Raw genomic sequence first — 57,671 nt, 5'->3', positions numbered from 1 at the left:
GGCAGACAGTTCATAACTTGCCATCGTAATTACTTATTATTTAAATGAGCAAAACGAACCAAGTTAGACAGGTGTTGGTTTTGTTTCGCTGCTTTTTTATAGAGCAAAACAATTTTACCAATTTTCTGTACAGATTCTGCACCAGTTGCTTCAACAATCGCGTCAATCACTGCTGCACGTGCGTCACGATCTTCACCTGCAATTTTGACTTTGATGAGTTCATGATCATTCAGCGCACGATTTGTTTCTTCAATGACGTTTTCTGTAAGACCTTGGCCACCAACCATTACCACTGGATTAAGTGCATGACCAATTTGACGTAAACGTTTACGTTCATGGATAGATAAAGCCGCCATTAAAAATACCTGATTGGAAAAACGACCTAGTATAACTTGCATCCCGATTCTAAGATAGATTCAGAAGACAAGCACTTGAAACAAATATGTGAAAATTGCTGAAATATCCAATGATGATGATCGAAAAAAATCTGTAAAAGTTCGTGTGAATGAAGTACATCCGTACTGTAATGAGAGTAATTTTCACGTACAATGACTCATCAGAAGTTTTTTGAAATTTAGTGAGTTATGGCGACACGCATTACCAATCAAAAATTGTCTAAAAGCAGTCGTGTGTGGATGCGAGAGCACTTAGATGACCATTTTGTGAAGAAAGCACAAAAGGAAGGTTATCGCGCACGCGCGGCATATAAGTTACTTGAAATCCAAGAAAAATATAAAATGATCAAACCTGGGATGACGGTTGTCGACTTAGGCGCGGCACCAGGTAGTTGGTCGCAAATTGCAGGTAAATTGGTCGGATCAAATGGTTTAGTGATTGCTTCAGATATTCTAGCAATGGATGCTCTTCCAGATGTGACCTTCTTGCAAGGTGACTTCCGCGAGGAAGAAGTTTTCGAAAAATTGTTAAATATTTTAAATGGGCGTCAAGTAGACGTTGTAATTTCAGATATGGCCCCCAATACATCAGGTAATAGGGCTGTTGATCAACCGCGTCAAATTTACTTATGTGAATTGGCTTTGGATTTTGCTCAGAAAGTACTCGGACCCAACGGACAGTTTCTTGTTAAAGTGTTCCAAGGTTCAGGATTTGATGAGTTCAGAAAACAAGTGGTCGATGGTTTTGATGTATTAAAAACAGCCAAACCTGCGGCTTCACGTGCTCGATCGAAAGAAGTTTTTTTGATTGGTCAAGGTCGTAAAAAGGCATTGCAATAAAAGTGTACTTGCCAAGTTGTTAAAAATTGTGCATTTTGTACCTTTTAAGTTTTTTGCAACGCAAATTCATTGCTGTTTTTGTGAAGGTCAGCCAAGATTAGGTATGATCAAATTAGATTGATATGGGAATAAAGCCTTGAGCGATTACTTCAAGAATGCCGTATTGTGGCTCATCATACTCGGTGTTCTGATTTTGATTTTTAGCAACGTCAGTGACCGCAATAAGCCTGCAGCGATGAAATATTCTGATTTCGTTGCAGCGGTGAATGCTGGGCAAATTAAACAAGTCACAATTGACGGTTTAAATATTAATGGTGAAAAAACCAATGGCTCTGCCTTTGAGACGGTTCGTCCTCAAGTAGAAGACACTGAGTTGCTACCAAGCTTGAATAAACAAAATGTAGTTGTTGAAGGCACAGCGCCACAACGTCAAGGCATTTTGATGCAACTTCTCATTGCGAGTTTCCCTGTATTGCTCATCATCTTATTATTCATGTTCTTCATGCGTAATATGGGCGGTGGTGCAGGTGGCAAAAACGGTCCTATGAGTTTTGGTAAGTCAAAAGCAAAAATGTTATCTGAAGATCAAATCAAGTTAACATTTAGTGATGTTGCAGGCTGTGACGAAGCAAAACAAGAAGTGGTTGAAATCGTTGATTTCTTAAAAGACCCTGCTAAATTCAAACGCCTTGGTGCAACCATTCCACGTGGTGTACTGATGGTTGGTCCTCCTGGTACTGGTAAAACATTATTGGCGAAAGCCATTGCTGGCGAAGCTAAGGTTCCATTCTTTAGTATCTCTGGTTCTGACTTCGTTGAAATGTTTGTTGGTGTCGGTGCATCTCGTGTCCGTGACATGTTCGAGCAAGCAAAACGCCATGCGCCATGTATCATCTTTATTGATGAGATTGATGCAGTTGGTCGTCATCGTGGTTCGGGTACAGGTGGTGGTCATGATGAGCGTGAACAGACCCTGAACCAAATGCTTGTTGAAATGGACGGTTTTGAAGGCAATGAAGGCGTGATCGTTATTGCTGCAACCAACCGTGTTGATGTATTGGATAAAGCATTGCTTCGTCCAGGCCGTTTTGACCGTCAAGTAATGGTGGGTTTACCAGACATTCGTGGTCGTGAACAAATCTTGAATGTTCACTTGAAGAAACTTCCTTCTGTTACAGGTGTAGATCTTAAAGTTCTTGCACGTGGTACGCCAGGATTCTCAGGTGCGCAACTTGCAAACTTAGTCAATGAAGCTGCATTGTTTGCTGCTCGCCGTAATAAAAATACGGTAGATATGCATGACTTTGAAGATGCAAAAGACAAGATCTACATGGGTCCAGAACGTAAATCGATGGTGATTCGTGAAGAAGAACGTCGTGCGACGGCTTACCATGAAGCTGGTCATGCGATTGTTGCTGAAATTTTGCCAGGTACAGACCCTGTGCATAAAGTAACGATCATGCCACGTGGTTGGGCGTTGGGTGTGACTTGGCAGTTGCCTGAGCAAGACCAGACCAGCCATTATAAAGATAAGATGTTGAATGAACTTTCTATCTTGTTTGGTGGTCGTATTGCAGAAGAAGTATTCATTAACCAAATGTCGACAGGTGCATCTAACGACTTTGAACGTGCAACCAAAATGGCACGTGCAATGGTAACTAAGTACGGTATGTCTGATCGCCTTGGTGTGATGGTATATGAAGATGAAAACCAAAATGGTTTCTTCGGTAATGTGGGTAGCCGTACGATTTCTGAAGCAACTCAACAAAAAGTTGATGAAGAAGTACGTCGTATCTTGGATGAACAATATAAAGTTGCACGTGACATCTTGGAAAATAACAAAGATATCGCACATGCGATGGTAAAAGCCTTGATGGATTGGGAAACAATCGATCGTGACCAAATCCGTGACATCATGGAAGGTCGTGAGCCGCAACCACCTAAAGTTTATGTTGCTGAAAATCCAGTGGCTGCATTTGAACCGCCGAAAGATGGTCCATCTACTCCACCACCATTACCAGCAATGGGCTAATCAAAGATAAAATAAAAAGAGCGACTTCGGTCGCTCTTTTTTTGTCTCAATTTTGGCCTAAACTGAAAATAAATCATCAACGTTCTAGAGGCGGTCTTGTTAAAATAAGCCTGTCAAAGTAGGAAGAGTCTTGATCATGCAGTTGATGCCCTTATCACAATGTCAGTTACAGTGTGGCCGTTTTAGCTTAGACCTCTCCCAACCCCAAGTGATGGGGATTTTAAATGTCACGCCTGATTCATTTAGTGATGGTGGGCAACATCATCAAAAAGACCAAGCTATTCAACATGCATTGCAGATGATGCAAGATGGTGCCAGCATTATTGATATCGGTGGCGAGTCGACTCGTCCGAATGCTTCAGCAGTTGCATTGGAAGAAGAAATTCGTCGTGTGATTCCTGTGGTTGAAGCATTATCTAAATACGATGTGATCATCTCGATTGATACCAGTCAGCCAGAAGTGATGCGTGCAGCCGTTCAAGCAGGAGCGCATATCTGGAATGATGTGCGTGCATTAACTCGCCCACAGGCCTTAGAAACGGCTGCTGAATTAAATATCCCTGTGGTGTTGATGCATATGCGCGGTGAACCCACCAATATGAACCAGTTGGATCAATATCAGGATGTGACCGAAGAGGTAATTTACGAGCTACAACAACGCTTAGATCAGGCGATTGCAGTTGGGGTGAGAAAAGAAAATATTATTATCGACCCTGGTTTTGGTTTTGCCAAAAATGCACAGCAAAACTTTCAATTACTGAATGAGTTCTGGAAGCTTAATCAAATGGGCTATCCGATCTTATCAGGCTTATCACGGAAACGTTTTATTGGTGAAGCCTTAGATGGTGTGCCTGCACAGGAACGTGTTGTGGGGAGTGTAATGGGGCATCTGTTGAGTATTCAGCAGGGGGCCAGTATTGTTCGGGCGCATGATGTTAAAGCCACCAGCGATGCGATTAAAGTCTGGAACAGGATGCAAAATCATTAAGCTTGTATGCGTCAGTAGGGCCCAAGGGCTCTATTGACTTGCTGAATCAGATTAAATATAACAAATGTATAATGAAGATGAGTAATATTAAAAATGGAAAATAAAACAATCACATATAAAAGTTTATGGGTGTTTGCCCTGATTCTGAGTCTTGGTTTCATTGTTTCTGCCGGTGTGATGGGTTATGCGCTTAAACAGTTTAATAGCACAAAAAATTCAATTACAGTCAAAGGCTTAGCTGAAAAGCCGATTCAAGCCGATTCTGCACGTTGGGAAATCAACTTACAAACCAACCACACTTCTGACACGATTCCAGAAGCCTATCAATTACTTGATCAACAAATGAAAGCATTACAGGCCTTCTTTGTTGAACATGGTTTTAAAGCAGCGGATATGCAACTCGGGAATAAGCGTTCTGATTCTTATTATGAGGAAGTCGATACGGGTGAAGGACGCACCAAGCGGGAGTTTAAAGGTTATATCGCCTTGCAATCTTTGGTGATCAGCAGTCGAGATATCAAGAAAATAGAACAGGCGGCAAAAGATGCCTATTTACTGGATGAAAAAGGCATTGCGATTGAGCAAAAACCTGAATATCTGGTGTCGAATTTAGAAGAAATCAAAATGTCCTTGATTGCCAATGCCACCAAAAATGCCTATAGCCGAGCCAATGAGTTTGCCAAAGTCGGTGGGGTAAAGGTTGGGATGATGCGTTCAGCCAGTCAAGGTGCATTTTATATTCTGCCTGAAAGTGGTTCTGACGATGACAGTGATTATGGGGGCGCTTATGACAAAGCCACCATTAATAAAATTGCCCGTGTGGTGGTCACCATTAATTATGCGATTGAATAGTGTTTCAGTCTTGAATTGAGCCAAGCTCCTCTAAATTAAATAGATCGAAGGAAAGATACATACAAATACCATGTATCTTTCTTTTTTTGCATACAATCTTTGAATATCACCTTCATTTGAAAAGACAAAATAGAATTTAGGAATTTAAGCATGCACCAATCCACAAAAATATTAACACTAAGTTTGCTCAGTTGTATGATCATGGCTTGTAGTAGTCATGTCAAACAGAATGACCAAGTGATGATTGAAACAACGATGCCTGTATCGCCGTCACCGATTACCCAGTCAAATCAAGGCTTGGCTCAGACGCGTAAAATGATTGCACCTGCATCTTATATTGCAGTGATGCCAACGATGGAGAGACCACGGTTAGAGCAAAATACTGAAAAATACCAAAAAAATGAGGTCAATCCAGTTCATCGCGTGGCGGATCAAGCTGTTTCAACTTTTAGTATTGATGTGGATACGGGTAGTTATACCAATACCCGCCGTTTTTTGAATGATGGTCGTTTGCCACCTGTTGATGCGGTTCGTGCTGAGGAGATGATCAATTATTTTGATTATCAATATCCACAGCCGAATAGCATTCATCCATTTTCTGTCACCACGGAAACTGTAGATTCGCCTTGGAAGGAAAATGCCAAGCTGATTAAGATTGGTATTCAGGCTAAAGATCTCACCACCAAACAATTACCTCCTGCCAATCTGGTATTTTTGGTGGATGTCTCAGGTAGTATGGATGCGCCTGATAAGTTACCTTTAGTCAAACAAACCCTGCGTTTACTCACCGAGCAATTACGTCCTCAAGACAAAGTCACCATTATTACTTATGCCAGCGGTGAAAAACTGGTTTTAGAGCCAACGTCTGGAAATGAAAAAGACAAGATTTTAGCCGTGATTAATGCCTTGCAGGCAAGCGGAGCAACCGCGGGTGAACAAGCGATTCAACTGGCCTATAAACAAGCTGAAAAAGCTTTAGTGAAAAACGGAATTAACCGAATTTTATTGGCGACAGATGGTGACTTTAATGTAGGCATCACTGACTTCAATACCTTAAAAGGCATGGTTGCTGAGAAACGAAAAAGCGGGATCTCGTTAACGACTTTAGGTTTTGGTACAGGTAACTATAATGAGCAGCTGATGGAACAACTGGCAGATGCTGGGGATGGTAATTACAGTTATATCGACAATAAGAATGAAGCGAAAAAAGTAGTACAGCGTCAGCTTTCCTCGACATTGGCAACCGTTGCTCAGGATGTCAAAATTCAGGTGGAATTTAACCCTGCAACGGTGAAAGAATATCGCCTAGTCGGTTATGAAAATCGGATGCTAAAGCAGGAAGATTTCAATAATGATAAAGTTGATGCCGGCGATATTGGGGCAGGCCATAATGTCACAGCAATTTATGAAATCATTCCAGTTGGTCAGCAAGGTTGGCTCAATGATTCACGTTATCAGGAATCTTCGAAAACAGATACAGCAAAAAAGTCTGAATATGCTTTTGTAAACTTGCGCTATAAATTACCAAACCAAGAAAAAAGTATTTTGCTCAATCAAGCGGTGAAAGCTGAAAGTAAAACCCTTGCACAGGCCAATAATGATACCCGTTTTGCCATTGCGGTGGCATCTTATGCCCAGCAGTTAAAAGGGGGACAATATAACGGTGCCATGGGCTGGGATCAAATTATTCAGTTGGCACAACAATCTGCCAAGCCTGATCCCTATCAAATGCGTGAGGAGTTTGTCGAACTTGCGAAAATTGCCAAAAGTCTGAGTGCGAAAAAAGATTAAACATCATTTAAAAAAAGCGGTTAGAAAAAACCGCTTTTTTTATGACTTAATATCGTGATTTTGGCTAAATTATGTTATAAGCATGGCGTTTTATTGGCATATTATTTTTTATGTTTGAAAATTTACTCCTCCCCATGTTTGACGATGAATATTATCCCGATATTCTCGTTGCCGAAGTGAAACAGCATATCCAGCAGTTTTCAAAAAAGGTCAGTCGTACCGATCTATCTGAAACGGAAATCTATCGTTATGCACATCAGACTATGATTGAAATTAACGAAATGAAGCCGCAGTTTGAAGATTTGGAATCAAGCTTGGATGACACCGCTGCAGATTATATTGCTGAAGCGATGATGATGGTGGTGCAAGATGTCGGCTACCTAGATGTTGAAATGGAAGAATTGATTGCCAATCGAGAGTGGTAAATTTCACTCTCGTTGGTTTTTATAATAACAACAATTAATTCGCAGCTGCTCCATGCCAAAGTTTTGGTAACACAATTTGCCCTGAAATCCATGCTTCAATTTTAGGCTGTTGTATTTTTTGATAATACAGACTTTCGCTATTGATCAATAAGCCTAGCGTATCTCCCTTATTGAGTTGTCCATACACACTCGGTAATTCGATGCTTTGTGTTTTGCTATTTTGAGCCGCTAAACCCAATCGAATCTGATCGTAACTTTTCTTCTTCGCTGGATTAAACGGCACAGTTTGATCATTTAAAATCGTATATTTCCCTGTTATCTTTGATTTGATCGCAACTGAGATAAATAAGGTTGCATCTGCATATTCAGGCGTTGTTTCCATATTTAAGGAAATAACTGGCGAACCTGCCATCGATGCTGATTGCTGTGCTGTGTGAATCGGTATAAATACCGCTTGGCTTGCTGTCGGTGCGATCCATGTTTTTTTCAGATCGTAGCTGGTTACAGGTTTAAGATCGGCAAAATGATTGACAGGGCTTTGATCGACACATAATTCAGGTAATGATTCGGCTGATGGTTGATCTTTTAGCTTCTGGTTAAACCAAGTCAAAATGGTTTTTTGTAGATTGTACTGCTGTTGATTGCCACAGCGAACCGATTTGCCAATATACCAAAAAGGGGTAGTGCCTAAGGGAGAGTGCTGGGTAAAGGGCTGTAAATGGCCGCCTTGTACCCCAATCAAATGCACTTCATGTTGCGCCTGTTGGATACATTGAGCTGCTTTAATTCCTTCATTAAAAGGAAAGAGCACATCTCTGAAGCCTTGAATAATTAAGGCATCTGCCTGAGGGGCTTGATTGTGACTGCAAAACCAGCTGGCTTGATGGGTGTTGAGAAAATCATAAGTCGATTGCTTTAATTGACCTTGCTGCGTATCCAGATAGGCCTGTTTCAATTCAGGATCAAATTTATTCCAATTCCACCAGTCACCTATTAGATTGAGGAAAGCAATCCAGTTACTTTTAGGCACGCCATTGGGGGCGAGGCTATGCACAATGTCATACCACGTGGTAATCGGTACAATCGCCTGTAAGCGTGGATCTAAAGCTGAAGCTAGATATTGCACTCCGCCCGCATAGGATTCACCAATCATACCGGTACGGACGCCGTTTTGATTTTTGGTTAGTTGCGGCAGGTTTTTTTCTGCCCAGTTCATAATGGTGATGACATCTTGCGCTTCTTTTTCTGGATCAGTCAGACGAATTTTACCCTGACTGTCTCCATGCCCACGTTGGTCATAGCTAATTACCCAATAACCATTCTGCCAAGCGGTTTTTGCCACTTGCCCTGTTGGCAAAAGAAAACCATATAAACTGAGTTCAGGCCGTTTCATTCGAGACAGACCAAAGCCATGGGTATGTAAAAGTAATGGAGCTGTTTGACTGGATGTTAAATGGGGTTGATACACGGTAAACGCGAGTACCGTGCCATCAGCTGCAGTGGTTTTGGCTTGATAATAGCGCTGCTTGAGTTCTGTGGTTTTAAGCGTTATTGAATTGGGCTGTGTCGTCGCATGTACACAACCCTGTAACACCAATACCAGACTACAGCAAAGCCATAAAACGTAAGAACGCATCGATTATTTCATCCTTGAACAAATCTTTGAGATGTCACGCAGAGCGTTAGGATAGTGTACTTGAGCCGATCAATAGATACTATCACGGATCGGAGGTGTTACCTGACCGATCCGTTTGCATATTTATTGTGGGCGAGGTCGGTTGCGATAGGCATAAAGAAACAGACCGAAACACAGCAGCATTAGCCCCATGATCAGATGTGAACTGAGAGGCTCATGATTGAACAAAAAGCCCCAACAAGTTGCAAACACAGGCGTCAGAATGGTGATCAGCATCACTGTAGTTGGGTTGAGTTTTTGAATTAAATGAAAGTAAAAAATCATGGCCAGCACAGAAGAAAATAAGGCGCTATACAGCAGGGCCAAACTGGTTTGCAGACTCGGGAACTGCGTTGGTGCCTCAGCGAGAAAAAAAGGCAGTAAACACAGATAGCCAAACCATGAAACCAAAGTTGAACCTGTAGTTTGGACAATAGGGTGAATCTCGGCGCCAACTTTGGCAACACTAAACATTGAAAGTACATAGAGTAGAACTGCAATGATTTCATATAACACCCCGACCAAATCCAGCTGAATATGGTCAGCACCAATACCGAGTGTCAGAGACAAGCCAAAAATTGCCAGTGAGAGTCCGTACCATTGACGTTTTAAAAAATGTTCGCGTTTTAGAATAAACACGGCAATCAAACCTGACCAGAGCGGTGCCGTACCATAAATAATCGAAATCATACCCGATGAAACACGGGTTGCGCCCATATAGCAGAAGGTCATAGAGCCAAATAAGCCAACCGCACCTGCGCTATAGCTGATCAAAGCCTGAGGCGTCAAAATAAGTTTTTGTCGAAAATAAAACAGGCAAATCCACGCCAAAGGAATGGCGATACTAAAGCGGAAAAACAGTCCCCAAGCCCAATGAATTTCGTGCACAGTCAAAACTGCGGCCAAAGGTGTGAATGACCAAATCAGCACGACTGCAATAAATTGACCGACTGTGGCAAGGCGAGGGGAAACGAGGGCCACAGCCGGCTGCATCTGTGTGCTGGATATAAAATTCTTTTCGGGTAACTGGCTCATGTTGAGACTCCTGTTATAAAAACGCTAGATGGGGTTAAAAAATTTAGGCAATAAAAAAGGTCGCTATTGAGGCGACCTTGGGATTCAAATGATGCTTTTTTAAGGGGTCATCGGATGAAGCAGTACAAAGTCTCCTCGCATAAAAATGCAGACACGTCGCCATGCTGCATGGGCAGAAATAGCATGCGAAATCACGATGACGGGTGCGAAAGACACTTTGTTGCTGAACATATCAATATTCTGAAATAAGCTTTAGATTTTTATAACATAGGCTTTGGGTGAAAAAATAGTCGTTTTCTCAAATAAAGATAAAAATATAAGCAAAGTAAATAAACAATTGGGCATTGCTAAAATTGCAGATTTTTCCATAATGTTGCCATCAAATCCTGAAAGAAGTTTGCTCTTGTCTGCCTTTGAAATTTTTGCGGTAGTGATTAGTCTGATTGGTGTGACCTTGACCATTCGACGCAATATGTGGTGTTGGTGGTTTAACTTTCTGGCGTGTAGTTTGTATGCCTATTTTTTCTTTACCATCAAGTTATATGGCGAAACGATCCTGCAATTTTTCTTTATTGCGATGAATGTTTATGGATTCTATTACTGGCTTAAAGGCAAACGTCAAGACCATGATATTCGGATTGAACCGATTGCCAAGAGCACTGTATTGGCGCAAATGTGCTTGGCGCTGATTTTTGGTCTGTTGTTTGGCTTGATTCTTAAACACTTTACCGATGCTGCTGTACCGATGTTAGATTCACAATTGGTGGCATTTAGTTTACTTGCAACCTATTGGACCAGCCGTAAGCATATTGCCACTTGGATTCTCTGGATTTTTGTCAACATCATCTATGTCGGTATGTTTATTTACAAAGAGGTTTTCCTGACCGCGGGACTCTATGCGGCTTTTGTTGGATTGGCGGCCTATGGTTGGTGGCAATGGCAACAGGTCAAACAAAAACAACAATTTCAACTATAAATACAAGGGCAGCTGAGCTGCCCTTGTTATTGTGTATTTAAGTCTTATTTCGTCGTTGCTTGATAGGTCTGTACAGCTTGACGGCCTAAAGCTGGATCATCGGTAAATACGCCATCGACCCCCGCTTTAAAATAAAGCTGCATTTCTTTAATGGACCCTGTGCTGCAACGCTCAGCTGCTTTTGCAACATCAGCACTACATTTTAGTGTATCGGGTAGGAAGTTGTTTTCTGGACGGAAGGTATAAGGGTGTACTTTTAAATTGACTTTATGTGCATCTGCAATAAAAGAGGTGGTCTGTGTCATTGCGGCATCTTTAAAGACATAAACTTTCCATGGACCGACACCATTGGCGTAAGCCGAAACATCTTTAAGACCCTGTGCTGTTGCCAAATCCGCATAGGTTTTAGGGTTGTTTTGCACAACATAATCTGCCGGTCTTGCTTCTGGTGCATCGTAGAGCTGAATTAATTGTGCATGCTTCACACTCTTGTGTAAGTCGAGTTGGTTCTTTAAGTATTTTAAATTTCCAACTTCAAACGACTGTAAATAAATAGGCGCAATATCTCGGCTGTATTGATACTTGGATAAGGTTTTTAGTAAAGCATCTTCCATCGCCAAATTCTGTTGCTGGAAGTAGGTCGGATGTTTAGTTTCAATATATAGACCAATGATTTTGCCTGTTTTTTTATAATGTGCTTCTGCCAGTTCAATGATTTGTTCTAAGGTTGGAATAGCATAGAGATCATTATACTTCTGGTTGTCTGGTCGGAATTGTGGAATACGTTCACGGGCTTTGAGTTGCTGTAACTCTTTTAAAGTGAAGTCTTCGGTAAACCAACCTTCTAAAGTGACCCCATCAATGACTTTCGTTTTTTTACGATCTGCAAATTGAGGTAGGGTGGAAACATTGGTGGTCCCACCAATTTCATTTTCATGGCGTGCGATCAAGACACCATCTTTGGTTGAAACCAAGTCGGGTTCAATAAAATCAGCGCCGTCATCTATGGCTTTTTGATAAGAGGCGAGGGTATGTTCTGGTCGAAGTGCACTGGCACCACGATGTCCAATCACTAAAATTTTTGGCAATTGATATTCAGGTGGCGTGGTCTTACTTTGATTATTATTGTCATCATTACAGCCTGCAAGACTGAGCAGGCAGAGACAAAGCGCAGCTTTTTTTAACATGAACAAACTCATCAGTTTTTATTTAAGCGGCTAGTTTGAAAGCGAAAGTTATCAAATCAATGACAGTTGCATGATGCTTTTATGAAATTATCAAGAATTTTAAAATGTCTGTGTGATTTATAGCAAATATCCAGTCGCAGGATTGCTCACAACTGGATGTCTAATCATGATTTTAGGATTTATGCTTCCAATACGGCCAATTGATTTCTGGTGTGAATTGATAATTTTCATCTTGCCAATAAGACTGTTTTGGCGATGATTTATCTTTCAGTCCCATAATATGCATCAGGTTATTATCAAGTTCGGCGGTATTGATGGTTCTGTCTTTATTGACACCAGTGGCGAGCATTTTATCTGCCCACATGATCACCGGAACCTGATAGCCTGCTTTGGTATTGGGACTATGTCCAGCATAGTCAATCTCATGTCCCACTTCATTGCCGTGATCTGATACAACGGTGAATGATCTAAAATCTGGGACTGTATCGGCTTTCAATGTATCTAAAAATTGTGCTAGCAGAGAATCTTCATATAACACGGCATTATCATAATCATTACGTAAGGAACGAATCCAAGGGTCAATATCTCGATTCTTCAGTTCTGTTTCTACACTATCATTACTTTCACTGCTGAATTTATTGAAGGCGGCAGAATAGCGCTCTTTATAATTCGGGTGTGCACCAATCAGATGAAGAATAATTAACTTCTTGGGATCAGGATCTGCAAGTGCTTGCTGATAATCAGGCAATAAGCTTTCATCTAAAGAGGTACTACTCCGTCCAGAGCGGGTATTTTTATAAACCGCTTTATCGGCATAGGAACCAAATAAAGAAGACAGATAAGTATCATCTTGGTTACTGAGCCAATAAATTTTATATCCTGCAGCACGTGCGTAAGCCAGCACACTCTCAGGCGAATATTTATCATGTTCAGAAGCCGGACTTTCGGTCAACAAGACCCGTAATGCATTAATCGTAGATGGTGATGGTGAGAAGGCATTACAGAATACTTTGATGTCAGCCAGTCGTTTGGCTAATTCAGGTGTGGTATCGCGTGCATAACCACACACCCCTAGATTCAAACTGGTTAGGCTTTCAGAAAGTACCAGTACATGGGTTTGTTTGCCTACTGCTTGTTGGGTCAGTGCGAGATTTTGTTTAGCACTGACATCCCATTGCTGATGGACATCTTTATGTTGCTTAATTCTATTTTGGAAATCTTCAATTTTAGTCTCAAACTCAGTCCAAAAAATAATGGGGTGGACTTTTCGTGAAGGTTTCATCAAATAGCTGGTCACGGTCAGTAACATCAATAAAATAACACAACTGCGATAAATGCGACTCTGCCAGAGTTGACTAAAATGGGCAGGCTGAACCAGTTTAAATACAGAAAAACTATAGATAGTCAACACACTGAGTAAAGCAAAAATTACTGCAGCAATCGTGACCAGATGCAGTTGTAAGAATCCCCAAATTTCTTGATGATTGGTATTGGCTATCGCTTCAATAACAAAATAGGCTTCATTATCACTATTAAATAAAAACCAGGTACTTGAACGTAGCAAGGCGTCTAACCAAGCAATAAACCACCAAGCAATGGTCAGGATATACCAATATGTTTTTTGGCGCGTAATTGCCAAATAAATAAACAAAACACCAGGGAGAGATAAAAAGCCGAGCCTTAAACCATCAGATAAATTACCTGCGGCAATCAGCAAGCCGCCTGTAATGAATGCAGGCAGCAAAATCAGCAGCAGAATATTCAAGTTTTTTAAGCTGGCCTTCATATATGCCTAGTACTGTGAGGGAGAAAAGTTAAGCGGCTAATATCGGTTTAACGGGAGAGTGTGTCAATTCTAAATTAAGAAGTATTTGATTGCACAGTAAATTAAATTAATTAGCACAGCTAAACTGTTAAATTGGTGCAAAGATCGTGCATGAAGTTATGCAGAAGTGTCTCAAAATCCATTATTTCTCCTCAATTTCTGCTTTTTGAAATGATATGTTAATAGGGATGGTGTTTGCCTGGAAGCTCGGTAATGATCATAGTTTGAACGTACTCGTATTCTCTCTATCTTTTTGAAAAATTGACTGTTTCTAGAATGGAATAAACAGCCATGTTATCTAAGTTTTTTATTCATCGCCCGATCTTTGCCGGTGTACTGGCTATCATCGTCATGGCTGTGGGTCTCTTTTCAATTCTAAAGTTACCGGTGGAGCGTTATCCCGATATTGCGCCACCACGAATTACTGTTGCGGCAAATTATAGTGGTGCAGATGCACAAGCGGTTGAAGACAGTGTTACCCAAGTCTTAGAACAACAAATTAAAGGCATTGATCATCTGCTGTATTTCAACTCCAGCAGTGATGCCAGTGGTAATAGCCGAATCAGTCTGTTCTTTGATCAAGGTACAGATCCAGATCAAGCACAGGTTCAGGTACAAAATGCGATTAATGGCGCGATTAACCGCTTACCCGAAGATGTACAACGACAAGGCGTCAATGTTCGCAAGTCGCTGAGTGATTCATTTATGGTGATCGGTCTGGGAGATAAATCAGGGCGTTCAACCAATTTAGATATTTCAGATTATTTAACCAATAACTTTGAGTTAAATCTCAGTCGAATCGAAGGGATTGGCGAGGTCAGTGTATTCGGATCGCAATATGCCATGCGTATTTGGCTCGATCCACAACGCTTAGAACGTTATCAATTACAAGTCAGTGAAGTGCGCACTGCCTTGGAAAACCAGAATGCACAGGTAGCAGCAGGTGCGATTGGGGATTTACCTGCCGCTCAAGATCAATATTTAAATGCCAAAGTCACCTCGGGTTCTTTATTACGAACACCAGAACAGTTTGAAAATATCATTGTCAAAGCCAATACAGATGGCAGCTTTGTTTACTTAAAAGATGTCGCTCGTGTCGAAGTCGGTGCTGAAAACTATCAGGTGTTTAACCGTCTAAATGGTTATCCTGCATCGGGGCTTTCACTGTCCTTGACGGTCGGGGCCAATGTGATGCAAGTTGCCGATGCAGTGTATAAGGAAGTGGCACGCTTAGAAAAAGCGCTACCTGAAGGCTATTTTGTGGTCTATCCACGAGATGATACGCCTTTCGTAAAAGAATCCATGTCGCAAGTGGTATCAACCCTGATCGAAGCAATTGGTTTGGTTGTCTTGGTGATGTTTATCTTCCTGCAAAACTGGCGGGCTACTTTAATTCCGGCGGTTACCGTGCCAGTGGTAATTCTCGGAACTTTCGCCGTTTTAGCGGTTTTAGGGATGAGCATCAATACATTGACTTTGTTTGCGATGGTGTTGGCGATTGGTTTGTTAGTCGATGACGCGATTGTGGTGGTGGAAAACGTTGAGCGGCTGATGCATGAACAGCAACTCAGTGCCAAGCAAGCCTCAATTCAGTCCATGCATGAGATCAGTGGTGCCTTGGTCGGGATTACTTTGGTACTGACCGCCGTATTTATTCCAATGTCTTTCTTTAGTGGTGCAACAGGGATTATTTACCGCCAGTTCTCGATTACGCTTGTGGTCGCGATGGGACTTTCATTGCTGGTGGCTTTGATCCTAACCCCAGCCTTATGTGCGATTTTATTAAAGCCTCAGCAGAAACAGGCGCGTTGGGCGATCAAGTTCAATCAGGGTTTGGACTATATTAAAACGCGTTATCTCAATGTTTCACAAAAAGTCATTAACTTAAAAACCATTTCTCTATTGGGTATTGTACTGTTGATCGGTAGTTTTATTTGGGTTTATCGTGATCTGCCAACCAGCTTCTTACCTCAAGAAGATCAAGGCTTGTTAGGGGTTCAATTCCGTTTACCGGAAGGAACACCGATGAGCAAGACCGAAGAGGTTGGGAAACAAATTTCAGATTATTTCCTTGAACATGAAAAGGCCAACCTGAATGGGGTCATGGTGATTCATGGGCGTAACTTTTCAGGTACAGGACAGAATTTGGGTCAGGCCTTTGTATCGCTTAAACATTGGAATGATCGTAAAGGTTCAGAAAATAGCGCACAGCAAATTCGTGCGCGTGCAATGAAGTATTTCTCCCAAAATAATCAAGCACGTATTATGGTACTGATGCCTTCGGTGATTCGTGGGCTCGGGAACTCTGACAAAATGGAGTTTTGGCTACAGGATACCAAAGGCTTGGGTCGAGAAAGTTTATTGAACTCTTTCCGAAGTTTGCAGCAACAAGGGAATGCACTACCTTCGGTCGAAAACCTTGATAAAAAAGGCAATGATGATCAGGCCGTATTGAATATCAAGATTGATCATAAAGCTGCGATGATTCATGGTCTTAATGTCAGTGAAATTAACCGCACACTCTCGACAGCGTGGAGTGGCAGCTATATCAATGATTTTATTGATCGTGGGCGTATTAAACGGGTCTATTTACAGGGTGATGCACCGTATCGCTCTAAGCCAGAAGACCTGAATTACTGGTATGTCAAAAATGCCAATGGGCAGATGGTACCCTTCTCGCAATTTAGTCAGATTGCGTGGCAAGGTGCGCCACCGATGTTAGAACGCTTTATGGGCTATCCTGCCATCAGCTTGGAAGCAGATGCAGCCAATGGCTTTAGTAGTGGGCAGGGGATGCAGGCCATTCGTGGTCTGGTGGATCAAATGCCTGATGTCGGTTTGGAATGGAGTGGATTGTCTTATCAAGAACAGGAATCCAGTAATCAGGCAATCTGGTTATATCTGGTGTCTGTAGCCTTTATTTTCCTCTGTCTTGCAGCGCTGTATGAAAGCTGGTCGATTCCTTCAGTGGTCATGGCCGCGATTCCACTTGGGATTGGAGGAACCATTCTATTTAGTTATTGGTTTGGTTTTGCCAACGATATTTATTTCCAGATTGCATTGCTGACCACCATTGGCCTGTCTTGTAAGAATGCGATTTTGATGGTTGAGTTTGCAGCAAGTTTACAGCAGCAAGGCCGAACAGCATTAGAGGCTGCATTACATGCAGCTGGGCTTCGCCTCAGACCAATTTTAATGACTTCAATTGCATTTGGTGCAGGTGTGATTCCATTGATGTTCTCCAGTGGTGCGGGCGCATTGAGCCGACAAGCGATTGGCTATAGTGTGTTTGGTGGAGTTGTATTTGGTACGATTCTGGTGCTGATCTTTATTCCATTTATGTATGTACTGGTCAGAACCTTGTTTAAGCCTAAAGATAAGGTTGAGTTGGCTAAATAAGAGCACTATAAATTAGTGGCAGACATGAAGAATTCGTTCCTCTAATAAAGGTTCGAATTGTTCATTTTTGTTGTCTAAGTTGAGAATATAAAAAAATATTTGTAGTATTGCCGTGCCGTATAAGCGGCCTAATGAGGTTTGATTCCCTAAATGGACACGCAGAGTTGTAGTTTATTTCAAATTACACATTTTTATATTAATCAAAATCTGAATGAAGTTTTCTATTCGATCGTAAAATAATACGCTGCGTTTAGTCCTTCATTGCAGATACTTTGTAGTGAAGAGGCGAATATGAGCTACAACAACTTTTTATATTTATTAAGCGACGCACTTAAAAATAATCATATTGAATTGGCACTTGCATCAGTTGAAACATTTCAAGCCGTCGATATTGCAGATGTTTTGACACAGCTCTCGGCTGAACAAAGTCAATTACTGCTCACGCATTTACCTGATCGAGCCTACGTATTTTCCTATCTTCCACCCAATGAACAAGTCAAATTGGCTCAAGCGATGCCCAGAAATATTCTGGCAGAGATTATTGGAGAAATGTCATCGGACAAACGCGCTGACGTGTTTAAGTGTTTAGATGAAGAGCAACAAAATGCGCTATTACCAGCCCTAGCACAGGCCGAGAGAGAAGATATTCGTCAACTGTCATCCTATTTAGAGGGCACGGCAGGGGCAATCATGAGCTCCGAATATGCGACCTTAAAACCGAATATGACGGTCATGGATGCAATCAGAATGTTGCGCCTCGAAGCCCCCGATACGGAAATGATTTATTTCGCTTATGTGTTGGATGAAGCACGCAAAATTCTCGGAGTTTTATCTTTAAAGCAATTGATACTTGCACCTGAAGAGCAAAATATTAATGAGCTCATGGAAACCAATGTCTTAACCGCTTATGTGGATACCGACCAAGATGAAGTGGCAAAAACCATTGCACGTTATGATTTATTAGCGCTGCCGATTATCGATCATCAAAACATGATGGTCGGGATCGTGACCTATGATGATGCGATGGACGTGGCCAGCGAAGAAGCAACAGAAGACTTCTTAAAAGTCGGTGCGGTCAATGCATCATCTAAACTCAGTATTAAGTCGGCACCCATTTTGCAACTTTATCAGAAGCGTGTTTTTTGGTTGGTTTTCTTGGTGTTTGGTAGCTTGTTGTCAGGGATTGGTATTGCCCACTATGAAGATGTTATTGCGAAAAATCTGGTATTGGTTTTCTTTTTGCCGTTATTGGTGGGAAGTGGAGGCAATGCAGGTTCTCAGTCTTCAACATTGATGGTCCGAGCCTTAGCAACGGGTGATGTGCAATTCAAAGACTGGTTTTATTTACTCGGACGTGAAAGTTTAGTTGCACTGTGCTTAGGTGGCACCATGGCGGTTGCAGTGTCATTACTGGGTTATTTCCGTGGCGATGAAATGGTGGCGCTGGTACTGGCGCTGAGCATGATGGGCATTGTATTGATGGGCTGTTTGATCGGAATGAGTTTACCGTTTATTTTAAACAAAGCTGGACTTGATCCTGCCAGTGCTTCCGCGCCGTTGGTCACCTCAATTTGTGATGCGACAGGTGTGTTGGTGTATTTATTTATCGCCTCGATGATTTTATTCTGATTGGTAATAATAATTGTACCGACAAAATCGAAAATCTGCTTTATTCTCAAGCATAAACATGGTTTTTAGGTTGAGTGAATGACGGCTCCAACACAACAAAAAAAATTAACTCAGCAGCAAGCGATTGCTGTCGAACGTGATTTAGCAAAGTTTGCCAACACCATGGACAGTTTGGTTCGGATTCCGTTCACCAAACAAGGTGTTGGAGCCGATGCTGCACTGAGCACCATTCCTTTTGCAGGCGATATCGCAGGTTTTATTTTAACGCTGTATGCGTTTAAAAAGGCGAGGGAGGTCGGTGTACCACAGCATAAACTGAAGGGTGTGGTCAAACTGGCAATTATGGATATGTTGGTCGGTTTTGTACCGATTGTCGGCACCTTATTTGACGTATTTATTCGTCCGAGTCGCAAGACGCTTGAAATTGTACATGCGCATATCCGTGAGGAATATCAAGTGCACAGTGATATTCATGTGGTCCATCCATTCTTACATGAATCACTTGAACAGAAGCAAAAAAGCTCGGCATTTTGGCGTAATCCGATCGTGAGCTGGATTTGGTTACGTATCCCAGATTTGTTGGGAATTGCAGTCCTTATGTTATTGGTTGTCGCGGTCTGGGCCGGTTTCAGTTATCTGTGGCAGTTTTATCAATCTTTCCAAGCACACTAGATTTTTAAGTAAAAATAAAGCCTCCGTGATGGAGGCTTTATTATGTATCTGATACTGATTATTGAACATTTAATTGCTGTAATGCAGCAACACGTTGTTCAATGGTAGGGTGAGTTTGGAATAAAGCAGCTAAGCTAAAGCCTTGTTCCTTACCTTCCGCAATCGCAAATGCTTTCATTTCTTTTGGCATTTGATCTGGCATTTCTGATTCTGCTTGTAAACGAAGTAGAGCAGAGATCATTGCTTGTTTACCTGCTAAACGTGCGCCGGCTTCATCTGCACGATATTCACGTTGACGAGAGAACCACATCACGATGGCAGAGGCCATAATACCGAATACGATGTCGAGTACGATGGTAATGGCAAAATAAGCAAGGCCTGGTGCTTCACCTTCTTCACGACCAAATACATTACGGTCGATGAAGTCACCTGCAATACGTGCAAAGAACATGACAAAGGCGTTCACTACACCTTGAATCAGCGCAAGGGTCACCATGTCACCGTTTGCAACGTGACCGATTTCGTGCGCGAGTACTGCACGAAGTTCATCTTTGTTCATACGCTCAAGTAAGCCAGTTGAAACAGCTACTAATGCGTCATTTTTATTCCAACCTGTCGCAAATGCATTGGATTGGTAAGAAGGGAAAATACCCACTTCAGGCATGTTAATACCTGCACGTTGAGATAATTGCGCCACTTCTTGTAATAACCAAGCTTCTGCTTGACTACGGGGTGCATTTGGGTCAATTAATTCTGTCCCAGTGGTTTTTTTAGCCATCCACTTCGACATGAACAGGGAAATAATAGAACCCACCATACCAAAGACAAAACAGATGACTAAAAGGTTGCCTAGATTCAAGCCCCCTGCGCCATGGTAACTACCGACACCGAAGAGTGACAAGATAATGCCAGCTACAACCAGTACCGCGAGGTTGGTTAGCAAGAACAAACCAATCCGCATCATTGAGAAAACCCTCTTATAAAGAAAAAGTGATCTGATTTATAAATTATAAATCATAACGCTAATATGCAGGGCGAATTGTAAAAATTCAAGCAAAAAGTGGGCGCAGATACATTTAGCCTATAAAACGATGAATTGGCTATGAAACAGTGACTTAAATGAAATTTTGTCTAAAAAATATCAGGTAAAATCATTCTGTGAGAATCGTTGGCCTGAATTGTCAATCACTGAGGCGTATTCTGGCAGAAGCAGTGGCATTGGTGGTGGTATAGGTACCTGATGGTGCATCGGTAAAGGTACCATCGGCAAGAGTAATAATTTGGCGATTATATTGTTTTGGTGCTGGTGCAACTTCTACAGCTTCGGTGGATGGCGTGGTGTAATTGGCAGATTGTGCAATCACTTGTGTCGCGGCGCTCGATGAAGATGAGCCGATACTTGATGCATATAGATTTTGATAACGGCTAGTGACACGACGCACATAGTCTTGGGTTTCACGAAATGGAGGAATGCCACCATATTTATCGACATTGCCTTCACCTGCGTTATATGCGGCGATTGCAAGTTGCGTATTGCCATTAAACCGTTTAAGTAACCAACTTAAATATTTTGCACCAGCAAAAATATTTTGTTGTGGGTCATAGGCATTATTCACATTAAAGCGACGTGCAGTCGCTGGCATCAGTTGCATTAAACCTTGCGCTCCTACTGGAGAGCGGGCATTGATATTAAAGCCAGATTCCGTATGCATCACGGCTTTAATTAATCCCTCAGAGACACCATGTTGCTGTGCCGCTTGGCGAATCAATGGATCAAATGCATTTTTATTACGGCTATAGCTCGGAAGCACTGAAGCCTCACTCGCACCCCAGTTACTATAACTATGGATATTACTGTCGGGATAGTAGGTTGCTTTCACCACTTTTAAATGGCTATATTCTGCTTTCTTCTTATTGGTCAGCAGCGTTGTACCATTGTTGTCTTTAAATTGATAAATCGTCTGCCCAGCATAGCTTGGAGCTACGCCATTAAAAAAACCGATTATCCCCAAGCAAAGGGTAAAAAAATATGTTGTTTTGTTCATCATTATAATATTCACGAAAGGATGAGCATAAGTTCTTTACAGCAGTGTAACAAAAAAAAGTAAAAAAAGAACTTTCGCTACAATTTTTTTATTTTCGACTGTTAGACAAAAATCAAGTCATTTTGTTCGAATGTTCAGCAAAAAAAATTAAAATATTTTTTTTAAAAACTAAGTCTTGACTTATCTAAGTCATTGATTTTATTTTTATAAAATCATTGGTTAAAAAATGATCAATCTAATCAGAAGCCTTATTTTAAGATAAAAAGAGTTTGTCAATAGCGAAGAAATCCACAAATTTATCCACAGCTTTTGTGGACAACTGTGGAAAAGTTTGAAATATAAGCAATCCAGGCGAATCTGAATTTTTTTGATCAGAATTTTACCAGTATGAAACTCAAATATGACGATTGGAAGAAATTGAAAAATTCTTTAGATGCGCATTTTTTCGGAATGAGATAAAATCTTGCGGGTATTTTTGTTTATGAGTAAATCACGTCTATGTACGCGCCAGTGGAATCCAACCAAGGATTTAATTTCAAGCCAGAACTTCCGACAAGTTCAGCGTATTATCGCCTGTTGAAAAAGCTTCGTCGTCAGGTTGGGCATGCAATTCGTGATTACAACATGATCGAAGACGGTGATAAGGTCATGGTTTGTGTGTCTGGCGGTAAAGACAGCTATACCTTATTGGATATCTTGCTGCAGTTTAAACGGATTGCACCCATCAATTTTGATGTTGTGGCTGTGAATCTGGATCAAAAGCAACCGGGCTTCCCAGAAGATATCTTGCCGCGCTATATGGAAGAGAACAATATTCCATATTACATTCTTGAAAAAGATACTTATACCATTACCAAGCGCTTAACACCTGAAGGCAAGACCTACTGTGCAGTATGCTCTCGTTTACGCCGTGGTTCGCTGTATGGCTTCGCTCAAGAAATTGGTGCAACCAAGGTTGCATTAGGTCATCACCGTGATGACATCATGGCAACGTTTTTCTTGAACTTATTCCATGGTGGTAGTTTGAAGGCGATGCCGCCAAAATTACTTTCATCGGATAAAAAGAATATTCTGATTCGTCCTTTGGCTTATGTCGAAGAGAAAGACATTATCAAATATGCGGATTTACGCCAGTTCCCGATTATTCCGTGTAACTTGTGTGGCTCACAAGAAAACTTACAACGCGCCATTATTAATGACATGTTGCGTGAATGGGATAAGCAGCATCCAAAACGTTTACACAGTATTTTTGGTGCCTTACAGAATGTGTCTCCATCGCAATTGGCGGATCGTGAGCTATTCGATTTTGAAGCGTTGGATGCTCAACGTGAGTTTGATATGAAAGACCCAGAAGAGTTGAAAAATCGCTTAGATGTGGTCAATCTCAGTTTTGCAGCTGAGTAAAGTGTAAAAGTTTTTGAAAAGGTACTTGTTAAGTACCTTTTTTTTATCAAAATTTTAAAAATTGAATCACGCGTACAAAAAATCATAGCCTAAAATAAAAATTACATGCTATAACAGGGCACGAGCAAATTGCTTCATGAGATGTCGTCTGGATAGATGGCACAAGAAATTGAACAAATACATTTGAGGAATAATCATGGCTGCATTTTTAACTGATGATTGGTTTGCAACTGTTGAAAAACTTACTGCTGAAGCAGGTGATTTAAACTTGCCACCAGCACTTGCGAATTTAGCGATTAACTTGGTTGTAACAGATGCAGCTGGTAATACAGAGTTGGCTTTAGATGCGGGTAAAATCCAAAAGGGTTTATCTTCAAATGCTAAAACAACTTTGAACATGGATGCTGAAACTTTACGTAAAGTATTCTTGGAATTTGATATGGCTGCTGCGATGCAAGCATTCATGACTGGTAAAATCAAAGTGCAAGGCGATATGTCTCAACTTATGGCTTTACAAACAGCGAAGCCAAGCCAAGAGCAAAAAGATTTATTCAAGAAAGTACTTGAGCTTACTGCTTAATTCTTCCTGAATAAAAAAAGCTTACCCAGAGGTAAGCTTTTTTTATATCTATTCAGTTATACATCAATACGGCTATTGGTCTTGAGATGTTCTAAATAGGTACGAATACGCGTCACATATTGTACGGCTTGTTTATAGCGACCATTTCGAGCTTGGTTACGCTGTAAATAGTCATATAAATTGACCCACTGATTTGGGTCTTTGCCTTGTGCACGAATACGTTTCTGAATCTGGCTGACTGCACCAGGACCCATATTGTATGCAACCAAAGCATACCAGTTACGGTCTGGATAAGGCACATTGCCAAATTGATCTAACATCAGATCAAAGTACTTTGCACCACCTTGAATACTTTGCAGTGGATCTGAGCGATTGCTTACACCCATCGCTTTGGCTGTGCTGTTGGTCAACATCATTAAACCACGTACGCCAGTGGGAGAAACTGAGCTTGGTTTAAGATAAGACTCTTGATAGCCAATTGCTGCGAGTAAGTGCCAATCTAAATTGTATTTAGATGCGCTTTGCTTAAAGCTGGCCTTATAAATCGGTAAGCGTTGTTTCAAATCTCTTTGAATCGTAGACCAAGACTCTGGTTTAACCACATTGCGGTTATAGAATGAGGCCAATTGCTGGGTTGTACCCGATTGCTTACTTTGACAGATAAAACCACTCGCCGTGAGTGTAAGGGGATCATCAGCTTGCTTAAACACCCAGTTTAACTGAGGATTTAAACCATTTTTGCTTAAGCTTGCTTGATCGCCACAACTTGCTGAAAATGAAACCAGTTGTTTATTTTCAATCGCAGCCAGATTGGCTGTTGTCATGGCAATGTTCGCTTTACCTTGAGCAACCCATTTCAATGCCGTGGCATTGTCAGGAACGGTTTTGAAATCAAGCTTTACATTTAAGCTTTGTGCGTAATTACGCACGAGATCATAACCAAAACCATGTTGGAATTGACCGTCTTTAAAGACTGTGGTTGGGCTTTCAACTGCAACGACAGTTAAAACGTTGGTATTCACAACCGTATTGTATTGATGTGATTTTTCAGCATTCAAGCTATTGAAAGGAAGGATTGCAACTCCTAACGCTAAAGCTTGAAAAGGTCGTTTGGAAGATAAAGAGTTAAGGCTAGGCCTCGACCCAGAACTTGAATTACTGTGCATGTTGTCTCCGCTACAGGTAATTTATGCCCAAAAAGTTCAGCAAAACACTGCCTTAACTTTTAAAAGTTGATAAATTCAATAAGGGTGGGCAAGTCATGAACGTCATTCAGTAATGACATTGAGTTAAAGGGAAAGATGGTACAAATGTTTCACAACATTTACAAAGTGTATAAAAAATAAACAAAAACAAACTTAGGGGCGCATATTAAGCGGCAAAACTAAGAATGTCAAATTTTGCACAATAAAAAATTGAGAGTTACATCACAAACCTATGATTTGGAAAAGAATAAAATTTATACACTTTAGTGGTGGTGAAATAAGGCATACAATGCAAAAACTTGTAAATGGACTGTTGTATTAACGTATTTGGGCTTATGAAATCGAATTTAATTACACGTAATGGACATGACCTTTTGGTTGCTGAGCTAAAAAAGCTTTGGCATGACGAACGTCCTGAAATAACTAAAAAAGTAAACTGGGCGGCAAGCCTTGGTGATCGTTCTGAAAATGCTGATTATCAATATAATAAACAAATACTTAGAAAAATAGATCGTCGGGTTCGTTACTTAGGAAAACGTTTAGAAGAATTAAAAATTGTCGATTATGTACCTGAGCAGGAGGGGAAGGTCTACTTTGGTGCTTGGGTGGAAATTGAAAATGATGCAGGGGAACAAAAAAAATTGCGTCTCGTTGGTGTCGATGAAATCTACGATCATCATCCGCAACATATTTCGATTGAGTCACCTATGGCGCGTGCTTTACTGGGGAAACAAGTGGATGATGAGGTTGAAGTGCATACGCCGTTGGGAAAAAAACTGTGGTATATCAACTCAATTCGCTATGAAAAACCTGAAAATGCTTAAAATTACAGAGTGTTGATTTTATTTTGAGCGGTTGATGCATTATTTTGAATAAAAGATTTGCCAAGTTGAACTTTTATTTATATGATAGCCGCCATTGGAAGCGTGGCAGAGCGGTTTAATGCACCGGTCTTGAAAACCGACGAGGGTGTGAGTCCTCCGTGAGTTCGAATCTCACCGCTTCCGCCAAATACGAAAAAGCCCTTATGAAAATAAGGGCTTTTTTATTTCTCTGTATTTTAGATTAACAACTTGGTTGCAATCGCCCACATCATCAGTCCAACAACAATATCTAGAATTCTCCATGAACTGGCCTTTTTAAACCAAGGCAATAAAACTCTTGCGCCATAGCCTAAAGCGAAAAAGAAAATCCATGAAGAAAGTATGGTTCCTGCTGCAAACAAATATAGATGATCTGCAAACTGAACTGAAATCGAACCAACCAGAATCACGGTGTCTAGATAGACATGTGGATTCAGCCAGGTGAAGGCCAAGCACATTCCAATGATTTTAAGCAATGAGTCTTTTTCAATTTCACTGGGGTTGAGTGATGAGCTATTGTTGATGGCTGAGTAAAAATTTCGAAGTCCATATAAAAATAGAAAAGCAGCACCAAAGTATTTGGCAATGGTAACGATCAAAGGGAAGTCAATCACGATTTTTGAAAAGCCCATGACCCCTAAATAAATCAAGATAGAATCCGAAAGTGCACAGATCAGACACACCCAAAAAACATGCTGTTGCTTTAAGCCTTGTTTTAGAACAAAAGCATTCTGCGCGCCAATGGCTAAAATTAAAGAAAAGCCAATACCAAGCCCATAGAAAAATGCAGTCATATTTTGGTTCCTCAATCATATAGGGTGGTTTGTGCTGGAAAACAACGTGCATATGCTTAGGCAAAGGCAGTTCGTCTAACGCTTAGATCAAGTGTTAGATGCTTTTTTTCCATTAAAAATTTACTGTTTGCTATTATCTTTTTTTATTTATAAAAGTCAGTAAAATTAAGATTGTTTTGGTTTGGCTAAATTTTTTTAAGGTTTAGCGGTCGGGCGATGTAACAAAGCTGCTTAATCTCGTTGTCCGAATTACCCCCCTTATTTTTTAAATATTGCCCTTATTTTCAGAATCGTTTTAGATCAAAATTAAAAACAATCGACACAGGAAGTGCTCGAGGAAATATCCAGATAAATATTTAAAAATAATGCAGTGAGTTAGGCATGGACCTCAATCATAATATTCATAATGAAAACAATCTGATGCTCAGCAAAACACGAAAAGTGATTGCACTTGGTTTTGCCACACAAGGCCTTGGCTATGCGACCGTAATGACGGCACTCCCCACAATAAAAGGTCGATTCAGACTTTCAGATGATCAGTTATCGCTAATTATTCTAGGGGTATGCATTGCAGCAGCGCTCGGTTCAATTTTAGCTGATCGTATCGCAGTCAAGCTTGGCTCACGACTTGCTGTTGTGACTGGCTTTATTTTTGAAGGGATAGGAATAGCAATTGCTGCATTGAGTCCAAATGTAATCCTCATGATTGCGAGTTTTTTGCTTTATGGACTTGGATTAGGCTGTTTAGATGCAGCACTGAATATGCAAGCAGTTATCATGGAACAACGGCTTGGTAAAAGTGTATTTGGTGGTTTCTTTGCTTGTTATACCGCGGCGGCATTTTTAGGGGCATTAATTATGTCAGCCACGGTTTCAACGACATTTGGAGCAACGACAGCATTATGCATTGCAGTGGCGATTGCCTTTATCACCTCGCAACTCTCTAAGCGCTGCTTATTTCAGCAAAAACAATCCTCAGATATACATCTGCAAGATAAGCCAGCGATTCCATATCAACAACTTCTTATTTTTGGGCTGATTATTTTAATTGTGTTCACTGTCGATTCTGCAATCAGTACATGGAGTTCAATTTATCTCAAAGATGTTTTGGCAAGTTCGGCAACGATTGCTCCTTTAGGGTATGCCGCTTATCAAATTGGAATTCTACTCACACGCTTAAGTCTTGATTATTTGCTGCAATTTAAAACAGCGACATGGATTGCTTTAGTTACACTCCTGATCGGGGCATTCGGATGTGTATTGTCTGGAATCAGCCATTCATTAGTGACCGTTATTTTGGGTTTTGCATTGGCTGGTGTTGCCGTAGGTGCTTTGGTTCCACTTACATATTCTGCTGTAGGTCGTTTGGATGAAAGCCGACGAGATGAAATTATTGCTCGTGTTAATATTTTTAATTATGGCGGCGCAGTAGCGGGGGCTGTCATCGTTGGGCTGCTGGCAACGCCTTTTGGTTATGCGCCGTCCTTTATTGGTTTGGCATTTGCTTTACTCAGTATTATCTATTTAAGAAAAAGACTGGTTTGATCTATATCAATCAGGACAAAGATATTTTGTGCTGGTTATGATCATCTTTTTTTATTTTTAAAATTTAGTAAGATTAAGGTTGTTTAGATTTTCCTAAATTTTTCTAAGGTTCTTTATGCTGGACAATAAACAATGTGAAGCCTTCTTTGCAGTTGCTGAACATGGAAGCTTCGAACAAGCAGGCGCCAAACTTTGTATTACTGCATCAGCAGTGACATTGAGGGTGCAAGCACTTGAAAAAGAATTAGGTCAACTACTGCTGATTCGGGGTCGTCCTTGTATTTTAACACAAGCAGGTCAGCAGATCTTCGAACACATACAGCACATCCGACGTTTAGAACAAAACTTACTTCATGGCTTGATTGGTGGAGGAGAATCACATTTTTTCAAGACTGTGATTGGTTCAAATGAAGACTCTCTAGCAACATGGTTACTTCCTGCACTAAAGGATGTGTTACTCAAAGAAAAGATTGTGATTGAGCTGAGAACAGATGACCAGTCTCATACCTATTCATTATTAGAAAAGGGGACGGTAAGTGCCTGTATTTCAATTGAAGATCAACCCATGCGTGGTTGCCGTGCGCAATATTTAGGTTTGATGCGTTATCAAATGATGGCGACAGCGCAATTTAGACGGAAATGGTTTGCAGAAGGCGTTCATCGAGAAACTTTACGTGCTGCACCTGCGATTATTTTTAATGAAAAAGACCGTATGCATTTTGATGTTCTGGAAAAAAACTATGGATTGATGAAAGGTACTTATCCTTGTCATTTAATTCCATCATCAGAGTCTTTTGTGACCGCCATTAAATTGGGGTTAGGCTATGGCATGGTGCCCGAGCTGCAACTGAATATTGAAAATAAAGCAGAAGTATTGGTTGGGTTATTGCCTGATATTAGCGTTGATATTCCACTGTATTGGCATCATTGGAATCAACAATCAAAGCCATTACAGCTTTTGACAGAGCATATTGTAAATCACGCTCGATTAATTTTGGCCTAAGATGAGAGAATAACAATAAAAATTATTATATCGTGTATAGAGCAAGATTTTAAATGCATGAGCTAACATTACTTCTAAAACGTTTAATAGGCGAAATTAAAACTAATAAATGTTTAGAAGTAATGTCAAAACTAAAACAAGTCTGAATATTATATTGGGCGGAAATGATTAGAAAATTCTAGAGCTTCCAATATATTGTTTAGAAACATGATTTAAGGCGCTTAATATGCTGCTGGCATCTTTCGTGCTTAATGCCTCATTGAGTTCATGCATATAAGCGACAATTTGTGCTTTAACTTTGTCTGCGAAAACTGGCGTGACAGCTTGATCTTCATAAAGTAGGACATAGTTTTTTGCAAAACCATAAATGAGGAATAAAGCGTTGTGTTCAAGCGGGTGCTCAGCAGCGACAATGGCTTGTTCACATTGATGTTTTAATTGTTGGTAGGCATCCGTTCCATTTGGAAGAGTTTGAAACGTTTCAAATATAGATTGGAAATTCATTTGAATTACTCGCTCAAAAAGAAAATCTACAGATGATTGAACTAAAAATCAAGAAAAATTTATTATTTTTGATGATGAATTATTTATGCATTGATTCAGATTATTTTGCTTTAAAGAATTAAATACTTTATTAGAGGTTTTGGTTTGCTCTCTGAATAAAACTTGAATATAACTGTGATATCACAGATTTATTTAATGTTTTTTACATTTCCAATACTAGTCATATACATGCGGTACAAATCAAAAAAGGCCTTAATATGGGAAAATGGTAACAATTATTTGATTTTGATCGGTTTAGGTAATGGTTGTGAAGAATATTTTACTACCCGCGATTTTGGTATTGGGTTTGGTTGGTTGTACTTCGATCACAACGATGTCTCCTGCTCAATTTAACCAACTCAGTACAACACAGATCCCATTTTCAGGAAGTTGGACCGGTGAAGCGGGTGCTGCATCAGTTGCGTTAAGTCTGAACCGTCAAGGCATTGGGATGCTGTGTATGGATGACCGTAAGGAAGTCATGTCTTATCGGGTAAAGTTGGTTGATAACACCCTATACAGTGATAAAGGGGTTAAGTTTAAAGTCAAAGCGTTGAATAACAGCAAGGCCAACATTCACATGAGTCTATTCGGATTAGGGGTTAATTTTGATCTGAATAAAGATGATGCGTTAAAGAATGCCACTGTGGGGTGTAAGCAAGCCCTAAATTAATTTTGTATTGCGATTCTAAACCTTGCCTGTGATTGCAGGCAGTTAAAATTTTCCGCAGATTAAAGAGACCGTTATGTTTTCTCCTTATATTCATGCGTTTGCATTATTTTTCTCATTGCTCAATCCCTTCCTGATGAGTGTTTACATGGTCGGGATGATCCGTAATACCGATGCAAAGGTATTTAGTAAAGCCTTGATACAGGGCAGTTTGATCGCCTTCGGGGTATTTATTCTATTTGCCTGGGGCGGTGAGAATATTTTTAGTCGCTATTTAAATGTTCGTTTCGAATCTTTTCAAATTTTTGGTGGTCTAATTTTCTTGGTGATCGGTTATCGCTATGTTTTCCAAGGGGCTGAAACCATTGGTGAGATGCGGGGGGCGCCTGAGCATTTGGCGGGTACCATCGCGATGCCATTTATGATCGGTCCAGGCACAATTAGTGCGGCGGTAGTGACAGGGGTAAGTGTACCTTTTACTGGGGCAATAGCTGTTATTGCAATTACCTTGATTCTAACCTGTAGTATTTTGATCCTGATGAAGTTTGGTCATGACCATTTACGCTATAAACATGCAAAATATATCGATCGCTATTTTGATATTGTCGGACGTTTATCTGCTTTACTGATCGGTACGATCGCAATTGATATGATTGTAAACGGTATCATTGGGCTGATTCGTTCAGCTAATCTGAGTTGAATTGTATTAAACCCAGATTCCTACATCTCAGGTATTTTTCAAACATTCTCTTTCTTTTGAGGATGCATTGAATCAAAAATACTTGGGATGTCATTATTTTGAATTAAACAATAACAAGATCATAAAAAGAATTGATGATGTTTTATCGTTTTGCGCATATGTTTATACCCATGAATAAACGATAATAATCATGTTGTATTCTCTATGAGCTCTTCCCATGTATCAATTAGATCAAGCAAACCAAGCACCTGACGACCAGTCAGAGCTGACAATGACCGTTTTGATGACACCTGATATGGCCAACTTTTCAGGTAATGTTCATGGTGGAACGATTTTAAAGCTACTTGATCAGGTTGCTTATGCTTGTGCAAGCCGATACTCAGGCAGCTATGTTGTGACTTTATCTGTTGATCGCGTTAATTTCAAAGAACCAATTTATGTTGGTGAGCTAGTGACCTTTTTGGCCAGCGTGAATCATGTTGGGCGCACTTCGATGGAAATTGGTATTCGTGTTGAAGCGCAAAATATTCAGAAGCGTACCATCCGCCATACCAATACTTGTTATTTCACTATGGTTGCAGTGGATGAACAGCGTAAGCCAAAAGAAGTACCACAATTAAATCTAGATACAGAATGGAAGCGTTGTCGCTTTGAAGCCGCAGAGCAGCGTAAGGCGACACGTTTACAAGAAGTTCATCAGCCTTCATGCAGCATGTTTAAGAAAACCACTCAATGCTAATTTTTTAATGCAGAGCTTATTCAAAAAATAAAAGATCGAACCGCAGCATGGTTCGATCTTTTTTTACATTTGTAATGAAATAAATTTTAAATCATTATAAATGTGGGTCTAAAGGGTCTGGAGGAACCTTAAGATCTGATTAGTTTGTTGGTGCCGGTGTAGATGCAGGTGCTTCAGTTGCTGTTGCATCAGTTGCAGCTTGACCTTGAGTTTCAGGTTGCTCTTGAGTTGAAACAACAACTTTTTCTTCAGTTTGTTGTTCTACTGGTGCTGCAAATGTAGAAGCTGCAGCAAGAGTAAGTGTAGTCGCAAGAACAGTTTTGATAAATTTCATGTTTGGCATCCTTATTTCATTTAAAATAACAACCGCAATAGGAGGATTCGGTTAATCCCAATCTCTCAATTTCGGCATGAGGTCCATGCTATGTGCCAAACGTATTTGCGGCAATGTTCTTAACAATCTATTACGTCTATCTTAACAATATGAAATATTGAATCGCTTTATGTAGTTGCTATGTAAAACATCATGAAGAAATTAAGGATTAAAATGTATGTAAATATGTTTTTATGGTTAAAAAATAATCTATTGTTTTACGTGTTTTAAACACTAGTCTTCATTTTCTAAAAAGTTATTAATTGAATAAACCATTTATATCTTATTTTTAAATAAGATTTTTAGATTTAATATGTGATGAATATCTCCTTATTTTTATTTAATTGCTTTTAAGTCTAATTATAGGGGGAAATCATTCTTTATTTTATTTCATCAATTTTTCGCTTTAGAATGAAATAAATTTTCAATGCGAGTCGATCGTGAAGGTTATTGCTCCCAAAACAGTTCCCACTCATATTATTTCTGGCTTTTTAGGGGCAGGTAAGACCACATTATTGCAGCATTTACTCACTCAAAAGCCTGAGCATGAAGTTTGGGCGATTCTGATGAATGAATTTGGGCAAATTGGGGTTGACCAACAACTGATAACCCAACAGCAAGGTTATGCGGTGAAAGAGCTGTTAGGTGGTTGTTTGTGTTGTAGCAGTCAATTACCGATGCAGATTGCACTTTCTCGCTTACTCAGTGAAAGCAAACCTGATCGATTATTTATTGAACCAACGGGCTTAGGGCATCCTGCACAATTATTGGAGCAATTGACTGAACCGCATTGGCAAACGAGCTTGGCAATGCGAGCTTTGGTGATAGTTGTAGATGGAAGTCGTCTACATGATCAGGATTGGGTCAAACAGAATTTATATAGCGATCAATTAAAAGCGGCTCAAATTGTGGTGTTGTCGCATATCGACTGTATGACAGCAGCAGATCATCAAGCCTATGCGGCTTTAAAACAAGAATATGAAACCTATGTCCAGTATTGGGTTGAAGCCAAAAATGGGCAGGTGGATATGCAACAATTGGATATTCAGCAGCAATCTGTACAACGTAAGATCCAACCCTTATTAAGATTGCAGCAAACACAAGCTATTGAACAGACGCCAGAAATAAAGCAACTCCCTTATCATTATGTTGAAACGGCTCAGGGCTATACGGTCGCAGGTTGGAAATTGCCGAAACGCTGGCAATTTAATTTTCATGATTTATTAGATGTGTTGTGTGCGCAACAAGACTGGGTACGAATTAAAGGAATTTTTAATACCAATCTAGGTTGGAAAAGTTTTAATTTTAATCCGCAGCAGTTTAACTATAAATCGGCTGAGGAGAGCATCGATAATCGAATTGAGGTGATTTGTCAGTCATCACGTGATTGGTTGGCTTTTGAAACAGAATTATTGCAATGCCGTATCGATCCGATTGATGATCAAATCGCATATGCTTCTCAGTAAAATAGAGTATGCTTAGCGCCAAATTTGAGAACACTGTATTTAAGAGTTTAGTTTATGGCGTTAAAAGCAACGATATATAAGGCAGACCTCAATATTGCCAATATGGATGAGCATATCTATGCCGATTATCAGCTCACACTTGCTCAGCATCCTTCTGAAACCATTGAACGTTTAATGGTTCGTATTCTGGCTTATGCACGGTTTGCCGATGAACGTCTAGAGTTCACCAAAGACTTATTTGAAACAGATGAGCCAGCGTTATGGCAAAAAGACCTGACTGGGCTGTTAGAGCAATGGATCGAAGTGGGCTGCCCATCTGAAGATAAAGTGAAAAAGGCCAGTGCACGTTGTAAGAATGTTGCAGTTGTGACTTATGGTTCTCAGTCAGACGATTGGTGGCAGAAAAACACCAAGATTAAAACCTTGAGCAATGTGCAAGTGTGGCAATTGGCCCCACAAACTACGCAGGCACTTGAGGGCTTATGCGAACGTACCATGCAATTGCAGTTGAATATTATGGATGGCGAATGGACTTTGTTAAGTGACAAAGGTCAAGTCGACATTCAGTGGCAACAATTGCAATAATTTTAGTTTGAGTGATGTGGAGAGATAGAAATGAGCGCAGAATTAGAAATCATTGACTTGAAAGTAGGTGAAGGCAAAGAAGCGGTTCGTGGTGCTTTAATCACGACTCATTATACTGGTTGGTTGGAAGATGGAACCAAGTTTGACTCGTCTTTAGATCGTGGCAACTACTTTGAAACTGTGATTGGTACCGGTCGTGTGATTAAAGGTTGGGATCAGGGCATTATGGGCATGCGTGTGGGTGGAAAGCGTAAGCTGATTGTGCCTGCACATTTGGCCTATGGCTCACGTAAAATGGGCAAGATTATTCCAGCCAATGCCAATCTGACTTTTGAAATTGAACTATTTGACGTAAAAACACGCGACGAATGACCAGTTTTGATTGAGTAAATTGAAGCGGTTTGGTTTATTTTTAGACTAAATCGCTTTAAAATCATAAAGATAAAATAATATTGATAATTGTATAATAAGATTTTGATTTTAAAAACATTTCTTTCATCTGAATTTTATTACAGCCCAAGAAAAATATATTGATTCTGTATACAGTCCTGTATATCTTTGAGTTAAAAGAGCAATTTTTCTATGGCCCTTATTGTTAAAGCATCAATCTGTATTTTCAGGGGGTGAAATGTTGTGCTTCAGGTGACTCTAAGTTGATGGGGGTAAGTCAGCTATAGTTCATCGATGATAAAAAATGTCGCAAAAAGTAATGATAAGAATTTGAGTGAGTAGAGGTCGATATGAATGATTATTTGGATATCACTGCATCAGAACTATTAAGAGAGTTAGATCATTTTTTTCTGATTGATACCCATGATGGCGCCCAGACTGGTTTTTGGGTGAATGAAAAAGCGCTGACGGACAAACACTACTGGATGGATGGTGATTATAAGGTTGAAATCCTCAGATCTTTACAGCCTTCGCATCAGTATGCGCCACATGACTATAAAATCACGCGTTTGGCAGTCGGCGAAAATGACAGCAATGTGGTGTTATTGGACTATGATGGGGTGCATAAAAAAATTCAGACTTTCCGCCGTGGTGAATGGGTGAACCGTCTGAATAAATATTTTTATCAAAAAGAGCGCCACTATTTACAGCAACTTGCAGATCATCCTAACTTTCAATTAATACAATATTAATCTCGTATAAGGATGCTTAAATGCCCCTAATTCAAATCTTGAAATAGGGGTTGATGTGCTTACCAAAAAATATTCAATTAAAATGTGATTGATTTCATAAAAAATACATTTAAGTTTATTTTCAGCTTTTAAAATTATAAATACAATCCGTACTTCCAGCTGACCATCAAAAACATCTTATTTGTCCATAAAATTGTAAGATGATGCAGGCATGATCTGCGATCAGCGAATTTCTAATCTTGAGACGATATCTCTATGACAACACGTTTAGTGTCCCCAACTTTAAAAACTGTTTTAGGTCTTGTGTTTGGGGTGGTTGCCTGCACCACAACTTTTGCGGCAAATCCAAAAATTGATGCAACCACATTGACGGTCATTGGGTATCATGAAATCACAGAACGTAAAGATGCCTTGATTCCAAGTTATGCGGTGACAGCCAAACAATTTGGTGAACATATTGATTGGCTAAAAAAGAATGGCTATCACTTTATTAATGTCGACCAACTGATCAAAGCACACCAAGGCAAATATAAATTACCAACGAAACCTATTTTGCTGACGGTGGATGATGGCTATCAGTCGTTTTATCAAAATGCCTATCCGATTATTCGCGCAAAAAAAATTCCAGTGGTGTTGGCTGTCGTCGGATCTTGGTTAGAACCTAAAGCAGACCAGAAAGTTGATTTTGGTGGTGAGCTGATTGAGCGCAATAAAATCTTGAGTTGGGATGAGCTGAAGGAAATGCAGAACAGTGGTTTGGTTGAAATCGCCAGCCACAGTTACCATTTACACCAAGGCATTAATGGCAATCCGCAGGGCAATCTGGAACCTGCTGCGATTACGCGTATTTATGACCCTAAAACCAAGAGCTATGAAAGTGATGCAGCTTATCAAGCCCGTGTTTATCAAGATTTGAAAAAGAATAATGACCTATTAAAAGCACATGGTTTACGTTCACCACGCGTAATGGTCTGGCCGTATGGTCGCTATAATATGCAATTGGTACAAACCTCCAAACAGTTGGGGATGCCGATTACCATTACTTTGGATGATGGAGCAGACCACGCTAAGCAATCGTTACAAAACATGAGCCGTATTTTGATTCAGGGTAATATGTCAACCACGGCCTTGGCACAAGAGATTAAGAACCGTGAATTGAATTTGAATGATAACAATCGACCGCAAAAAATTATGCATGTCGATTTAGACTATATTTATGACCCAGATATCAAGCAGCAAGAACGTAATCTCGATCATCTGATTGACCGTATTAATGGAATGGGCGTAAACACGGTGTATTTACAGGCCTTTTCTGATCCTGATGCCAATGGTTCTGCCGATATGGTGTATTTCCCAAATCGTCATATTCCAATGCGTGCAGACTTATTTAACCGCGTCGCTTGGCAAATCCAGACCCGTACACCAGTTCAGCGTTTATACGCATGGATGCCACTCTTGGCGTGGGAACTGCCTAAGACTGATCCAGTGTCAAAAGATTTAGTGGAAACCCAGCAAGCCAAAGCAGGCGAACATTTGAATATGGGCTATATCCGTCTCAGTCCATTTTCACCACAAGCGCGCCAAACCATTAAAGAAATTTATCAGGATTTAGCTAAATCAACGCCGTTCGATGGCTTGTTGTTCCATGATGATGTGACTTTGTCAGATTATGAAGATGCCAGTCCTGATGCGTTGGCGGCGTATGCCAAACAAGGCTTACCAACTGACCTTGCTAAAATTCGTGATAACGATGCCGACTTGCAAAAATGGACGGCTTATAAAACCAATTATTTAGATGATTTTGCAATGGAGTTGGCGGGAGAGGTTCGTCAGTATCAACCATTCCTAGTGACTGCTCGTAATCTTTATGCGCAGGTGGCTTTAAATGCTTATGCAGAAAACTGGTATGCACAATCTCTAGAGCAATCACTAAATCGCTATGATTTCACTGCGATTATGGCGATGCCATATATGGAACAATCGGACAATCCAGCGAAGTTCTATTCAGACATTATGAATCGCGTGAAGCAGTATCCAAACGGTATTAAAAAGACCGTGATGGAGTTACAGGCGGTAAACTGGCGCAATGACCAAAAAGTGCCGTCTGAAGAAATGGCTGCGACGATTAAGTCCTTATATGAACAAGGTGCAATGCATGTGGCATACTATCCAGATGATCCGATCAAAGGACATCCAGATGTTGAAACCATGCGTAAGGCTTTTGGTCTAAAATCATCTCAATTAGTACCATAGTCGAGTAATGTAGATGAGTTGGATTGCTTTATTGTGGTCATATGCCATTAAGTTTGTTTTTTACTATCCATTATTTATGTCGTATTTATGGATGGTGGGAGCACTCATTTTCTATTGGAGAGAGCGTCAAGATCCTCCCTATCAGCAACCTGCAGCTTTAGCTGAATATCCTAAAGTTGCGGTCTTAGTGCCGTGCTTTAATGAAGGGGATAATGCCGAAGAAACGATAAGCCATGCACTTAAGCTGGATTACCCTAACTTTGAAGTGATCGCGATTAATGATGGTAGCTCTGACAATACGGGTGAAGTATTAGATCGATTGGCGACACAGTATGAAAAATTACGTGTGGTACATCTGGCACAAAACCAAGGCAAGGCAATGGGGCTACAAGCCGGTAGCTTGATGACCGATGCAGAATTCCTGATCGGGATTGATGGAGATGCTCTGCTTGATCCACACGCGGCCAAATGGATGATGCGTCATTTCTTGGAAGATCCAACCGTGGCAGCGGTCACTGGTAATCCGCGTATTCGGACACGTTCGACTTTGCTTGGGCGCATTCAAGTGGGTGAGTTCTCTTCGATTGTCGGTATGATCAAGCGTGCACAACGAACCTTTGGTCGTTTATTTACCGTATCGGGCGTGATTACCGCTTTTCGTAAAAGTGCAGTACATCAAGTTGATTATTGGTCACCGAACATGTTGACTGAAGACATCGACATCACTTGGAAATTACAACGTGCAGGTTGGGATGTCCGCTTTGAGCCAAATGCCTTGGTGTGGATCTTGATGCCAGAAACCTTAAATGGTTTATGGAAGCAGCGTCTACGTTGGGCTATGGGTGGCGCACAGGTCTTGGTTAAAAATATTGATGTGTTTTTAAAGCCTAAACTTAATTTTTTATGGCCTTTGATGTTTGAACTGTGTTTGACACTTGTTTGGTCATATTTGATGCTTATTATGGCGATCATCTGGTTATTGCATTTTATCTTTGCAATTCCAGCACTGGCGGTCGTGAGCTCGCCATTTTTACCTTACGGTAGTGGAATTTTATTGGGGGCGACCTGTTTAATTCAGTTTGCTTTAAGCAAATGGATGGATAGTCGTTATGAACCAAACCTTGGGAAAAATTATTATTGGATGATTTGGTACCCGTTTGTGTTTTGGTTGATCACAATTACTGCTACAATCGTCGCCTTTCCAAAGGTACTGTTGCGTAATGATGAGAAGCGTGCCCGTTGGATTAGCCCAGATCGTGGAATTCGTTGAATCCTAAAGATTCATTTTGCTGAGTAAAAAAGCAATGAAAGCAGACAGCTTGATTATTGATGTACGTCGCCAACTCCCATGGCATAAACGCTACTTCTCGACCACTACCACCGCAATGATGTGGGCAGGGTGGTTATTGTTATGGCGTCCATTTATTTTGGTATGGGTGTTGGTTGAATTACAAAAGACCCATATCGCACAGCGTTTAATGTCCGCATTTGGTGATGGCATTGAGCATGGTGTAACGGCATTGTTTATGTGCGCGGTTGCATTATTGCTTTGGAGTTTGTTACCTGCAAAACGTGTGCATAAAAAGCATGCAGTTGAAAAGACACTCCCTGATTATGCGCGTTATTTCGAATTAGCTGAGCAAGAAATTCAAGCTGGACGTCAGCAGAAGGTGAGTATCGTCCATCATGATGAGAATGGTAAGATTGTTCGCGTAGAATAAGACTTATTGTTCTAAATTAAGAATATCAAATGCCTTAATTTTTAATTAAGGCATTTTTTATGATCTGATCATAAATTTCAGGCATAAAAAAACCAGCTTACGCTGGATTTTTATTTGCACCATCTTTCACTAGTTGGAAGATGGTGCCCGAGGCCAGACTCGAACTGGCACGCTTTGTGGGCGGGGGATTTTAAATCCCCTGTGTCTACCGATTTCACCACTCGGGCATGTGCGCAATAATAGAGGACACTTTAAAACTTGGCAAGAGCAAAACTTGCTATTTGCTTTCTTTTCAATCAATTCATGTGCTTATCTGATGAAAATTAAGCACTGTCATATAACTTTCATGATTCTTTCATCAAACTGAGATCAAAGCTTCATTTAAGCCGATTAATTTAAGTCATTTATTTATAGTGATAAAAGTTAAGGTAGCTATCCAAATGACAGCAAAAATTTCACGACGGGAACTTATTCAAAAAAGTCTATTCGGTTTCGGGGCGTTGTCTTTATCTGCGGGTTTTACAGGATGTAATGACAGTTCGGATCAAGAGACAGCAACATTACAAGTGAATTTTGAACATGGGGTTGCCAGTGGTGATCCTTTACAGGATCGCGTGATCTTGTGGACACGCTTGACGCCAAGTGAGAGTAGTGCGCGTTTGCAAGTGACATGGGAAATTGCTTTAGATCAGCAATTCAAACAAATCATTAAAACCGATAAAGTCACCACAACAGCTTCACAAGATTTTACTGTGAAGGTAGATGCAACAGGTTTAAAACCAGATCAAAGCTATTTCTACCGTTTTATCTTCGGGGATAAAGTTTCACCTGTGGGTCAAACCAAGACTTTGCCAAGCAGTGCGACAAAAGTCAGTTTTGCAGTGTGTTCATGTTCAAACTATCCAGCAGGTTATTTCTATGTATATCGTGAAATGGCCAAGCAAAATGTCGATGTGGTGATCCATTTGGGGGACTATATTTATGAATATGGCGCGGATGGTTATGCAGCAGAAGATGCAGCTAAATTAGGTCGTACGCTTGCTGCAGACAATAATAAAGAAATTATTAAATTGGATGATTATCGCAAGCGTTATGCGCTGTATCGTAAAGACAAAGACTTACAGGCATTGCATCATCGTCATCCATTTATTGTGATTTGGGACGACCATGAGTTAGCCAATGATGCATGGCGAGAAGGGGCGGAAAATCATCAAGCAAATGAAGGTCCGTTCCTTGATCGTAAATTGGCAGCTCTACAGGCCTATTTTGAATGGATGCCGATTCGTCCTGTCGATGATCAACACACCAAGATTTATCGCCAATTCGATTTTGGTAATTTAGTTCAATTAACGATGTTAGATACGCGAATTATTGCACGTGATGAACAGTTGGACTATGCCAACTATATGACAGCGAATGGTTTAGATATTGCAAAATTCCAAGCAGATCTTGCTAATCCAGCACGTACTCTAATGGGCTATACCCAACGTGATTGGCTGATTGGAAAATTGCAACAGTCGACCGCAAACTGGAATGTGCTTGGTCAGCAAATTCTAATGACCAAGATGTTGGTTCCTGCTGAGTTACTGCTTGCTTTAGCTGAAATTACTGCGGGTAATCCGAGCGCAGATACTTTAAATAAGATGAATGCACAAATTACCGAGTTGGTGACTTTAAAAATTCGCTTGCAGAAAGGTGATCCGAATTTAACAGCACAAGAAAAAGCACGTGTTCTGACGGTTGCACCTTATAACCTAGATGCATGGGATGGTTATTTTGCTGAGCGTGAGATTGTATATGGTGCATTGGCGCAATTAAAGAAAAAAGTCGTGGTACTGGCAGGGGATACGCATAACGCTTGGTCGTCAAACTTATATAGTAAAGACGGTGTATTTGTTGGGGTGGAGCTGGCGACCAGTTCTGTGTCTTCACCTGGTTTGGAAAAATATTTAAATATTCCATTAGCGCAGTTACAACAGTTTGAATTTGCATTCACAACATTGATTGATGAGTTGAATTACTGCAATTTAAATCAAAGAGGCTATTTGATTGTTCAATTTGATGCTGCACAAGTGCAATCACAATGGATTTATGTCGATTCGATCAAAAAGCCTGAATATGTGATTGATAAAACACGAGGTTATCAATTAAGTTTGGATAAAAACCTATTGCCCGTGAAAACAGGACAGCAAGTGGCTTAAGTTTCAAAAGTGGGGGAAGCCAAGTCAATGAACTTGGCTTTTTTATGATCTGTCCTTAAATTTTAGACATAAAAAAACCAGCTTACGCTGGATTTTTATTTGCACCATATTTCATTAGCTGAAATATGGTGCCCGAGGCCAGACTCGAACTGGCACGCTTTGTGGGCGGGGGATTTTAAATCCCCTGTGTCTACCGATTTCACCACTCGGGCTTTACCAATGGAGGCGGAGGTCGGAATCGAACCGGCGTACACGGAGTTGCAGTCCGCTGCATGACCACTCTGCCACCCCGCCATCTCTTGGTGATGCACATATTAGCAATCTTTAAAAAAAAAACAATAGTGTTTATTGCGAATATGCACATAAAAACAACATCTAAAAGAATATTGCTCAAATTATCATGTATTATTTACGCAATTGATTCATACCCACTTTGGAGATGCGCTGTGGCATTGGTTTTAGACGGTCGTGCATTAGCAAAACAAATTGAAACGGATTTGTTGGTACGTGTAGAAGCATTAAAAGCAAAATCGGGGCGTACCCCAATCTTGGCAACTATTTTGGTTGGTGATGATGGTGCATCTGCAACTTATGTGCGTATGAAAGGGAATGCTTGCCGTCGTGTTGGCATGGACTCATTGAAAGTTGAGCTTCCAAAAGAAACCACAACTGAACAATTATTGGCTGAAATTGAAAAATTAAATGCCAATCCAGATGTACATGGCATCTTGTTGCAACATCCAGTGCCTGAACAAATTGATGAAAGAGCATGTTTCGATGCGATTTCATTGGCAAAAGATGTGGATGGCGTGACGTGTTTAGGTTTTGGTCGTATGGCAATGGGTGAGGCTGCATATGGTTCAGCAACTCCAGCTGGCATCATGACCATTTTGCAAGAAAACAAAATTGAAATCGCAGGTAAACATGCGGTTGTTGTGGGCCGTTCTGCTATTTTGGGTAAACCAATGGCGATGATGTTATTACAAGCCAATGCAACGGTCACCATTTGCCATTCTCGTACTCAAAACTTGCCAGAATTGGTTAAACAAGCAGATATTATTGTCGGTGCAGTCGGTAAAGCTGAATTGATTCAAAAAGACTGGATCAAACAGGGTGCCGTTGTAGTTGATGCAGGTTTCCATCCACGTGATGGCGGTGGCGTTGGTGATATCCAATTGGTTGGTATAGAAGAAATTGCGTCTGCTTATACCCCAGTTCCAGGTGGTGTGGGGCCGATGACGATTACGACGTTGATTCGTCAAACTGTAGAAGCTGCTGAAAAAGCATTAGCGTAAAGATTATTGATAACCCCTCGCGAAGAGGGGTTTTTTTAGAATTAAACAAATATGAGTTGTACATTTCAATTTGCCAAAGCGCCTGAACATTTGTTGCAGGCCTTGCATCAGGTGATTCCCAATACAGATTTGTTGGCACAACAATTACCTGAAACGCCGATTTCACTTTGGTTAATTCCTCCGGTATTTCCGACCGACCGTTTAGATGATGAAGTAATTCGACGGATTTGGAATGAAACGCCGTACTGGATTTTTTGTTGGGCCTCTGGTCTGGCGATGGCGCAATGGTTATTGGCAGAGCCGCATCATGTTAAAGATAAAGTGGTTCTGGATTTTGGTGCAGGCTCGGGTGTGGTTGCGATTGCGGCAAAAATGGCAGGCGCTAAACGTGTGATTTGTTGTGATATTGATCCTGTGAGTCTGGCATCGTGTCGTGAAAATGCGCTATTGAATGATGTTGAACTCGAGTATCTGGACGATTTGTATCAGTCCGAGCAAGTCGATGTGCTGCTGGCGGCGGATGTATTGTATGACCAATCCAATCGATTCTTTTTGGATGAGTTTTTGAAGTTCGCACCTGAAGTCTGGGTCGCCGATAGTCGAGTCAAAAATTTTAGCCATCCTCAATATCTAAAAATTGACGAACGTAGTGCAAGCACTTGGCCAGATTTGGATGAAGCCAAAGAGTTTAGAAACGTCAGTTTTTACCGAACCAAATAAATATTCCTTATTAAAAAAGAACAATAGTGTTGAGGTTATCAAATCTCAACACTATTGCCTCACCACGCATGCTAAAACATTGAAATGAAATAAACAGATGGCCTTTGGGCTGTTATATAGCAGAATCTTTAAAAAAGGAACGTGTATGAGTATTCAGCAGATTGATGATGGGAAACATGGTGCATTTAAGCTGTTCGAAGGCGAGGTGCTCGCGGGTGAGATGGCATACACTTGGGCAGGAGATAGCATGCTTATTATTGACCATACCGATGTAAGTGATCAATTTCGTGGGCAGGGTGTAGGACATAAGTTGTTAAAGGAGTTGATCGCTTTTGTGCGTGAACGTCAGGTGAAAGTCATTCCTTTATGCCCATTTGCAAAATCGGTGTTTGATAAAGATCTTTCGATTCATGACGTATTGAAAGGGTAGACTGAGTTGGATGTATTCTCAATGATGGAATACATCCATTTTTATTGATCAAGTCATAAAATTAAGAACAGGTATAGCGAACCACTTTGAGTGTGCTTGGACGTGTTTCAAGTGCCTGACGGGTTGCATAGCCTTCGCTATTATTCAAATCTGGCGAATTAGATAAGCCAAATGTTGCGCGGCTATTACCAATTTTTACGCCATATTGCTCTTGTTGGGTTGGATTGACGATTTCATTGACACTCAATACTGCAAGTTTATAGGTTTTATCTGCACCTAAAATTTGCTTGCAGGCATGTTGTAATTTTTTCTCATCTAGATCGCTATTGCTACGTGCCGCGAGGGTATAGGCAACAGTCGCAGAAGTGGCCGTTTTATTTTCAATTTGATAACCCGTTGTGCCATTGTATTGATGTGGACTACTTTGACAGGCTGCAAGAACAAGAGCACCGCTCATAATTAACAATAAATTGGTTTTTTTCATATCAATGATCCTGTTATTTCTGGTTTTAGTATCGCATAAAATAAGTTTTTTATTGTGAGGAATCTTTAAAACACAGACTATTCATCGTTTTTTAGCTTCAAATATAAAGAAAGAATTTTCGTTTTCGAACAATTTTGCATATAATCTGCCAAGTTTTTTATTTAATACAGAAGTCATTGCTTTTTTGTAGTATTTGAGCCCGTTTTTTAACGGGCATTTAATTTATTGCACTATACATAAGCAAGTCTGGATAGGTATGTCATGATCTCTACAGATAGTCAAAAGAAATACGTGGTTGCATTTGACCAAGGTACAACCAGTTCACGTGCGATCGTATTGGATCACGATGCGAATGTCATCAGTATTGCTCAGCGTGAATTTACGCAAATTTACCCACAACCAGGTTGGGTTGAGCATGATCCAATGGAAATCTGGGCAACGCAAAGTGCGGTATGGGTTGAAGCTTTAGCGCAAGCAAGTATTTCTAGCGAGCAAATTGCAGCGATTGGGATCACCAATCAGCGTGAAACCACTGTCATTTGGGATAAGCAGACCGGCAAACCTATTTACAATGCAATTGTATGGCAAAGCCGTCAAAGCAATGAAATTTGTAATCAACTGCGTCAAGATGGTTGGCAGGATTACGTTCATAAAGTGACTGGTTTGGTGCTTGATCCGTATTTCTCTGCGACTAAAATTAAGTGGATTCTTGATCGTGTTGAAGGCAGTCGTGAACGTGCAGAACGTGGCGAGCTTTTATTTGGTACCATCGATACATGGTTGCTGTGGAAATTGACCAATGGCCAAGTGCATGTGACTGACTATACCAATGCATCTCGCACCATGTTATTCAACATCGAAACGCTTGAATGGGACGATAAACTGCTTGAAGCGTTAAATATTCCTAAAGCGATGTTGCCCGAAGTTCGTGGTTCTTCTGAAGTCTACGGTTATACACATACCATTAGTGGTCAAGAAATTGGGATTCCAATTGCAGGTATTGCAGGGGATCAACAGGCTGCATTGTTTGGACAAATGTGTGTTGAAGCGGGTCAGGCAAAAAATACTTATGGTACAGGTTGCTTCTTGCTCATGAATACGGGCAAACGCATTGTACAATCTAATCATGGTTTATTAACGACAATTGCATGTGGTCCGCGTGGTGAAGTGAACTATGCACTGGAAGGTGCGGTGTTCAATGGTGGTTCATGTGTGCAATGGTTGCGTGACGAACTTAAGGCGATCAATGATTCGCATGATTCCGAATACTATGCAACCAAGGTAAAAGACAGTAATGGTGTCTATGTGGTGCCGGCATTTACAGGTTTAGGTGCACCATATTGGGATCCAACAGCACGTGGTGCGATCTTGGGGATTACCCGGGGTGTAAGTATCGAACATATTATTCGCGCCACATTGGAGTCGATTGCTTACCAAACCCGTGATGTATTGGATGCCATGCAGCAAGATTCAGGTGAGAAATTGCGTACCTTGCGTGTCGATGGTGGTGTAACTGCCAATAATTTCTTGATGCAATTCCAAGCCGATATCATGGGGACTTCAGTAGAACGTCCGGCAATGAAAGAAACCACAGGGATGGGCGCAGCATTTTTAGCAGGTCTCGCAGTCGGTTTCTGGTCGGATTTAAATGAATTGAAGAGTAGAATGACCATCGAAAATACCTTTACCCCAGAGTGCAGTCAGGATGTGACTGAAAAACTGTATAAAGGTTGGTTAAAAGCAGTCGGACGTACTCGTGATTGGGCGGAAGATTAAGCTAAAATAATCTCAATTTAAGATGACTAAAACAACATAGGATGGATGAGCATGAGCTTGATACTACGCCAACAGAAAACCCTCGAATTAGTGAGAGAGCGTGGCTATATCAGTATTGAAGAACTTGCTCAGCATTTTGATGTCACCCCGCAAACCATCCGTCGTGATATTAATCAATTGGCCGATGAGGGTTTGCTTCGCCGTTATCATGGCGGCGCGGCGCATGATTCAAGTGTGGAAAACACTGAATATACCATGCGTGTTGGTCATATGTTGGAAGAAAAAAGAAGGATTGCAGCGGCCGTGGCTGCTGCAGTTCCTGATTATGCTTCTTTATTTATCAATATTGGGACCACCACCGAAGCCATTGCCCACGCATTGCTGAACCATACGGGTTTGCGCATTATTACAAATAATCTCAATGTCGCCAAAATTCTGAGTACTAAAGAAGACTTTGAGGTCTTGATAGCCAGTGGACGTGTGCGTCCTGATGGTGGGGTGATTGGTCAGGCGACTGCGGATTTCTTTAAGCAGTTTAAGGCGGATTATGCTTTAGTCGGCATTAGTGGTATTGAAGAAGATGGCACCTTGCTGGATTTTGATTTCCAAGAAGTATGTGTCTCTCAGGAAATTGTATCCAGTGCCCGTCAAGTGTTGCTTGCTGCGGATAGCAGTAAGTTTGGTCGTAATGCGATGATTCGTTTGGGCTCGCTCAAGCAAGTTGATTGTATTTTTACCGATCAACAGCCGAATGATGAATTTATGAAAACTATTCGAGATTTAGATGTTGGCTTGATTGTTGCCCAGTAAATCTTCATTTTCGAAAAATTGTTACTTTTCTTGAGTTGAGATTATTTGGCTCAAGAATATTTAAATAAGAATAATGCTGTAACCATGAGCAGGCTTTGTATTGCCAGAAGATCCTCTTTTTAATCGATTCATTTTCAATTTTGACCATTTATCTAAAAATGTCTATAAATTGGCATTTTTTTGACGTTTTTTTATTGTTTGTTTTCATTTTACATGTTTAAATGTTCGTTATTGAACAATAATGAAAATTTGCGGTGATTTATGCAAACTTCTCCTCAGTCAAACGACAAAATTTATGATCTTGCTGTAATCGGTGGTGGTATCAACGGTGTTGGTATTGCAGCGGATGCTTCAGGTCGTGGTTTATCTGTATTCCTCTGTGAAAAAGATGATTTGGCCAGCCATACCTCTTCTGCAAGCAGTAAGTTGATTCATGGTGGTTTACGTTATCTTGAACACAAAGAGTTTCGCTTAGTCCGTGAAGCGCTGGCTGAACGTGAAGTATTGTTGGCAAAAGCACCACACATTATCCGTCCAATGCGTTTTATCATGCCGCATCGCCCACATCTGCGCCCAGCATGGTTGATTCGTACAGGTTTATTCTTTTACGATCACTTGGGTAAACGTGAAAAGTTATTGGGTTCGAATAACGTTTATTTTAAAGAAGACAGTCCATTAAATGCTGCAATTACTCGCGGTTTTGAATATTCAGACTGTGCAGTCGATGACTCTCGTCTGGTAGTGCTGAATGCCATGCATGCGCGTGAGAAGGGTGCGGATATTGTGACGCGTACCCGTTGCCTATCAGCACAACGTGAAGGGCAATATTGGGTTGTGGATTTGGAAAATGAAAAAGGCCAATTCCAGATTAAAGCCAAGGCTTTAGTCAATGCTGCTGGCCCTTGGGTGGCACAATTCATTAAGCAAGATCTACAGCTTAAATCGCCGTATGGTATTCGTTTGATTCAAGGTAGTCATATCATTGTGCCGAAGCTTTATGAAGGCGATAAAGCCTTTATCATGCAGAATGATGACCGTCGTATTGTATTCGCGATTCCATACTTAGACCAATACACCATGATTGGAACCACGGATCGTGAGTATCAAGGTGATCCTACGCAAGTAAAAATCACCCAAGAAGAAATTGATTACTTGATTGAGGTGAGCAATGGACACTTTAAAAATCAGTTAACACAAGCCGATATTATTTCGACTTTTGCAGGTGTGCGTCCATTGTGCGATGATGAATCAGACAATCCATCTGCAATTACTCGTGATTATACTTTGGCTTTATCGCAAGAATCGGAAGATCAAGCCCCATTATTGTCTGTGTTTGGCGGTAAGTTAACGACTTACCGTAAGTTAGCAGAATCTGCCATGCAGCAGCTCAAAGCATTTTTCCCAGAAATGAAAGGCAGTTGGACAGCGACAGAAGCTTTGCCTGGTGGTGAAAATATGGCAACAGCTGAACAGTTGGCGAAAGAGATTCGTGCACAAGTCACTGATGCATCTGAGGCGTTGGCAAAACGTTGGGCATCTGCTTATGGTTCACGTATTTGGAATATCTTAGGTGAAGCTACTTCGGTTGAGCAGTTAGGTCAGTATTTTGGTCAAGGTTTGTATGCGAAAGAAGTGGATTATTTATGCCGCTTTGAGTGGGTAACGACCAGTCAAGATATTTTGTGGAGACGTTCAAAGCTTGGTCTCAATTTTACACCAACTGAAATCGAAAGCTTAGATGTGTATTTAGCAAATAAACCCAATACCACGGTTGCTGCTTAACAGTTCTCAATAAAAAAGCCCCTTTGATAAGGGGCTTTTTTATGGGTCTTCATTAGTATTTGAAGCGGAATGCAACGGTGTAATTTGCAGGTGCTCCGTAGAAGGCTTGTCCATCGGTAAAGCTGTTTAAATATTTCTTATCCGTTACGTTATTGGCATTGGCCTGAATACTGAGATTTGGACTAATGTCATAACTTGCCATCAAATTCAGCAAGGCATAATCACTTTGTTTGAGATAAGTGCTATAGCTTGGGTCAAAACGGGTGATTTTACTTTGCCATTTTAGACCTGCACCCACTTTCAGTTTTGGCAGCTGTACAGGGGAATAGGTCGTCAATAGATTAAAGCTTTGTGTTGGATTGTAGGTTCTTGCAGCGCCGCCATTTTTTAGGTCTTGCAGGCTAAACTGGGTATAGCCGAGAGAAACATTGACCTGATCAGTTAATTGTCCAGCTAAGCCGACCTCTACACCTTGTGAACGTAGATCACTGATTGCAGAAGTGCGATTCAAAGGGTGGCTATCTGTTGGGCGAAGTGGGTAATTACTTTCTTCAGTTCTAAACACCGCCAATGTTCCAGTTAGCTTATTGTCTAACCATGAACTCTTAAATCCGACTTCATAGCTTTTTCCTTTAATCGGATCTGCAACTTTTCCTGTTTTCTCATCGACTGCAGTTTGTGGGCGGAAAATTGAGGTATAGCTCATATAGCCCGTATATTCAGGTGTGAAGTTATAGGTGATACCTGCATAAGGGGAAACTTTACTTTCATCGTAAACCATGGGCGCATTGTAACTTGTACCTTCACTTTTGGCTTTGACGTAGTTTGCGCCTAAAGTGAGTTTTAGGTCTTCATTTAAATGAAGGCGTGTCGCTGCATAAATGGATTGATTGCGCTGTGTATAGTCGGCTGTTTCAGAAAAATCAGACCAAGTAACATTGTTCGGGGTCCAACTTGACCAATCTGTTGTATAAGGGACATTATCCACATAGTTAATGTTACTGTCGTGCAAAGTGCCATTTTTTGCATGGTCATTTTGGTGGCTATTTGAGAAGGTATAGCCGATGATTGCTTCATGCTCACGATTAAACAGGTCAAATTTGCCTTGTAGATTTAAATCGGCTGTATGTAGTTTATTATTTTCTAAAAAGCCGCTTGGTGTTAGGGAAATACCTGAGCCATCAGCATTTGGATAGCCATAGTAGTAGAGCAGTTGGCTTTTACGATCCTTCTCATTGTAGTTGTAGCTTAGGTTGGCTGACCAAGTTTCTGATAATTTTTGTTTTAACTCAAAAAACGCATTACGTGAAGTATTGTCCCAATAGGTCCAATCTGGATTAGGATTATACGAACGATCATAGCTGATTTGTTTACCTGTAGAATCCATCAGTGGTAAAGCCCCCCAGTTATTGGCATTGGGCTTATTTTTTTCTTGGCTGGCACCAATAGTTAGTAAGGTATTGTCTCCAAGATCAGCCTCTAAAATTCCTGCAATGCCATTTTTCTCAGAACTATAGCGGTCTAAGTTGGAATCGCCTGTTTGTTGAAAACCAGAAACACGGCCGCGAATAGTACCGTTTGGTGATAGGCTACCCGAGGCATCTGCCTCATAACGTTGTGTATCCCATGAGCCATAGCTTAAGCCTGCATTGGCTTGAAACTCTTTGGTGGGACGTTTACGGATATAGTTAATGGTTGCGCTTGGATCACCAAAAGCATTGGTCAGTGCATCTGCACCTTTAATGACTTCAATGCGATCATAAAAGTAGCTGTCTGGATTGGTATCGTTATAATTCCATTCACTTGATGGAAAACCAACTCCATCAACCAGAATGTTTGAAATTTCAAAACCACGTGCCATATACACAGAGCGTTCAGTTTCAAGTGAATTAACGGTCACACCGGGGGTATTGTTGAGTACATCTCTAGAACTGGTAAGGCCAAAATCTTCAATTTGTTGGCGTGTCACTACATTGATAGTCTGAGGGATTTCTTTGGCTTCAATATCGAGTTTGGTGGCGCTTGAACTATTTTTAATGGTATATGCTTTGGTTTGTTCACTGGCATTGCTATCTTGCGAGGCTTGAACTTTGATAGTTGGGAGTTGTTGTGATCCTTCCTCAAGTGCATGGCTATATGAGCTGATACTGACTAATGTGGAGATTGCTAAAAAAAGGGGAGTGCGTTTGAACAGCGTGGAAGAACTCATGTCTACAACCATGTAAATGAGAAATATTATTATTACAATTATTGTTAATATTCGTTAACTTTGCAATTTATTTCGTCCAAAGCTTAATGGGAATACCTAGTGTGGGGTGGAGGATTGATAGGAATTTTCGAAAATTGGGCAATAAAAAGGCCGCCGTAGCGACCTGTGATCAGTTATGTCCAGTCAAATGTAAATAGGACACGTCGAGTTTCGGGTTGGTAAAACATCAAGATATTGTCGGCACCATGATTGCAATACTCCCAACCGGATGCGGAGGCAATAAAATAATAACGTCGTTGCTGTTGGTCAAAGATGTGTACAAAACAATGGTCATCTTGTTCCATATTTTCCAATTTAAGTTGTTCTTCAATCGGGTAGCACCAGTTGCCATATTCAGCATCACCACCCAGTTGATTGAGTAAAATGGTGGGCTTGTCATTTTGATAATTGACATCAGATGTGCTAATCACTCTTTTTTGTTCTAAGAAGCGTTGTTTAACCTGTTTAAAGTCTTCATGCATTTCTTGACTGTGAGTCAAAACCTCAGTGTATGAAGGATGGCTTTTATTTTCTAAAATAAAATAGTGTTGATCAGCCAGCCAATGATATTGAGACTGCTCATCCAACTGTAAAATAAACCAATTTTCATGCGCAAATTCGTTATAAAACTCAGCAGTTTCTGAGCCGATGTAGCATTCATAAGGCTCAATTGGATTGACTAAATGAATCCAACCTTGCCATTCAGGATTGATCTGGGTAAGGTCAATCGAAATGAGGGGGAGTAAATGCTTTGCGAGAAAAGAGTCTTTGGCTGCAAAAACAGTGTCTGAGTCTGGGAGTAATTTTAAAAAATCTTGTGCAATTGTAATATCTTGTTGCATAACTTTTCCTGTTTAAATCGATAAAATACGGATCTCTTTATATTTTTTAACTGACTTTTGCTGGCACATTAAAGTCTTAATTTATTCATCTTCGATGGATGAAAATTACTTTTGAGGCTGTTAGTTTATTATAGTTTTGCAATGTAAGATGACAAAAAAGGTCGCCGTAGCGACCTTTTTATGTCAATGATGATTAAGCAGATTTAACCGCTGCTAATAATTCATTTTGACGATCTTTAAGTGCTTGAGGTAGGCGAGCACCAAGTTTAGTGAATAACTCAGTGTGGCTTTCAAGTTCTTTGATCCATTGATCTTTATCTTGAGCTGTAACAGTGTTGAATTGCTCTTTAGAGAAATCAATACCATTCCAGTTCAATTGTTCGTAAGTTGGAACATAACCGATTGGTGTTTCAGTCGCTTCAGCGCGGCCTTCACAACGATCAATGATCCATTCAAGAACACGCATGTTTTGACCGAAACCAGGCCATACGAAGTTGCCTTCAGCATCACGACGGAACCAGTTTACATTGAAGATTTTTGGTAGTTTATTACCAGCAGCTTCAGCTTTTGCACCAACTTCTTGACCAAGTTGTAACCAGTGACCGAAGTAATCAGCCATGTTATAACCCGCAAATGGAAGCATTGCGAATGGGTCACGACGAACGATACCTTGTTGACCAACCGCTGCCGCAGTTGTTTCAGAGCCCATCGTTGCTGCTTTATAAACGCCATCAACCCAGTCAAATGCTTCAGAAACTAAAGGCACTGTATCAGCACGACGACCACCGAAGATGAATGCAGAGATTGGTACGCCTGCTGGATTTTCCCAGTCAGCGTCAATCGAAGGGCATTGACCCGCAGAAACGGTAAAGCGCGAGTTTGGATGCGCTGCTTTTTCGCCTTCAACGTATGGTTGACCTTTCCAAGTGATTAAGTCTGCTGGAACTTCTTTAGTTAGACCTTCCCACCATACTTCGCCATCTTTGGTTACTGCAACGTTGGTGTAAATCACATCTTTATGCATGGTTGCGATACAGTTCGGGTTGGTTTTGGTATTTGTACCAGGCGCAACACCGAAGAAACCAGCTTCTGGATTGATTGCATATAAGCGACCATCTTCACCTGGTTTGATCCAAGCAATATCGTCACCTACAGTTTCAATCTTCCAGCCTTCATAACCTGCTGGTGGAATTAACATTGCAAAGTTTGTTTTACCACATGCAGAAGGGAATGCTGCTGCGATGTAGTGTTTTTCACCTTGTGGGTTAGTCACACCTAGAATTAGCATGTGTTCAGCTAACCAACCTTGTTCGCGACCCATTGCAGAAGCAATACGTAATGCTAGGCATTTTTTACCAAGCAATGCATTACCGCCGTAACCAGAACCGTAAGACCAGATTTCACGAGTTTCTGGATAGTGAACGATATATTTTTCGTTGTTACATGGCCAAGCAACATCTTTTTGACCATCTTTTAATGGTGCAGCAACAGTGTGTACGCATGGGATAAACTCACCATCTGTACCTAACACGTCATAAACTGCTTTACCCATACGTGCCATTTTAGTCATGCTGACTGCAACGTAAGGTGAATCTGTTAACTCGATACCAATGTGAGCAATGTGGCTTCCTAAAGGACCCATCGAGAAGGGAACCACATACATGGTACGGCCTTCCATTGCACCGTCAAATAATCCATTTAATTTTTCGCGCATTTCTGCAGGAGCAACCCAGTTGTTTGTTGCGCCAGCATCTTCTTCATTTTGCGAGCAGATATAAGTACGGTCTTCAACACGAGCAACGTCAGAAGGATCAGAATTTGCAAGATAAGAACCAGGATGTTTTTCTTGGTTAAGTTTTTGCATGGTGCCGTTAGCGATCATCAAGTCCATGAGACGTTGATATTCTTCTTCGCTACCGTCACACCATTCGATTTTTGCTGGTTTGGTCAATTTTGCAATTTCTTCCACCCATGCAATCAGCTTAGGGTGACGAACGAATTCTGGTGCGTTCACTTGGGTCATGGTGATGCCTTTTTAAAGTGTGTACGACGTACAAATTCTATCCACTGGATGGCAGTGAGACAGATGAAGTAAAAAAAGTGGCTGTATTAAAGCATAAAATCATAAAAAATATAAGACTAAAGAATAGGTAGGTGTGGAAGGAGGGAAATGTTGATTTGTGATTATAATATTGTTTTTTAATAATTTTATTATTCTATGTTTTATTATTTTGTTTTTTTATATGTAATATTTTTTTTATAAATTTCTTTGTTAATCAATATTTTAATTTATTTTTAATTTTTTGAGAATTGTTATTGATTATATGAATAATGTTCATTCAAAATTTACATAAACTTGCTTTTATTTGTTGATTTTGTAAACAAAAATAGGCTTATCAAAAGTCTTAAGGTTGATGCGAATGAGTCGAAATTTACAGCCTTTATCTATTATTTATAATCAAAAATCAGGTTTCCATGCTACGCAGCAAGATGATGAATATGAGCGCCTTATGACATATTGGACACAATATGGGTTTGAAATTCAGGTTTTTGAATTAAATCAGCAGGTTAATTTTGATGACATGATGAGAACTGTTTTGGCTAGGCATCAACAGACTGAATTACGTGGCGTTGTGGTTGCGGCTGGGGGAGATGGAACTTTAAATGCGGTTGCAAAACAGTTAATCCATACGGATATTCCGATGGGGATCATACCGCTGGGTACGTTTAATTATGTTGCACGGGCGTTGAATATCCCGATTGATGTGGCTCAAGCGGCAGAAGTGATTGCAACGGGCAGGATACAAGCAGTGCACGTTGCTGCAATCAATGATCAAATTTATCTCAATAATGCGAGTTTAGGGCTGTACCCTTTATTTATAAAAAAGCGTGAATTATACAATCAACGACTTGGACGTTTTCCGCTAAATGCCTATACATCGGGTTTGGATGTATTACTGCGCGAACATAAATCCTTAAAACTTGCGGTGACCATTGATGAACAGCGCTATCCTGTTGCAACACCGTTAGTTTTTTTTGGTAATAATCAACTGCAACTGAGTGATATGAAATTAAGAATTGCAGAATGTGCTGCTAATGGAAAGTTAGCAGGGGTTGTTGTTGCCAAAAGTGATCGTTTTAGCTTAATGAAAATGTTATGGAAATTGGTTCAGGGCAAAATTGATCAAGCTTCGGATGTGTATTCATTTTGTGCCGAACATATACTGGTCAATTGTAAAAAGCCAAAATTAACGGTGGCAATAGATGGAGAGCTTATGGAGATGGACACCCCATTAAAATTTTCAGTGAGAAAATCCGCGTTAAAAGTGATGGTTCCGAATGTTATTACACCTGTCTGATCTACATTTTGGAACGGAACGTGAAGGTTGCATTCAAGCAATCAAGCAATTTTGCCAACAACATCGTCCTGAAGCTATTGTCGTCAGTGGCGATCTCACACAGCGTGCGCGTTTTAAGCAGTTTTATGCATGTCGCCAATTTCTAGATTCTCTCAACCTTCCTTATATTGTTGTTCCGGGTAATCATGATATTCCGCTGTATCATGTCTGGAATCGCTTCTTTTCTCCCTTTGTCCGTTATCAGGCTTTTTTTGGCCGCTTAGAAACAACCTTAGAAACAGAGCATTTTTATATAGTCGGGATGAACAGTATTCGGCGGCGCTATCATACGCGGGGACATATTTCACTGGATCAAATTCATGAAACCTATGAAAAGTTAAATCATGCGCCTGCGAATAAAATAAAACTGGTGGTTTTCCATCAGCCTTTTTATACCTTCCCAAATGAGCATGGTGATAAAGATTGTCCTGTGCTTGGAAAAATTGCTTTAGAACGCTGGGGAGAGACAGGGTTGTTTGGTTTATTGCACGGACATTTACATAAAGTTGCTGTGCATGATTTAAATCAAATTTTTCAGTTGGGATTTGATCATCCAATTTTAGATATCCATGCAGGCACAGCGACTTCAAACCGATTACGCTTTGGATTAACCAATAGTTTTAATGTAATTTCGGATAATGGCAAGATTGAGCATTATTGGTTTGATGAGAGCTTGGGTAACTTTCACACATTGAAATAAACCAGTTATAAAGATTCTTGTGTGCTTAAGTAGATGATGGTTATAGGTTATATAAATTTAGCTTTACTTGTTTTGTTCGGCGATAATTGAAATGTGATTAATGGCTAAAATCTTGATTAATATTTTATTAATCAATTTGTTAGTTTGGATTTTAAAATAAAAAATACATTTTATAATTGAGCTTATTCTTTCTTAAAAAATATAAATTACTTTGAAAACTGCTGAGGTTTTCTTTCTAAATTTTAGTTTGTAATATGTTGTAACTGCCTAAGTTTTGCTAAGATTTGCTTTTTAATAAAATATGCAAATCGCAAATAAAATATTGAACATTTTTGCGATTTCAGTAGGCAGTTAGGGGTCAAAATGAAACGTGTATTTTTACTGAATAAAAATAATCATAAAACAGCCGCCACATCTGAGATCGGAATAGCAGGACAAACAAAACCAATCCTTTTAAATCAAGCTTTGCTTGCAAAATCTGGGGTTAACGTTGATCAAATCGCTTCAATTACACGTATTGGTAATGATGCAATTGTGCATCTAGTTGATGGTACAAAAGTTATTCTAGAAGGATTCTTTGTACAGGATATTTTGCAGCTTCCGTTACAGGATGGAGAAAGTTTATGGGCTGCAATTGTCGACACTAAAGTTGAAGAGCAACCTATTTCCGATTATTTGGTCTTGGATGGCGTGCCACCAGATGTTTTAGCCTCTGATAGCTCGGTTGTTCGTTCCATATCTGAGATCCCGAATGCGATTGCAACTAATCGTTCAGTTGAGACTAATCATTCAATTGCAACGACAGCTTCTAGCACCGTGGGGAGCATCCCGACTTGGGCATGGGTTGTGGGAAGTGTAGCAGGTGTCGGTGCAATCGCTGCTGCCAGTGGTGGCGGTAGTGGCAGTAAAAAAAATGATCCAGCCCCTGATACCACAGCACCTGTTTCACCTCAAGGTAACTTCACTGAGCAACAGGATGGAAAAACCATAACTGGCCAAGCTGAAATTGGCAGTACGGTTATTGTGAAAGATGTAACTGGTAAAGCGTTGGCGGAAACGATAGTGGGAGCTGATGGTAAATTTAGTCTGACTTTGGTCCATGCTTTGACCAATGGTGAACAGCTTTATGTGACTGCTAAAGATCAAGCTGGCAATGAAAGTACAGCTAGTCTAATCACGGCACCTGATACTACAGCACCTGTATCACCTCAAGGTAGTTTTACTGCACAACAGGATGGAAAAACCATAACCGGTCAAGCTGAAATTGGCAGTGCGGTTATTGTGAAAGATGTGACTGGTAAAGCGTTGGCGGAAACGAAAGTGGGAGCTGATGGTAAATTTAGTCTGACTTTAGCTCATGCTTTGACCAATGGTGAACAGCTTTATGTGACTGCTAAAGATCAAGCTGGTAATGAAAGTACAGCTACTCTGATCACTGCCCCTGATACAACCCCACCTGTTGCAGGGCATCTGGCTTTTACTCATTTTGTTGATAGTGGTCATTCGGATACGGATTATATTACACAAAATAATACGTTTGATCTGCGCTTGACAGGGCAAGAGCAAGGAACAGCGGTTATCTATCAAGTGTCTAAAAATGGCGGTGAGTGGACTGAGACCGTTGTCGCACAAA

General features: G+C 40.5%; 51 protein-coding genes and 4 tRNA genes (1 of these 55 cut by a window edge). 36 read left to right on the top strand and 19 right to left on the bottom strand.

Annotation, left to right across the window (positions count from 1 at the left end; all coding sequences use genetic code 11):
- Together A7P54_RS08470 and yhbY are read right to left on the bottom strand one after the other, a co-directional pair.
- A protein-coding gene (locus tag A7P54_RS08470) for a DOMON-like domain-containing protein (RefSeq protein WP_005202000.1) crosses the window boundary here: on the bottom strand, nucleotides 1-24 show its 5' portion. It extends 513 nt beyond the left edge of the window; only the first 24 of its 537 coding nucleotides appear in the window; the start codon lies at nucleotides 22-24; its stop codon lies off the left edge, out of view.
- Between the two features lie 5 nt (nucleotides 25-29).
- On the bottom strand, nucleotides 30-356 hold the full coding sequence (yhbY, locus tag A7P54_RS08465; RefSeq protein ID WP_004651934.1) for a ribosome assembly RNA-binding protein YhbY: 327 nt from the start codon (nucleotides 354-356) through the stop codon (nucleotides 30-32).
- Nucleotides 357-584: 228 nt separating this feature from the next.
- Between yhbY and rlmE the strand changes: the two genes are divergently transcribed.
- The 6 genes from rlmE to A7P54_RS08435 all read left to right on the top strand — a co-directional run bounded on the left by rlmE (nucleotide 585) and on the right by A7P54_RS08435 (nucleotide 7,323).
- A complete protein-coding gene (gene rlmE / locus A7P54_RS08460; RefSeq protein ID WP_004801593.1) occupies nucleotides 585-1,235 on the top strand; it encodes a 23S rRNA (uridine(2552)-2'-O)-methyltransferase RlmE in 651 nt (216 codons plus the stop codon).
- A 136-nt stretch (nucleotides 1,236-1,371) separates the two neighbouring features.
- Nucleotides 1,372-3,267 carry an ATP-dependent zinc metalloprotease FtsH gene (ftsH, locus tag A7P54_RS08455; RefSeq protein ID WP_004801591.1) on the top strand — a complete coding sequence of 632 codons (1,896 nt, stop codon included), beginning with the start codon at nucleotides 1,372-1,374 and terminating at the stop codon, nucleotides 3,265-3,267.
- A gap of 136 nt (nucleotides 3,268-3,403) precedes the next feature.
- Nucleotides 3,404-4,255 (top strand): dihydropteroate synthase, encoded by an 852-nt coding sequence (gene folP / locus A7P54_RS08450; protein ID WP_216077064.1) that lies wholly within the window; start codon nucleotides 3,404-3,406, stop codon nucleotides 4,253-4,255.
- A gap of 93 nt (nucleotides 4,256-4,348) precedes the next feature.
- A complete protein-coding gene (locus A7P54_RS08445) occupies nucleotides 4,349-5,107 on the top strand; it encodes an SIMPL domain-containing protein (RefSeq protein WP_016543042.1) in 759 nt (252 codons plus the stop codon).
- 150 nt (nucleotides 5,108-5,257) lie between these two features.
- Entirely contained in the window at nucleotides 5,258-6,898 is a 1,641-nt protein-coding gene (locus A7P54_RS08440) for a VWA domain-containing protein (RefSeq protein WP_171549297.1), read from the top strand.
- Nucleotides 6,899-7,008: 110 nt separating this feature from the next.
- Complete coding sequence (locus tag A7P54_RS08435; RefSeq protein ID WP_004801585.1) at nucleotides 7,009-7,323, top strand: DUF5713 family protein; 315 nt, start codon at nucleotides 7,009-7,011, stop codon at nucleotides 7,321-7,323.
- A 34-nt stretch (nucleotides 7,324-7,357) separates the two neighbouring features.
- On the opposite strand, the gene A7P54_RS08430 is transcribed toward A7P54_RS08435, so the two are convergent.
- Together A7P54_RS08430 and A7P54_RS08425 are read right to left on the bottom strand one after the other, a co-directional pair.
- Complete coding sequence (locus A7P54_RS08430; RefSeq protein ID WP_171549296.1) at nucleotides 7,358-8,959, bottom strand: CocE/NonD family hydrolase; 1,602 nt, start codon at nucleotides 8,957-8,959, stop codon at nucleotides 7,358-7,360.
- A 123-nt stretch (nucleotides 8,960-9,082) separates the two neighbouring features.
- The gene (locus A7P54_RS08425) at nucleotides 9,083-10,033 is read right to left on the bottom strand and encodes a DMT family transporter (protein WP_171549295.1); all 951 of its coding nucleotides are present in this window, start codon (nucleotides 10,031-10,033) and stop codon (nucleotides 9,083-9,085) included.
- Between the two features lie 403 nt (nucleotides 10,034-10,436).
- Here A7P54_RS08425 and pnuC point away from each other — a divergent pair, with 403 nt between their 5' ends.
- Nucleotides 10,437-11,009 (top strand): nicotinamide riboside transporter PnuC, encoded by a 573-nt coding sequence (pnuC, locus tag A7P54_RS08420; protein ID WP_171066399.1) that lies wholly within the window; start codon nucleotides 10,437-10,439, stop codon nucleotides 11,007-11,009.
- A 44-nt stretch (nucleotides 11,010-11,053) separates the two neighbouring features.
- On the opposite strand, the gene A7P54_RS08415 is transcribed toward pnuC, so the two are convergent.
- Both A7P54_RS08415 and A7P54_RS08410 read right to left on the bottom strand, forming a co-directional pair.
- Complete coding sequence (locus A7P54_RS08415) at nucleotides 11,054-12,196, bottom strand: glycerophosphodiester phosphodiesterase (RefSeq protein ID WP_171549294.1); 1,143 nt, start codon at nucleotides 12,194-12,196, stop codon at nucleotides 11,054-11,056.
- A 172-nt stretch (nucleotides 12,197-12,368) separates the two neighbouring features.
- Nucleotides 12,369-13,982: a phosphoethanolamine transferase gene (locus A7P54_RS08410; protein ID WP_171549293.1), complete on the bottom strand. Its 1,614-nt coding sequence runs from the start codon at nucleotides 13,980-13,982 to the stop codon at nucleotides 12,369-12,371.
- Nucleotides 13,983-14,312: 330 nt separating this feature from the next.
- Between A7P54_RS08410 and A7P54_RS08405 the strand changes: the two genes are divergently transcribed.
- The 3 genes from A7P54_RS08405 to A7P54_RS08395 all read left to right on the top strand — a co-directional run bounded on the left by A7P54_RS08405 (nucleotide 14,313) and on the right by A7P54_RS08395 (nucleotide 19,721).
- A complete protein-coding gene (locus tag A7P54_RS08405) occupies nucleotides 14,313-17,420 on the top strand; it encodes an efflux RND transporter permease subunit (protein ID WP_004801574.1) in 3,108 nt (1,035 codons plus the stop codon).
- A 291-nt stretch (nucleotides 17,421-17,711) separates the two neighbouring features.
- Complete coding sequence (mgtE, locus tag A7P54_RS08400; RefSeq protein ID WP_004801570.1) at nucleotides 17,712-19,049, top strand: magnesium transporter; 1,338 nt, start codon at nucleotides 17,712-17,714, stop codon at nucleotides 19,047-19,049.
- Between the two features lie 78 nt (nucleotides 19,050-19,127).
- Nucleotides 19,128-19,721: a DUF4112 domain-containing protein gene (locus A7P54_RS08395; protein ID WP_005202019.1), complete on the top strand. Its 594-nt coding sequence runs from the start codon at nucleotides 19,128-19,130 to the stop codon at nucleotides 19,719-19,721.
- Between the two features lie 58 nt (nucleotides 19,722-19,779).
- Here A7P54_RS08395 and htpX read toward each other — a convergent pair whose 3' ends face one another.
- Together htpX and A7P54_RS08385 are read right to left on the bottom strand one after the other, a co-directional pair.
- Nucleotides 19,780-20,685 (bottom strand): protease HtpX, encoded by a 906-nt coding sequence (gene htpX, locus A7P54_RS08390; protein ID WP_004801567.1) that lies wholly within the window; start codon nucleotides 20,683-20,685, stop codon nucleotides 19,780-19,782.
- A 217-nt stretch (nucleotides 20,686-20,902) separates the two neighbouring features.
- Nucleotides 20,903-21,766: a lytic transglycosylase domain-containing protein gene (locus A7P54_RS08385; protein WP_171549292.1), complete on the bottom strand. Its 864-nt coding sequence runs from the start codon at nucleotides 21,764-21,766 to the stop codon at nucleotides 20,903-20,905.
- Between the two features lie 498 nt (nucleotides 21,767-22,264).
- Between A7P54_RS08385 and ttcA the strand changes: the two genes are divergently transcribed.
- Complete coding sequence (ttcA, locus tag A7P54_RS08380) at nucleotides 22,265-23,170, top strand: tRNA 2-thiocytidine(32) synthetase TtcA (protein WP_004801563.1); 906 nt, start codon at nucleotides 22,265-22,267, stop codon at nucleotides 23,168-23,170.
- 196 nt (nucleotides 23,171-23,366) lie between these two features.
- A complete protein-coding gene (locus A7P54_RS08375; RefSeq protein WP_004801562.1) occupies nucleotides 23,367-23,750 on the top strand; it encodes an SCP2 sterol-binding domain-containing protein in 384 nt (127 codons plus the stop codon).
- Nucleotides 23,751-23,806: 56 nt separating this feature from the next.
- Here the strand turns inward: A7P54_RS08375 and A7P54_RS08370 are convergent, their stop codons facing one another.
- A complete protein-coding gene (locus tag A7P54_RS08370; protein ID WP_171549291.1) occupies nucleotides 23,807-24,916 on the bottom strand; it encodes a transglycosylase SLT domain-containing protein in 1,110 nt (369 codons plus the stop codon).
- 374 nt (nucleotides 24,917-25,290) lie between these two features.
- Here A7P54_RS08370 and greB point away from each other — a divergent pair, with 374 nt between their 5' ends.
- Together greB and A7P54_RS08360 are read left to right on the top strand one after the other, a co-directional pair.
- The gene (gene greB / locus A7P54_RS08365) at nucleotides 25,291-25,779 is read left to right on the top strand and encodes a transcription elongation factor GreB (protein ID WP_005184373.1); all 489 of its coding nucleotides are present in this window, start codon (nucleotides 25,291-25,293) and stop codon (nucleotides 25,777-25,779) included.
- A 96-nt stretch (nucleotides 25,780-25,875) separates the two neighbouring features.
- Nucleotides 25,876-25,965: transfer RNA gene (locus tag A7P54_RS08360), tRNA-Ser, on the top strand.
- Nucleotides 25,966-26,015: 50 nt separating this feature from the next.
- Here A7P54_RS08360 and A7P54_RS08355 read toward each other — a convergent pair.
- Nucleotides 26,016-26,612, bottom strand: a complete 597-nt coding sequence (locus A7P54_RS08355) for a LysE/ArgO family amino acid transporter (protein WP_171549290.1) — start codon at nucleotides 26,610-26,612, stop codon at nucleotides 26,016-26,018.
- A 381-nt stretch (nucleotides 26,613-26,993) separates the two neighbouring features.
- Here A7P54_RS08355 and A7P54_RS08350 point away from each other — a divergent pair, with 381 nt between their 5' ends.
- Nucleotides 26,994-28,157: an MFS transporter gene (locus A7P54_RS08350; protein WP_171549289.1), complete on the top strand. Its 1,164-nt coding sequence runs from the start codon at nucleotides 26,994-26,996 to the stop codon at nucleotides 28,155-28,157.
- 115 nt (nucleotides 28,158-28,272) lie between these two features.
- Complete coding sequence (locus A7P54_RS08345) at nucleotides 28,273-29,160, top strand: ArgP/LysG family DNA-binding transcriptional regulator (RefSeq protein WP_171549288.1); 888 nt, start codon at nucleotides 28,273-28,275, stop codon at nucleotides 29,158-29,160.
- Nucleotides 29,161-29,328: 168 nt separating this feature from the next.
- Here the strand turns inward: A7P54_RS08345 and A7P54_RS08340 are convergent, their stop codons facing one another.
- The gene (locus A7P54_RS08340) at nucleotides 29,329-29,664 is read right to left on the bottom strand and encodes a hypothetical protein (RefSeq protein ID WP_171549287.1); all 336 of its coding nucleotides are present in this window, start codon (nucleotides 29,662-29,664) and stop codon (nucleotides 29,329-29,331) included.
- Nucleotides 29,665-29,965: 301 nt separating this feature from the next.
- Between A7P54_RS08340 and A7P54_RS08335 the strand changes: the two genes are divergently transcribed.
- The 3 genes from A7P54_RS08335 (at nucleotide 29,966) to A7P54_RS08325 (ending at nucleotide 31,812) form a co-directional block, all read left to right on the top strand.
- Nucleotides 29,966-30,376: a J517_1871 family lipoprotein gene (locus tag A7P54_RS08335; RefSeq protein ID WP_004801512.1), complete on the top strand. Its 411-nt coding sequence runs from the start codon at nucleotides 29,966-29,968 to the stop codon at nucleotides 30,374-30,376.
- Nucleotides 30,377-30,449: 73 nt separating this feature from the next.
- Complete coding sequence (locus tag A7P54_RS08330) at nucleotides 30,450-31,073, top strand: MarC family protein (protein ID WP_004801510.1); 624 nt, start codon at nucleotides 30,450-30,452, stop codon at nucleotides 31,071-31,073.
- 217 nt (nucleotides 31,074-31,290) lie between these two features.
- Nucleotides 31,291-31,812, top strand: coding sequence for an acyl-CoA thioesterase (locus A7P54_RS08325; RefSeq protein WP_004801507.1), 522 nt, complete (start codon nucleotides 31,291-31,293; stop codon nucleotides 31,810-31,812).
- A gap of 139 nt (nucleotides 31,813-31,951) precedes the next feature.
- Here A7P54_RS08325 and A7P54_RS08320 read toward each other — a convergent pair whose 3' ends face one another.
- On the bottom strand, nucleotides 31,952-32,146 hold the full coding sequence (locus A7P54_RS08320) for a hypothetical protein (RefSeq protein ID WP_004801506.1): 195 nt from the start codon (nucleotides 32,144-32,146) through the stop codon (nucleotides 31,952-31,954).
- Nucleotides 32,147-32,625: 479 nt separating this feature from the next.
- Here A7P54_RS08320 and A7P54_RS08315 point away from each other — a divergent pair, with 479 nt between their 5' ends.
- The 7 genes from A7P54_RS08315 to pgaD all read left to right on the top strand — a co-directional run bounded on the left by A7P54_RS08315 (nucleotide 32,626) and on the right by pgaD (nucleotide 39,352).
- Nucleotides 32,626-33,651 carry a GTP-binding protein gene (locus A7P54_RS08315; protein ID WP_171549286.1) on the top strand — a complete coding sequence of 342 codons (1,026 nt, stop codon included), beginning with the start codon at nucleotides 32,626-32,628 and terminating at the stop codon, nucleotides 33,649-33,651.
- Nucleotides 33,652-33,705: 54 nt separating this feature from the next.
- Nucleotides 33,706-34,236, top strand: a complete 531-nt coding sequence (locus A7P54_RS08310) for a YaeQ family protein (protein ID WP_004801500.1) — start codon at nucleotides 33,706-33,708, stop codon at nucleotides 34,234-34,236.
- Nucleotides 34,237-34,266: 30 nt separating this feature from the next.
- Nucleotides 34,267-34,608, top strand: a complete 342-nt coding sequence (locus tag A7P54_RS08305; RefSeq protein WP_004652009.1) for an FKBP-type peptidyl-prolyl cis-trans isomerase — start codon at nucleotides 34,267-34,269, stop codon at nucleotides 34,606-34,608.
- A gap of 368 nt (nucleotides 34,609-34,976) precedes the next feature.
- A complete protein-coding gene (locus A7P54_RS08300) occupies nucleotides 34,977-35,378 on the top strand; it encodes a hypothetical protein (RefSeq protein ID WP_004801498.1) in 402 nt (133 codons plus the stop codon).
- Between the two features lie 255 nt (nucleotides 35,379-35,633).
- Nucleotides 35,634-37,631 carry a poly-beta-1,6-N-acetyl-D-glucosamine N-deacetylase PgaB gene (pgaB, locus tag A7P54_RS08295; protein ID WP_171549285.1) on the top strand — a complete coding sequence of 666 codons (1,998 nt, stop codon included), beginning with the start codon at nucleotides 35,634-35,636 and terminating at the stop codon, nucleotides 37,629-37,631.
- Nucleotides 37,632-37,644: 13 nt separating this feature from the next.
- A complete protein-coding gene (pgaC, locus tag A7P54_RS08290) occupies nucleotides 37,645-38,901 on the top strand; it encodes a poly-beta-1,6-N-acetyl-D-glucosamine synthase (protein ID WP_004801493.1) in 1,257 nt (418 codons plus the stop codon).
- A 34-nt stretch (nucleotides 38,902-38,935) separates the two neighbouring features.
- A complete protein-coding gene (gene pgaD / locus A7P54_RS08285) occupies nucleotides 38,936-39,352 on the top strand; it encodes a poly-beta-1,6-N-acetyl-D-glucosamine biosynthesis protein PgaD (protein WP_004801491.1) in 417 nt (138 codons plus the stop codon).
- 141 nt (nucleotides 39,353-39,493) lie between these two features.
- Here pgaD and A7P54_RS08280 read toward each other — a convergent pair.
- Nucleotides 39,494-39,579: transfer RNA gene (locus tag A7P54_RS08280), tRNA-Leu, on the bottom strand.
- 213 nt (nucleotides 39,580-39,792) lie between these two features.
- On the opposite strand from A7P54_RS08280, the gene A7P54_RS08275 reads away from it, so the two are divergent.
- The gene (locus A7P54_RS08275) at nucleotides 39,793-41,553 is read left to right on the top strand and encodes an alkaline phosphatase D family protein (protein ID WP_171549284.1); all 1,761 of its coding nucleotides are present in this window, start codon (nucleotides 39,793-39,795) and stop codon (nucleotides 41,551-41,553) included.
- Between the two features lie 126 nt (nucleotides 41,554-41,679).
- Here A7P54_RS08275 and A7P54_RS08270 read toward each other — a convergent pair.
- A tRNA-Leu gene (locus A7P54_RS08270) sits at nucleotides 41,680-41,765 on the bottom strand.
- A gap of 8 nt (nucleotides 41,766-41,773) precedes the next feature.
- Nucleotides 41,774-41,847, bottom strand: a tRNA-Cys gene (locus tag A7P54_RS08265).
- 152 nt (nucleotides 41,848-41,999) lie between these two features.
- On the opposite strand from A7P54_RS08265, the gene folD reads away from it, so the two are divergent.
- The 3 genes from folD to A7P54_RS08250 all read left to right on the top strand — a co-directional run bounded on the left by folD (nucleotide 42,000) and on the right by A7P54_RS08250 (nucleotide 43,998).
- Nucleotides 42,000-42,848 (top strand): bifunctional methylenetetrahydrofolate dehydrogenase/methenyltetrahydrofolate cyclohydrolase FolD, encoded by an 849-nt coding sequence (gene folD / locus A7P54_RS08260; RefSeq protein WP_004652016.1) that lies wholly within the window; start codon nucleotides 42,000-42,002, stop codon nucleotides 42,846-42,848.
- A 51-nt stretch (nucleotides 42,849-42,899) separates the two neighbouring features.
- Complete coding sequence (locus A7P54_RS08255) at nucleotides 42,900-43,568, top strand: 50S ribosomal protein L11 methyltransferase (protein WP_004801487.1); 669 nt, start codon at nucleotides 42,900-42,902, stop codon at nucleotides 43,566-43,568.
- A 145-nt stretch (nucleotides 43,569-43,713) separates the two neighbouring features.
- Nucleotides 43,714-43,998: a GNAT family N-acetyltransferase gene (locus A7P54_RS08250; protein ID WP_005322836.1), complete on the top strand. Its 285-nt coding sequence runs from the start codon at nucleotides 43,714-43,716 to the stop codon at nucleotides 43,996-43,998.
- Nucleotides 43,999-44,059: 61 nt separating this feature from the next.
- On the opposite strand, the gene A7P54_RS08245 is transcribed toward A7P54_RS08250, so the two are convergent.
- Complete coding sequence (locus A7P54_RS08245) at nucleotides 44,060-44,482, bottom strand: hypothetical protein (RefSeq protein WP_004801483.1); 423 nt, start codon at nucleotides 44,480-44,482, stop codon at nucleotides 44,060-44,062.
- 261 nt (nucleotides 44,483-44,743) lie between these two features.
- Here A7P54_RS08245 and glpK point away from each other — a divergent pair, with 261 nt between their 5' ends.
- The 3 genes from glpK to glpD all read left to right on the top strand — a co-directional run bounded on the left by glpK (nucleotide 44,744) and on the right by glpD (nucleotide 48,850).
- Complete coding sequence (gene glpK, locus A7P54_RS08240; RefSeq protein WP_171549283.1) at nucleotides 44,744-46,258, top strand: glycerol kinase GlpK; 1,515 nt, start codon at nucleotides 44,744-44,746, stop codon at nucleotides 46,256-46,258.
- 51 nt (nucleotides 46,259-46,309) lie between these two features.
- Nucleotides 46,310-47,068: a DeoR family transcriptional regulator gene (locus A7P54_RS08235; protein ID WP_171549282.1), complete on the top strand. Its 759-nt coding sequence runs from the start codon at nucleotides 46,310-46,312 to the stop codon at nucleotides 47,066-47,068.
- A 261-nt stretch (nucleotides 47,069-47,329) separates the two neighbouring features.
- Complete coding sequence (gene glpD / locus A7P54_RS08230) at nucleotides 47,330-48,850, top strand: glycerol-3-phosphate dehydrogenase (RefSeq protein WP_171549281.1); 1,521 nt, start codon at nucleotides 47,330-47,332, stop codon at nucleotides 48,848-48,850.
- Between the two features lie 52 nt (nucleotides 48,851-48,902).
- On the opposite strand, the gene A7P54_RS08225 is transcribed toward glpD, so the two are convergent.
- The 3 genes from A7P54_RS08225 to A7P54_RS08215 form a co-directional block, all read right to left on the bottom strand.
- Nucleotides 48,903-51,071 carry a TonB-dependent siderophore receptor gene (locus A7P54_RS08225; protein WP_171549280.1) on the bottom strand — a complete coding sequence of 723 codons (2,169 nt, stop codon included), beginning with the start codon at nucleotides 51,069-51,071 and terminating at the stop codon, nucleotides 48,903-48,905.
- Nucleotides 51,072-51,232: 161 nt separating this feature from the next.
- Nucleotides 51,233-51,940, bottom strand: coding sequence for a hypothetical protein (locus A7P54_RS08220; protein WP_004801475.1), 708 nt, complete (start codon nucleotides 51,938-51,940; stop codon nucleotides 51,233-51,235).
- Nucleotides 51,941-52,133: 193 nt separating this feature from the next.
- Nucleotides 52,134-53,963 (bottom strand): phosphoenolpyruvate carboxykinase (GTP), encoded by a 1,830-nt coding sequence (locus A7P54_RS08215; protein WP_004801473.1) that lies wholly within the window; start codon nucleotides 53,961-53,963, stop codon nucleotides 52,134-52,136.
- A gap of 397 nt (nucleotides 53,964-54,360) precedes the next feature.
- Here A7P54_RS08215 and A7P54_RS08210 point away from each other — a divergent pair, with 397 nt between their 5' ends.
- From A7P54_RS08210 to A7P54_RS18980, 3 genes are all read left to right on the top strand, one after another.
- Entirely contained in the window at nucleotides 54,361-55,299 is a 939-nt protein-coding gene (locus tag A7P54_RS08210) for a diacylglycerol kinase family protein (RefSeq protein ID WP_171549279.1), read from the top strand.
- Nucleotides 55,280-56,038, top strand: a complete 759-nt coding sequence (locus A7P54_RS08205; RefSeq protein ID WP_171549278.1) for a metallophosphoesterase — start codon at nucleotides 55,280-55,282, stop codon at nucleotides 56,036-56,038. The genes A7P54_RS08210 and A7P54_RS08205 overlap by 20 nt, the downstream gene beginning before the upstream one ends.
- A gap of 363 nt (nucleotides 56,039-56,401) precedes the next feature.
- Nucleotides 56,402-57,671, top strand: a 1,270-nt coding sequence (locus tag A7P54_RS18980; RefSeq protein ID WP_252728604.1) for an Ig-like domain-containing protein, incomplete at its 3' end; no start/stop codon positions are given.

The sequence above is a fragment of the Acinetobacter sp. Ac_3412 genome (assembly GCF_013072675.1).
GTDB lineage: Bacteria > Pseudomonadota > Gammaproteobacteria > Pseudomonadales > Moraxellaceae > Acinetobacter > Acinetobacter higginsii.
The sequence above is the reverse complement of the archived record's forward strand: the minus strand, read 5'-3'. Positions and strand labels throughout refer to the sequence as shown.

Bases quoted from the DNA above. Each gene is read 5' to 3' on its own strand.
- yhbY (WP_004651934.1), bottom strand. From the start codon at position 356: ATGGCGGCTTTATCTATCCATGAACGTAAACGTTTACGTCAAATTGGT.
- rlmE (WP_004801593.1), top strand. From the start codon at position 585: ATGGCGACACGCATTACCAATCAAAAATTGTCTAAAAGCAGTCGTGTG.
- folP (WP_216077064.1), top strand. From the start codon at position 3,404: ATGCAGTTGATGCCCTTATCACAATGTCAGTTACAGTGTGGCCGTTTT.
- A7P54_RS08445 (WP_016543042.1), top strand. From the start codon at position 4,349: ATGGAAAATAAAACAATCACATATAAAAGTTTATGGGTGTTTGCCCTG.
- A7P54_RS08440 (WP_171549297.1), top strand. From the start codon at position 5,258: ATGCACCAATCCACAAAAATATTAACACTAAGTTTGCTCAGTTGTATG.
- A7P54_RS08435 (WP_004801585.1), top strand. From the start codon at position 7,009: ATGTTTGAAAATTTACTCCTCCCCATGTTTGACGATGAATATTATCCC.
- A7P54_RS08430 (WP_171549296.1), bottom strand. From the start codon at position 8,959: ATGCGTTCTTACGTTTTATGGCTTTGCTGTAGTCTGGTATTGGTGTTA.
- A7P54_RS08425 (WP_171549295.1), bottom strand. From the start codon at position 10,033: ATGAGCCAGTTACCCGAAAAGAATTTTATATCCAGCACACAGATGCAG.
- A7P54_RS08415 (WP_171549294.1), bottom strand. From the start codon at position 12,196: ATGTTAAAAAAAGCTGCGCTTTGTCTCTGCCTGCTCAGTCTTGCAGGC.
- A7P54_RS08410 (WP_171549293.1), bottom strand. From the start codon at position 13,982: ATGAAGGCCAGCTTAAAAAACTTGAATATTCTGCTGCTGATTTTGCTG.
- A7P54_RS08405 (WP_004801574.1), top strand. From the start codon at position 14,313: ATGTTATCTAAGTTTTTTATTCATCGCCCGATCTTTGCCGGTGTACTG.
- mgtE (WP_004801570.1), top strand. From the start codon at position 17,712: ATGAGCTACAACAACTTTTTATATTTATTAAGCGACGCACTTAAAAAT.
- A7P54_RS08395 (WP_005202019.1), top strand. From the start codon at position 19,128: ATGACGGCTCCAACACAACAAAAAAAATTAACTCAGCAGCAAGCGATT.
- htpX (WP_004801567.1), bottom strand. From the start codon at position 20,685: ATGATGCGGATTGGTTTGTTCTTGCTAACCAACCTCGCGGTACTGGTT.
- A7P54_RS08385 (WP_171549292.1), bottom strand. From the start codon at position 21,766: ATGAACAAAACAACATATTTTTTTACCCTTTGCTTGGGGATAATCGGT.
- ttcA (WP_004801563.1), top strand. From the start codon at position 22,265: ATGTACGCGCCAGTGGAATCCAACCAAGGATTTAATTTCAAGCCAGAA.
- A7P54_RS08375 (WP_004801562.1), top strand. From the start codon at position 23,367: ATGGCTGCATTTTTAACTGATGATTGGTTTGCAACTGTTGAAAAACTT.
- A7P54_RS08370 (WP_171549291.1), bottom strand. From the start codon at position 24,916: ATGCACAGTAATTCAAGTTCTGGGTCGAGGCCTAGCCTTAACTCTTTA.
- greB (WP_005184373.1), top strand. From the start codon at position 25,291: ATGAAATCGAATTTAATTACACGTAATGGACATGACCTTTTGGTTGCT.
- A7P54_RS08355 (WP_171549290.1), bottom strand. From the start codon at position 26,612: ATGACTGCATTTTTCTATGGGCTTGGTATTGGCTTTTCTTTAATTTTA.
- A7P54_RS08350 (WP_171549289.1), top strand. From the start codon at position 26,994: ATGGACCTCAATCATAATATTCATAATGAAAACAATCTGATGCTCAGC.
- A7P54_RS08345 (WP_171549288.1), top strand. From the start codon at position 28,273: ATGCTGGACAATAAACAATGTGAAGCCTTCTTTGCAGTTGCTGAACAT.
- A7P54_RS08340 (WP_171549287.1), bottom strand. From the start codon at position 29,664: ATGAATTTCCAATCTATATTTGAAACGTTTCAAACTCTTCCAAATGGA.
- A7P54_RS08335 (WP_004801512.1), top strand. From the start codon at position 29,966: ATGGTTGTGAAGAATATTTTACTACCCGCGATTTTGGTATTGGGTTTG.
- A7P54_RS08330 (WP_004801510.1), top strand. From the start codon at position 30,450: ATGTTTTCTCCTTATATTCATGCGTTTGCATTATTTTTCTCATTGCTC.
- A7P54_RS08325 (WP_004801507.1), top strand. From the start codon at position 31,291: ATGTATCAATTAGATCAAGCAAACCAAGCACCTGACGACCAGTCAGAG.
- A7P54_RS08320 (WP_004801506.1), bottom strand. From the start codon at position 32,146: ATGAAATTTATCAAAACTGTTCTTGCGACTACACTTACTCTTGCTGCA.
- A7P54_RS08310 (WP_004801500.1), top strand. From the start codon at position 33,706: ATGGCGTTAAAAGCAACGATATATAAGGCAGACCTCAATATTGCCAAT.
- A7P54_RS08305 (WP_004652009.1), top strand. From the start codon at position 34,267: ATGAGCGCAGAATTAGAAATCATTGACTTGAAAGTAGGTGAAGGCAAA.
- A7P54_RS08300 (WP_004801498.1), top strand. From the start codon at position 34,977: ATGAATGATTATTTGGATATCACTGCATCAGAACTATTAAGAGAGTTA.
- pgaB (WP_171549285.1), top strand. From the start codon at position 35,634: ATGACAACACGTTTAGTGTCCCCAACTTTAAAAACTGTTTTAGGTCTT.
- pgaC (WP_004801493.1), top strand. From the start codon at position 37,645: ATGAGTTGGATTGCTTTATTGTGGTCATATGCCATTAAGTTTGTTTTT.
- pgaD (WP_004801491.1), top strand. From the start codon at position 38,936: ATGAAAGCAGACAGCTTGATTATTGATGTACGTCGCCAACTCCCATGG.
- A7P54_RS08275 (WP_171549284.1), top strand. From the start codon at position 39,793: ATGACAGCAAAAATTTCACGACGGGAACTTATTCAAAAAAGTCTATTC.
- A7P54_RS08255 (WP_004801487.1), top strand. From the start codon at position 42,900: ATGAGTTGTACATTTCAATTTGCCAAAGCGCCTGAACATTTGTTGCAG.
- A7P54_RS08250 (WP_005322836.1), top strand. From the start codon at position 43,714: ATGAGTATTCAGCAGATTGATGATGGGAAACATGGTGCATTTAAGCTG.
- A7P54_RS08245 (WP_004801483.1), bottom strand. From the start codon at position 44,482: ATGAAAAAAACCAATTTATTGTTAATTATGAGCGGTGCTCTTGTTCTT.
- glpK (WP_171549283.1), top strand. From the start codon at position 44,744: ATGATCTCTACAGATAGTCAAAAGAAATACGTGGTTGCATTTGACCAA.
- A7P54_RS08235 (WP_171549282.1), top strand. From the start codon at position 46,310: ATGAGCTTGATACTACGCCAACAGAAAACCCTCGAATTAGTGAGAGAG.
- glpD (WP_171549281.1), top strand. From the start codon at position 47,330: ATGCAAACTTCTCCTCAGTCAAACGACAAAATTTATGATCTTGCTGTA.
- A7P54_RS08225 (WP_171549280.1), bottom strand. From the start codon at position 51,071: ATGGTTGTAGACATGAGTTCTTCCACGCTGTTCAAACGCACTCCCCTT.
- A7P54_RS08220 (WP_004801475.1), bottom strand. From the start codon at position 51,940: ATGCAACAAGATATTACAATTGCACAAGATTTTTTAAAATTACTCCCA.
- A7P54_RS08215 (WP_004801473.1), bottom strand. From the start codon at position 53,963: ATGACCCAAGTGAACGCACCAGAATTCGTTCGTCACCCTAAGCTGATT.
- A7P54_RS08210 (WP_171549279.1), top strand. From the start codon at position 54,361: ATGAGTCGAAATTTACAGCCTTTATCTATTATTTATAATCAAAAATCA.
- A7P54_RS08205 (WP_171549278.1), top strand. From the start codon at position 55,280: ATGTTATTACACCTGTCTGATCTACATTTTGGAACGGAACGTGAAGGT.